General features: G+C 57.9%; 57 protein-coding genes. 34 read left to right on the forward strand and 23 right to left on the reverse strand.

The features are described 5' to 3' along the window. Window positions 1–143: 143 nt before the first annotated feature. Both AC3ZVB_RS17395 and AC3ZVB_RS17400 read right to left on the reverse strand, forming a co-directional pair. Window positions 144–1,364, reverse strand: coding sequence for a CaiB/BaiF CoA transferase family protein (locus AC3ZVB_RS17395; protein ID WP_490147263.1), 1,221 nt, complete (start codon window positions 1,362–1,364; stop codon window positions 144–146). A gap of 13 nt (window positions 1,365–1,377) precedes the next feature. Further along, a complete protein-coding gene (locus AC3ZVB_RS17400; protein ID WP_490147264.1) occupies window positions 1,378–2,559 on the reverse strand; it encodes an acyl-CoA dehydrogenase in 1,182 nt (393 codons plus the stop codon). A 157-nt stretch (window positions 2,560–2,716) separates the two neighbouring features. On the opposite strand from AC3ZVB_RS17400, the gene AC3ZVB_RS17405 reads away from it, so the two are divergent. The 10 genes from AC3ZVB_RS17405 to AC3ZVB_RS17450 all read left to right on the forward strand — a co-directional run bounded on the left by AC3ZVB_RS17405 (window position 2,717) and on the right by AC3ZVB_RS17450 (window position 12,566). After that, a complete protein-coding gene (locus tag AC3ZVB_RS17405; protein WP_162438937.1) occupies window positions 2,717–3,616 on the forward strand; it encodes a LysR family transcriptional regulator in 900 nt (299 codons plus the stop codon). 436 nt (window positions 3,617–4,052) lie between these two features. After that, on the forward strand, window positions 4,053–5,174 hold the full coding sequence (locus tag AC3ZVB_RS17410; RefSeq protein WP_162438936.1) for a Re/Si-specific NAD(P)(+) transhydrogenase subunit alpha: 1,122 nt from the start codon (window positions 4,053–4,055) through the stop codon (window positions 5,172–5,174). A 15-nt stretch (window positions 5,175–5,189) separates the two neighbouring features. Next, window positions 5,190–5,510 (forward strand): NAD(P) transhydrogenase subunit alpha part 2, encoded by a 321-nt coding sequence (locus AC3ZVB_RS17415; protein ID WP_003187417.1) that lies wholly within the window; start codon window positions 5,190–5,192, stop codon window positions 5,508–5,510. Further along, window positions 5,510–6,943, forward strand: coding sequence for an NAD(P)(+) transhydrogenase (Re/Si-specific) subunit beta (locus AC3ZVB_RS17420; protein ID WP_162438935.1), 1,434 nt, complete (start codon window positions 5,510–5,512; stop codon window positions 6,941–6,943). The genes AC3ZVB_RS17415 and AC3ZVB_RS17420 overlap by 1 nt, the downstream gene beginning before the upstream one ends. A gap of 180 nt (window positions 6,944–7,123) precedes the next feature. Beyond that, complete coding sequence (gene scpC, locus AC3ZVB_RS17425; RefSeq protein ID WP_490147265.1) at window positions 7,124–8,617, forward strand: succinyl-CoA:acetate CoA-transferase ScpC; 1,494 nt, start codon at window positions 7,124–7,126, stop codon at window positions 8,615–8,617. A gap of 319 nt (window positions 8,618–8,936) precedes the next feature. After that, window positions 8,937–9,152: a DUF1127 domain-containing protein gene (locus AC3ZVB_RS17430; RefSeq protein ID WP_007902752.1), complete on the forward strand. Its 216-nt coding sequence runs from the start codon at window positions 8,937–8,939 to the stop codon at window positions 9,150–9,152. A gap of 367 nt (window positions 9,153–9,519) precedes the next feature. Further along, window positions 9,520–9,837: a DUF2388 domain-containing protein gene (locus tag AC3ZVB_RS17435; RefSeq protein ID WP_162438933.1), complete on the forward strand. Its 318-nt coding sequence runs from the start codon at window positions 9,520–9,522 to the stop codon at window positions 9,835–9,837. A 105-nt stretch (window positions 9,838–9,942) separates the two neighbouring features. After that, entirely contained in the window at window positions 9,943–10,260 is a 318-nt protein-coding gene (locus AC3ZVB_RS17440) for a DUF2388 domain-containing protein (protein WP_490147266.1), read from the forward strand. A gap of 27 nt (window positions 10,261–10,287) precedes the next feature. Next, the gene (locus tag AC3ZVB_RS17445) at window positions 10,288–10,608 is read left to right on the forward strand and encodes a DUF2388 domain-containing protein (RefSeq protein WP_162438931.1); all 321 of its coding nucleotides are present in this window, start codon (window positions 10,288–10,290) and stop codon (window positions 10,606–10,608) included. Beyond that, the gene (locus tag AC3ZVB_RS17450) at window positions 10,605–12,566 is read left to right on the forward strand and encodes a DUF7844 domain-containing protein (RefSeq protein ID WP_162438930.1); all 1,962 of its coding nucleotides are present in this window, start codon (window positions 10,605–10,607) and stop codon (window positions 12,564–12,566) included. The genes AC3ZVB_RS17445 and AC3ZVB_RS17450 overlap by 4 nt, the downstream gene beginning before the upstream one ends. A 231-nt stretch (window positions 12,567–12,797) precedes the next feature. Here AC3ZVB_RS17450 and trpA read toward each other — a convergent pair whose 3' ends face one another. After that, on the reverse strand, window positions 12,798–13,610 hold the full coding sequence (trpA, locus tag AC3ZVB_RS17455) for a tryptophan synthase subunit alpha (protein ID WP_194690791.1): 813 nt from the start codon (window positions 13,608–13,610) through the stop codon (window positions 12,798–12,800). Continuing rightward, window positions 13,610–14,845 carry a tryptophan synthase subunit beta gene (gene trpB, locus AC3ZVB_RS17460; protein ID WP_162438928.1) on the reverse strand — a complete coding sequence of 412 codons (1,236 nt, stop codon included), beginning with the start codon at window positions 14,843–14,845 and terminating at the stop codon, window positions 13,610–13,612. The genes trpA and trpB overlap by 1 nt, the downstream gene beginning before the upstream one ends. A gap of 112 nt (window positions 14,846–14,957) precedes the next feature. Between trpB and AC3ZVB_RS17465 the strand changes: the two genes are divergently transcribed. Next, window positions 14,958–15,851 (forward strand): LysR family transcriptional regulator, encoded by an 894-nt coding sequence (locus AC3ZVB_RS17465; protein WP_490147267.1) that lies wholly within the window; start codon window positions 14,958–14,960, stop codon window positions 15,849–15,851. Here AC3ZVB_RS17465 and AC3ZVB_RS17470 read toward each other — a convergent pair. Continuing rightward, the gene (locus AC3ZVB_RS17470) at window positions 15,848–16,174 is read right to left on the reverse strand and encodes an ElaB/YgaM/YqjD family protein (RefSeq protein ID WP_162438926.1); all 327 of its coding nucleotides are present in this window, start codon (window positions 16,172–16,174) and stop codon (window positions 15,848–15,850) included. The genes AC3ZVB_RS17465 and AC3ZVB_RS17470 overlap by 4 nt on opposite strands. 157 nt (window positions 16,175–16,331) lie before the next feature. Here AC3ZVB_RS17470 and AC3ZVB_RS17475 point away from each other — a divergent pair, with 157 nt between their 5' ends. Further along, window positions 16,332–16,547: a dodecin gene (locus AC3ZVB_RS17475; RefSeq protein ID WP_162438925.1), complete on the forward strand. Its 216-nt coding sequence runs from the start codon at window positions 16,332–16,334 to the stop codon at window positions 16,545–16,547. Window positions 16,548–16,668: 121 nt separating this feature from the next. Next, the gene (locus AC3ZVB_RS17480) at window positions 16,669–16,890 is read left to right on the forward strand and encodes a DUF1161 domain-containing protein (protein ID WP_162438924.1); all 222 of its coding nucleotides are present in this window, start codon (window positions 16,669–16,671) and stop codon (window positions 16,888–16,890) included. Window positions 16,891–16,953: 63 nt separating this feature from the next. Here the strand turns inward: AC3ZVB_RS17480 and AC3ZVB_RS17485 are convergent, their stop codons facing one another. Then, window positions 16,954–17,955 (reverse strand): LLM class flavin-dependent oxidoreductase, encoded by a 1,002-nt coding sequence (locus AC3ZVB_RS17485; protein WP_162438923.1) that lies wholly within the window; start codon window positions 17,953–17,955, stop codon window positions 16,954–16,956. A gap of 242 nt (window positions 17,956–18,197) precedes the next feature. Here AC3ZVB_RS17485 and AC3ZVB_RS17490 point away from each other — a divergent pair, with 242 nt between their 5' ends. Next, the gene (locus AC3ZVB_RS17490; protein ID WP_064675278.1) at window positions 18,198–18,629 is read left to right on the forward strand and encodes an OsmC family protein; all 432 of its coding nucleotides are present in this window, start codon (window positions 18,198–18,200) and stop codon (window positions 18,627–18,629) included. Window positions 18,630–18,816: 187 nt separating this feature from the next. Beyond that, window positions 18,817–19,056 (forward strand): DUF1161 domain-containing protein, encoded by a 240-nt coding sequence (locus AC3ZVB_RS17495; protein WP_490147268.1) that lies wholly within the window; start codon window positions 18,817–18,819, stop codon window positions 19,054–19,056. Between the two features lie 6 nt (window positions 19,057–19,062). Here the strand turns inward: AC3ZVB_RS17495 and AC3ZVB_RS17500 are convergent, their stop codons facing one another. Both AC3ZVB_RS17500 and AC3ZVB_RS17505 read right to left on the reverse strand, forming a co-directional pair. After that, window positions 19,063–19,482, reverse strand: a complete 420-nt coding sequence (locus AC3ZVB_RS17500; RefSeq protein ID WP_490147269.1) for a PA0061/PA0062 family lipoprotein — start codon at window positions 19,480–19,482, stop codon at window positions 19,063–19,065. A gap of 40 nt (window positions 19,483–19,522) precedes the next feature. Beyond that, window positions 19,523–19,945 (reverse strand): PA0061/PA0062 family lipoprotein, encoded by a 423-nt coding sequence (locus AC3ZVB_RS17505; RefSeq protein WP_162438920.1) that lies wholly within the window; start codon window positions 19,943–19,945, stop codon window positions 19,523–19,525. A gap of 60 nt (window positions 19,946–20,005) precedes the next feature. On the opposite strand from AC3ZVB_RS17505, the gene AC3ZVB_RS17510 reads away from it, so the two are divergent. Then, the gene (locus AC3ZVB_RS17510) at window positions 20,006–21,082 is read left to right on the forward strand and encodes an aminopeptidase (RefSeq protein WP_490147270.1); all 1,077 of its coding nucleotides are present in this window, start codon (window positions 20,006–20,008) and stop codon (window positions 21,080–21,082) included. A 116-nt stretch (window positions 21,083–21,198) separates the two neighbouring features. Here the strand turns inward: AC3ZVB_RS17510 and AC3ZVB_RS17515 are convergent, their stop codons facing one another. Continuing rightward, complete coding sequence (locus AC3ZVB_RS17515; protein WP_490147271.1) at window positions 21,199–21,849, reverse strand: HAD family hydrolase; 651 nt, start codon at window positions 21,847–21,849, stop codon at window positions 21,199–21,201. Window positions 21,850–21,892: 43 nt separating this feature from the next. Next, entirely contained in the window at window positions 21,893–22,438 is a 546-nt protein-coding gene (locus AC3ZVB_RS17520) for a gamma carbonic anhydrase family protein (protein ID WP_490147272.1), read from the reverse strand. Between the two features lie 62 nt (window positions 22,439–22,500). On the opposite strand from AC3ZVB_RS17520, the gene prlC reads away from it, so the two are divergent. The 3 genes from prlC (at window position 22,501) to AC3ZVB_RS17535 (ending at window position 27,047) form a co-directional block, all read left to right on the forward strand. After that, window positions 22,501–24,579 (forward strand): oligopeptidase A, encoded by a 2,079-nt coding sequence (gene prlC, locus AC3ZVB_RS17525; RefSeq protein ID WP_490147273.1) that lies wholly within the window; start codon window positions 22,501–22,503, stop codon window positions 24,577–24,579. Then, a complete protein-coding gene (locus AC3ZVB_RS17530) occupies window positions 24,576–24,857 on the forward strand; it encodes a YheV family putative zinc ribbon protein (RefSeq protein ID WP_162438915.1) in 282 nt (93 codons plus the stop codon). The genes prlC and AC3ZVB_RS17530 overlap by 4 nt, the downstream gene beginning before the upstream one ends. Window positions 24,858–24,977: 120 nt before the next feature. Continuing rightward, the gene (locus tag AC3ZVB_RS17535; protein WP_490147274.1) at window positions 24,978–27,047 is read left to right on the forward strand and encodes a M3 family metallopeptidase; all 2,070 of its coding nucleotides are present in this window, start codon (window positions 24,978–24,980) and stop codon (window positions 27,045–27,047) included. Here the strand turns inward: AC3ZVB_RS17535 and AC3ZVB_RS17540 are convergent. Both AC3ZVB_RS17540 and AC3ZVB_RS17545 read right to left on the reverse strand, forming a co-directional pair. Further along, window positions 27,016–27,672: a dual specificity protein phosphatase family protein gene (locus AC3ZVB_RS17540; RefSeq protein ID WP_490147275.1), complete on the reverse strand. Its 657-nt coding sequence runs from the start codon at window positions 27,670–27,672 to the stop codon at window positions 27,016–27,018. The genes AC3ZVB_RS17535 and AC3ZVB_RS17540 overlap by 32 nt on opposite strands. Window positions 27,673–27,867: 195 nt before the next feature. Then, complete coding sequence (locus tag AC3ZVB_RS17545; protein ID WP_194690800.1) at window positions 27,868–28,173, reverse strand: hypothetical protein; 306 nt, start codon at window positions 28,171–28,173, stop codon at window positions 27,868–27,870. Between the two features lie 184 nt (window positions 28,174–28,357). Between AC3ZVB_RS17545 and AC3ZVB_RS17550 the strand changes: the two genes are divergently transcribed. The 3 genes from AC3ZVB_RS17550 to AC3ZVB_RS17560 all read left to right on the forward strand — a co-directional run bounded on the left by AC3ZVB_RS17550 (window position 28,358) and on the right by AC3ZVB_RS17560 (window position 32,004). Further along, on the forward strand, window positions 28,358–29,416 hold the full coding sequence (locus tag AC3ZVB_RS17550) for a PA0069 family radical SAM protein (protein ID WP_194690801.1): 1,059 nt from the start codon (window positions 28,358–28,360) through the stop codon (window positions 29,414–29,416). Between the two features lie 244 nt (window positions 29,417–29,660). After that, window positions 29,661–30,395 carry a carbonic anhydrase gene (locus AC3ZVB_RS17555; RefSeq protein WP_162438910.1) on the forward strand — a complete coding sequence of 245 codons (735 nt, stop codon included), beginning with the start codon at window positions 29,661–29,663 and terminating at the stop codon, window positions 30,393–30,395. 82 nt (window positions 30,396–30,477) lie between these two features. Beyond that, window positions 30,478–32,004: a SulP family inorganic anion transporter gene (locus tag AC3ZVB_RS17560; RefSeq protein ID WP_490147276.1), complete on the forward strand. Its 1,527-nt coding sequence runs from the start codon at window positions 30,478–30,480 to the stop codon at window positions 32,002–32,004. A 120-nt stretch (window positions 32,005–32,124) separates the two neighbouring features. Here the strand turns inward: AC3ZVB_RS17560 and AC3ZVB_RS17565 are convergent, their stop codons facing one another. Then, entirely contained in the window at window positions 32,125–32,775 is a 651-nt protein-coding gene (locus AC3ZVB_RS17565) for a hypothetical protein (RefSeq protein ID WP_162438908.1), read from the reverse strand. Between the two features lie 369 nt (window positions 32,776–33,144). On the opposite strand from AC3ZVB_RS17565, the gene coxB reads away from it, so the two are divergent. The 4 genes from coxB to AC3ZVB_RS17585 all read left to right on the forward strand — a co-directional run bounded on the left by coxB (window position 33,145) and on the right by AC3ZVB_RS17585 (window position 37,610). After that, on the forward strand, window positions 33,145–34,272 hold the full coding sequence (coxB, locus tag AC3ZVB_RS17570; RefSeq protein ID WP_490147277.1) for a cytochrome c oxidase subunit II: 1,128 nt from the start codon (window positions 33,145–33,147) through the stop codon (window positions 34,270–34,272). Between the two features lie 82 nt (window positions 34,273–34,354). Then, complete coding sequence (gene ctaD / locus AC3ZVB_RS17575; protein ID WP_162438906.1) at window positions 34,355–35,941, forward strand: cytochrome c oxidase subunit I; 1,587 nt, start codon at window positions 34,355–34,357, stop codon at window positions 35,939–35,941. Window positions 35,942–36,145: 204 nt separating this feature from the next. Further along, a complete protein-coding gene (locus tag AC3ZVB_RS17580; RefSeq protein WP_162438905.1) occupies window positions 36,146–36,697 on the forward strand; it encodes a cytochrome c oxidase assembly protein in 552 nt (183 codons plus the stop codon). A gap of 25 nt (window positions 36,698–36,722) precedes the next feature. After that, complete coding sequence (locus AC3ZVB_RS17585; protein WP_490147278.1) at window positions 36,723–37,610, forward strand: cytochrome c oxidase subunit 3; 888 nt, start codon at window positions 36,723–36,725, stop codon at window positions 37,608–37,610. 4 nt (window positions 37,611–37,614) lie between these two features. Here the strand turns inward: AC3ZVB_RS17585 and AC3ZVB_RS17590 are convergent, their stop codons facing one another. Further along, window positions 37,615–37,818, reverse strand: coding sequence for a twin transmembrane helix small protein (locus AC3ZVB_RS17590; RefSeq protein WP_008064738.1), 204 nt, complete (start codon window positions 37,816–37,818; stop codon window positions 37,615–37,617). 70 nt (window positions 37,819–37,888) lie between these two features. Between AC3ZVB_RS17590 and AC3ZVB_RS17595 the strand changes: the two genes are divergently transcribed. Genes AC3ZVB_RS17595 through AC3ZVB_RS17615 form a run of 5 tightly spaced genes read left to right on the forward strand, consistent with a single transcriptional unit; the run spans window position 37,889 to window position 41,797 of the window. Continuing rightward, window positions 37,889–38,629: an SURF1 family protein gene (locus tag AC3ZVB_RS17595; protein ID WP_490147279.1), complete on the forward strand. Its 741-nt coding sequence runs from the start codon at window positions 37,889–37,891 to the stop codon at window positions 38,627–38,629. Next, window positions 38,595–39,188 (forward strand): PA_0111/PP_0108 family protein, encoded by a 594-nt coding sequence (locus tag AC3ZVB_RS17600; protein ID WP_162438902.1) that lies wholly within the window; start codon window positions 38,595–38,597, stop codon window positions 39,186–39,188. The genes AC3ZVB_RS17595 and AC3ZVB_RS17600 overlap by 35 nt, the downstream gene beginning before the upstream one ends. A 10-nt stretch (window positions 39,189–39,198) precedes the next feature. Beyond that, a complete protein-coding gene (locus AC3ZVB_RS17605; protein WP_162438901.1) occupies window positions 39,199–40,278 on the forward strand; it encodes a COX15/CtaA family protein in 1,080 nt (359 codons plus the stop codon). After that, on the forward strand, window positions 40,266–41,165 hold the full coding sequence (gene cyoE / locus AC3ZVB_RS17610) for a heme o synthase (protein ID WP_162438900.1): 900 nt from the start codon (window positions 40,266–40,268) through the stop codon (window positions 41,163–41,165). Before AC3ZVB_RS17605 ends, cyoE begins: the two co-directional genes overlap by 13 nt. Further along, a complete protein-coding gene (locus AC3ZVB_RS17615; protein ID WP_490147280.1) occupies window positions 41,162–41,797 on the forward strand; it encodes an SCO family protein in 636 nt (211 codons plus the stop codon). Before cyoE ends, AC3ZVB_RS17615 begins: the two co-directional genes overlap by 4 nt. 176 nt (window positions 41,798–41,973) lie before the next feature. Here the strand turns inward: AC3ZVB_RS17615 and AC3ZVB_RS17620 are convergent, their stop codons facing one another. From AC3ZVB_RS17620 to AC3ZVB_RS17630, 3 genes are all read right to left on the reverse strand, one after another. Further along, on the reverse strand, window positions 41,974–42,744 hold the full coding sequence (locus AC3ZVB_RS17620; RefSeq protein WP_490147281.1) for a MetQ/NlpA family ABC transporter substrate-binding protein: 771 nt from the start codon (window positions 42,742–42,744) through the stop codon (window positions 41,974–41,976). 63 nt (window positions 42,745–42,807) lie between these two features. Then, entirely contained in the window at window positions 42,808–43,482 is a 675-nt protein-coding gene (locus AC3ZVB_RS17625; RefSeq protein WP_194690807.1) for a methionine ABC transporter permease, read from the reverse strand. Further along, on the reverse strand, window positions 43,482–44,489 hold the full coding sequence (locus AC3ZVB_RS17630; RefSeq protein ID WP_194690808.1) for a methionine ABC transporter ATP-binding protein: 1,008 nt from the start codon (window positions 44,487–44,489) through the stop codon (window positions 43,482–43,484). Before AC3ZVB_RS17630 ends, AC3ZVB_RS17625 begins: the two co-directional genes overlap by 1 nt. A 262-nt stretch (window positions 44,490–44,751) precedes the next feature. Between AC3ZVB_RS17630 and katE the strand changes: the two genes are divergently transcribed. Continuing rightward, entirely contained in the window at window positions 44,752–46,890 is a 2,139-nt protein-coding gene (katE, locus tag AC3ZVB_RS17635; protein ID WP_490147282.1) for a catalase HPII, read from the forward strand. Between the two features lie 74 nt (window positions 46,891–46,964). Here katE and AC3ZVB_RS17640 read toward each other — a convergent pair whose 3' ends face one another. Genes AC3ZVB_RS17640 through zur form a run of 4 tightly spaced genes read right to left on the reverse strand, consistent with a single transcriptional unit; the run spans window position 46,965 to window position 49,767 of the window. After that, window positions 46,965–47,681 (reverse strand): PA5502 family lipoprotein, encoded by a 717-nt coding sequence (locus AC3ZVB_RS17640; protein WP_162438894.1) that lies wholly within the window; start codon window positions 47,679–47,681, stop codon window positions 46,965–46,967. 37 nt (window positions 47,682–47,718) lie between these two features. Continuing rightward, window positions 47,719–48,507, reverse strand: a complete 789-nt coding sequence (gene znuB / locus AC3ZVB_RS17645) for a zinc ABC transporter permease subunit ZnuB (RefSeq protein WP_162438893.1) — start codon at window positions 48,505–48,507, stop codon at window positions 47,719–47,721. Then, window positions 48,500–49,285 carry a zinc ABC transporter ATP-binding protein ZnuC gene (gene znuC, locus AC3ZVB_RS17650; protein WP_162438892.1) on the reverse strand — a complete coding sequence of 262 codons (786 nt, stop codon included), beginning with the start codon at window positions 49,283–49,285 and terminating at the stop codon, window positions 48,500–48,502. The genes znuB and znuC overlap by 8 nt, the downstream gene beginning before the upstream one ends. Next, window positions 49,285–49,767, reverse strand: coding sequence for a zinc uptake transcriptional repressor Zur (zur, locus tag AC3ZVB_RS17655; RefSeq protein WP_490147283.1), 483 nt, complete (start codon window positions 49,765–49,767; stop codon window positions 49,285–49,287). Before zur ends, znuC begins: the two co-directional genes overlap by 1 nt. A 66-nt stretch (window positions 49,768–49,833) precedes the next feature. Here zur and AC3ZVB_RS17660 point away from each other — a divergent pair, with 66 nt between their 5' ends. Further along, a complete protein-coding gene (locus AC3ZVB_RS17660; RefSeq protein WP_490147284.1) occupies window positions 49,834–50,754 on the forward strand; it encodes a zinc ABC transporter substrate-binding protein in 921 nt (306 codons plus the stop codon). Between the two features lie 132 nt (window positions 50,755–50,886). On the opposite strand, the gene AC3ZVB_RS17665 is transcribed toward AC3ZVB_RS17660, so the two are convergent. Beyond that, window positions 50,887–51,837 (reverse strand): homoserine kinase, encoded by a 951-nt coding sequence (locus AC3ZVB_RS17665; RefSeq protein WP_490147285.1) that lies wholly within the window; start codon window positions 51,835–51,837, stop codon window positions 50,887–50,889. 58 nt (window positions 51,838–51,895) lie between these two features. After that, window positions 51,896–52,186 carry a DUF2782 domain-containing protein gene (locus tag AC3ZVB_RS17670; RefSeq protein ID WP_162438888.1) on the reverse strand — a complete coding sequence of 97 codons (291 nt, stop codon included), beginning with the start codon at window positions 52,184–52,186 and terminating at the stop codon, window positions 51,896–51,898. 74 nt (window positions 52,187–52,260) lie between these two features. Between AC3ZVB_RS17670 and polA the strand changes: the two genes are divergently transcribed. Further along, window positions 52,261–55,032 (forward strand): DNA polymerase I, encoded by a 2,772-nt coding sequence (gene polA / locus AC3ZVB_RS17675; RefSeq protein ID WP_490147286.1) that lies wholly within the window; start codon window positions 52,261–52,263, stop codon window positions 55,030–55,032. Window positions 55,033–55,102: the final 70 nt, after the last annotated feature.

Here is a 55,102-nt window from a genome sequence, read left to right on the forward strand (position 1 = left end):
GTGGGGCGAATTATAGACATCCTGAATCTGCCGTCAAGCACTGATTTTGCTTTTCCTTCAATAACTTATGAAAAGGGCCAAAAACGTGCAGTGCGCACTATATAGAGAGAGACCCAATCACTCCCTCTATATAGAAGGAATGCTCAGAGCACCCCAGCTTGTTTGAAATTCGCTACCGCATCTGCATCCAGCCCCAACACACGCTGCAGAACCTCCAGCGTGTGTTCACCCAGTAGTGGAGGCGCATTACGGTACTCCACAGGCGTCTCCGAAAGCCGAATAGGGCTCGCCACCTGCGGCACCATCCCTGCCAGGACGTGAGGCAACTCAATCGCCAAACCACGAGCCTTGACCTGAGGATCGGCAAACATCTGCGCCAGATCATTGATCGGCCCACAGGGCACACCCGCTTGCTCCAGCTGCAATACCCACTCCGCAGTAGTCTTGAACACCGTTGCCTGACGGATGAGCGGGATCAACTCCAGACGATTCGCCACCCGCAGCTTGTTGGTCGCAAACCGCGGATCATCAGCCCACTGCGGTTGACCAGCCACTTCAGCGAACTTGCGAAACTGCCCGTCATTTCCCACCGTGAGGATGAAATCCCCATCTGCCGTAGGAAAGTCCTGATAGGGGACGATGTTCGGATGCGCATTGCCCAGCCGCTTGGGCGCATTTCCGGTAGTGAGGTAGTTCATCGCCTGGTTGGCCAGACATGCCACCTGGACATCCAGCAGCGCCATATCAATATGCTGCCCCCCGCCGCCATGATCTCGATGCGCAAGCGCCGCGAGAATCGCCACAGTCGAATAGAGCCCGGTCAAAATATCGGTCAGCGCCACGCCAACCTTCACCGGGCCAGCGCCCTCATCCCCCTCAGGTCGACCGGTCAGACTCATCAGACCGCCCAACCCCTGGATCATGAAGTCATACCCTGCGCGTTTGGCGTAAGGCCCCGTCTGACCAAACCCGGTGATCGAGCAATAGATCAGATCAGGGTTGATCGCCCTGAGCGACTCATAGTCCAATCCATACGCCGCCAATCCCCCGACTTTGAAATTCTCGATCAGGATGTCCGACTTGGCCGCCAGATCACGCACCAGTTGCTGCCCCTCCGGCCGAGTGAAATCGATGGTCACCGATTGCTTGTTCCGGTTGGCCGACAGGTAATACGCTGCCTCGCTGGTGTTCTCACCATAGGCGTCTTTCAGGAACGGAGGTCCCCAGGCGCGCGTGTCATCGCCATTGCCCGGACGCTCGACCTTGATCACTTCAGCGCCAAGGTCCGCCAGAATCTGCCCGGCCCACGGCCCAGCCAATACTCGCGACAAATCCAGTACCCGTAGATGCGAAAGCGCGCCCATGGTCGTTCTCCTATTAATAGAACGCCTGGAGGCCGGTCTGCGCGCGACCAAGGATCAGCGCGTGGACGTCGTGAGTACCTTCATAGGTATTCACCACTTCCAGATTGACCAGGTGACGAGCAACCCCAAACTCATCGGAAATGCCGTTACCGCCCAACATGTCACGGGCCATACGGGCGATGTCCAATGACTTGCCGCAGGAGTTACGCTTCATCATCGACGTGATCTCAACCGCCGCAGTCCCCTCATCCTTCATACGACCCAGACGCAGGCAACCTTGCAGCGCCAGAGTGATTTCGGTCTGCATGTCGGCCAGCTTCTTCTGGATCAGCTGAGTAGCCGCCAAAGGACGCCCGAACTGCTGACGATCCAGCGTGTATTGGCGAGCGGTGTGCCAGCAGAACTCGGTCGCACCCAGCGCGCCCCAGGAAATCCCGTAACGTGCCGAGTTGAGGCAAGTAAAAGGACCCTTCAGGCCACGGACATCCGGGAAGATGTTCTCTTCTGGAACAAACACGTTGTCCATGACGATCTCGCCGGTGATCGACGCACGCAGGCCAACCTTGCCGTGAATCGCTGGAGCGCTAAGGCCTTTCCAGCCTTTCTCCAGAACGAAGCCACGGATGTCGCCTGCATCATCCTTGCCCCAGACTACGAACACATCAGCAATCGGGCTGTTGGTGATCCACATTTTGTTGCCAGTCAGGCTATAGCCGCCTTCTACCTTACGTGCGCGAGTAATCATCGCGCCTGGATCGGAGCCGTGGTTCGGCTCGGTCAGGCCGAAGCAACCAATCCACTCACCCGTAGCCAGTTTCGGCAGGTACTTCTGTTTCTGGGCTTCAGTACCGAATTCATTGATGGGCACCATCACCAGCGAAGACTGCACGCTCATCATCGAACGGTAGCCAGAGTCGACCCGCTCAACTTCACGAGCGATGAGGCCGTAGCTGACGTAATTCAAACCACTGCCACCATACTGCTCAGGAATCGTGGCACCCAATAGACCCACTTCGCCCATCTCGCGGAAGATCATCGGATCGGTCTTCTCATGGCGGAAAGCTTCCAGGACTCGCGGTGCGAGCTTCTGCTGAGCAAACTGCTCGGCAGTGTCGCGAATCATGCGTTCTTCTTCAGTGAGTTGTTGATCCAGCAGCAGGGGATCAATCCAGTTGAAGCTAGCTTTACCGGCCATGAGCGTGTCCTCTCGAATCGGGTCAAATAACGTGAGCTGATCCTAGGCCCGCTTCGGCTTCTCGGCAAACGAGGATTTCGCATACTGTTGTGCTAATTTCTCACTCCGTAACGTCGCGAAAGAGCCTTTATGCGATGTATTAGTGAGGTTGAAGTACATGCGCCGTAAAATCCCTAGCACAACCGCCCTGGTCAGCTTTGAAGCGGCAGCGCGCCACGAAAGCTTTACCAAAGCCGCACAAGAGTTATCGCTTACTCAAGGAGCCATTTGCCGACAGATCGCCAGCCTGGAGGAGTTCCTTAGCGTCGAATTATTCCGACGCTCACGGCGCGGAGTGAAACTGACAGAAGCCGGACTCTCCTACAGTCGAAGGGTCGCTACCCAACTCGATGCAGTTGAGCGAGACACCCTGTCAGTGATGGGCCAACAAGGCGCTAATGTGATCGAACTGGCCGTTGTGCCGACGTTCGGCACCCAATGGTTGCTGCCTCGACTCAAAGACTTCCAACAACAACACCCCGAGGTGACGGTAAATCTTACAAACCGCACAAGGCCCTTCTTGTTCGCCGATACGGACTTCGATGCCGCGATTTACTTCGGCGACGCCGATTGGTCAGGTACAGAATCCCACAGGCTAATGGGCGAAAATCCGATGCCAGTCTGCAGCCCTGGCCTGCTGCAGAAAAAGACCCTGCTGACACCCGGTGAAATTGCCGAGTTACCGCTGCTTCAGCAAACCACACGACCTTATGCCTGGCGTCAGTGGTTCAGCTCACAGAACCTTAATATCCCCAGGGACATGACAGGACCTCGCTACGAGCTATTCTCCATGCTTGCCCAGGCGGCGATGCATGACATGGGAATCGCGCTGATCCCGCCATTCCTGATTCAGCGCGAACTGGCAGAGAAACGACTGGTTATTGCGAACCCTCAGGCCTTATCGAGTATCAAGGCGTATTACCTGATGATTCCTGAGCGAAAGGTCGAATCCGCATCTTTAAGGGCTTTTCGCGACTGGCTAGTTAATCAAGCACACGGCTACAGCCTAGAAGGATAAAGGCTTCACACGCTTAATTGACTTCGTAGTCAGAAAAATTGAAACCCTACAGATGTATCTATCTGTCGCATATTCGTAAACTGTATCTGGAAGCAGTACAGATGTCCCACAAGCAGCTACCACCGTGGTGTTCAGCCTGTTTTCAAGCGCAATGGCGCCTCATTCACATGGCCGATGTGGAATTTATTGAATTTCATTAAAAACCTCACCAAACCCACGGTATGCAAGGGATTCCCTCGGATGGTTGCGACATTCGGTCACGGGGTGACTTGTAGTTAATTTTCCGTCACGGATCATATTCTCTTGAAGGGCACAAAGTTCACCTGCAAAATGCCGCGCCCCGCCCTGATTTGGCGGGATCGTGCTGATCGGCCGCCCCAGCCGCACCATCCGAAGTGCCTGGGTTTACTCAATAAGATCACGCAGGAGATTTGACGTGCACATTGGTGTTCCTCTCGAAACCCAGACGGGTGAAACACGGGTTGCTGCTACCCCGGAAACCATCAAGAAGCTGATCGGCCAAGGTCATAAGGTCACTGTACAAAGCGGCGCCGGCATCCAGGCCAGCGTTGTCGACAGTGCCTATGAGGCGGCTGGCGCAACTATTGGCAGCGCCAACGATGCTTTTGGTGCCGAGCTGATTCTCAAGGTGGTCGCTCCTAGCGACAGCGAACTCGCTCTGATTAAGAGCGGCACCGTTGTGGTGGGCATGCTTAACCCGTTCAGCAATGAAACCATTGCGAAGCTGGCCGAGTGCGGCATTACCGCATTTGCACTGGAAGCCGCGCCACGCACCTCCCGCGCTCAGAGCCTGGATGTGCTGTCCTCCCAGGCAAACATCGCCGGCTATAAAGCCGTGTTGCTGGCCGCTCACCACTATCCACGTTTCATGCCTATGTTGATGACCGCTGCGGGCACCGTGAAAGCCGCGCGCGTACTGATCCTTGGCGCCGGCGTGGCAGGGTTGCAGGCGATCGCTACGGCGAAACGTCTTGGGGCGGTGATCGAAGCGTCTGATGTGCGTCCTGCGGTAAAAGAGCAGATCGAATCCCTCGGCGCCAAGTTCGTCGACGTGCCTTACGAGACCGATGAAGAGCGCGAATGCGCTGTCGGTGTCGGCGGTTATGCCCGACCCATGCCAGCCAGCTGGATGCAACGCCAAGCCCTGGCCGTTCACGAACGAGCCAAACAGGCTGACATTGTCATCACCACCGCCCTGATCCCGGGCCGCAAGGCGCCGACGCTGCTGAGCGCGGAAACCGTAGCGCAGATGAAACCCGGCTCCGTGGTCATCGACCTCGCAGCAGCCCAGGGCGGTAACTGCCCGCTGACCGTCGCTGACCAGGTCGTCGTCGAAAATGGCGTGACCATTTGCGGCCCGACCAACCTGGCCGGCGCCGTGGCTGCAGATGCTTCGGCGCTGTACGCACGCAACCTGCTGGACTTCCTGAAGCTGGTCTTCAACAAAGAAGGCCAGTTCGAGATCAACCTCGAAGACGACATCGTCGCCGCGTGCCTCATGTGCCGCGACGGCCAAGTCATCCGCAAAAACGCCTAAGCAGGGATTCAGACGATGGAAGAGCTTATCTCCCCCGGTATCTACAACCTGATCATCTTCGTGCTGGCGATTTATGTCGGTTATCACGTGGTCTGGAACGTTACACCTGCATTGCACACACCTTTGATGGCAGTGACGAACGCTATCTCGGCGATCGTGATCGTCGGCGCCATGCTCGCCGCTGCGCTGACTGTGACACCTCTGGGCAAGACTATGGGCACCCTTGCGGTTGCTCTGGCGGCAGTGAACGTGTTCGGCGGTTTCCTGGTCACTCGCAGAATGCTTGAGATGTTCAAGAAAAAAGCCCCGAAAGTAAAAGAAGAGGCGCCTAAGTAATGAGCATGAACCTCGTAACGACGCTCTACCTGATCGCGTCGATCTGCTTCATCCAGGCCCTCAAAGGCCTATCGCACCCGACCACGTCGCGGCGCGGCAACCTGTACGGAATGCTCGGCATGGCGCTGGCGATCCTCACGACTGTGGGCCTCATCTATAAGCTGGGCGCCGAACTGGCCACCGCCGGCATCGGCTACGTCATCGTTGGTTTGTTGGTCGGCGGCACTGCTGGCTCGATAATGGCCAAGCGTGTTGAAATGACCAAGATGCCGGAACTGGTCGCGTTCATGCACAGCATGATCGGTATGGCCGCCGTGTTTATCGCCATCGCGGCCGTGGTCGAACCGCAGTCGTTGGGCATCGTCAAGCAATTGGGCGATGCAATCCCTGCCGGTAACCGTCTTGAGCTGTTCCTGGGTGCTGCCATCGGTGCAATCACCTTCTCCGGCTCGGTCATCGCATTCGGCAAGCTGTCAGGCAAGTACAAGTTCCGTCTGTTCCAAGGCGCACCGGTACAGTTTGGCGGACAGCACAAACTGAATCTGGTGTTGGGTTTGGCGACGCTCGCTCTGGGCATCACCTTTATGCTGACCGGCAACCTGGGTGCCTTCGCACTGATGCTGGCCCTGGCGTTCGTACTGGGCGTGCTGATCATTATCCCGATTGGCGGCGCAGACATGCCAGTAGTGGTGTCGATGCTCAACAGCTACTCCGGTTGGGCAGCAGCAGGTATTGGCTTCTCGCTGAACAACTCGATGCTGATCATCGCCGGCTCACTGGTGGGTTCGTCCGGCGCGATCCTCTCGTACATCATGTGCAAGGCGATGAACCGGTCGTTCTTCAACGTATTGTTGGGTGGTTTCGGCAACACGGCGGAAGCAGGTCCTGCAGGCGCTAAAGAAGCCCGCCCGGTGAAATCCGGCTCGGCTGACGATGCAACTTTCCTGCTGACCAACGCCGACACCGTGATCATCGTTCCGGGTTACGGCCTGGCCGTGGCACGGGCGCAGCATGCGCTGAAGGAACTGACCGAGAAGCTGACCCACCGTGGTGTGACCGTGAAGTACGCGATTCACCCGGTTGCCGGCCGTATGCCTGGCCATATGAACGTATTGCTCGCCGAGGCGGAAGTGCCTTACGACCAGGTGTTCGAGATGGAAGACATCAACTCCGAGTTCGGCCAGGCCGACGTGGTACTAGTGTTGGGCGCGAACGACGTGGTCAACCCGGCCGCGAAGAACGACCCGAAATCGCCGATTGCCGGCATGCCGATTCTCGAGGCTTTCAAGGCCAAGACCATCATCGTCAACAAGCGTTCGATGGCTAGCGGCTATGCCGGTCTGGACAACGAACTGTTCTACCTCGACAAAACCATGATGGTGTTCGGCGACGCCAAGAAAGTCATCGAAGACATGGTTAAAGCCGTCGAGTAAAACCTGCTCCAGCGCAATACCCCAAACCTCAGCCTTTAGTAGGCTGGGGTTTTTTATTGCCCGTCAAAACCCGACCAAAGGCTCTAAATCAGGGCTCTGCATTCGACCATGGTAGCGGGACGAATTTTTTCGAAATCACTAGACTGCACACCTTGCTTCCGTTGCCCGAGATAACAATCCATGTACCGTGATCGTATTCGCTTGCCTTCGTTGTTGGATAAGGTGATGAGCGCCGCTGAGGCTGCCGCTCTGATTGAGGACGGCATGACCGTCGGCATGAGCGGCTTCACCCGCGCCGGCGAAGCCAAAGCCGTGCCCCACGCGCTGGCAGAACGCGCCAAAATCACCCCGCTGAAAATCACCTTGATGACCGGCGCCAGCCTGGGCAACGACCTTGATAAACAGCTCACCGAAGCCGGCGTACTGTCGCGGCGCATGCCCTTTCAGGTCGATAGCACGCTGCGCAAGGCAATTAATGCCGGCGAGGTGATGTTCATTGACCAACACCTTTCGGAAACCGTGGAGCAACTGCGTAACCAGCAACTGAAATTGCCGGACATTGCAGTGATCGAGGCTGTGGCGATTACCGAGCAAGGCCACATCGTGCCAACCACCTCAGTGGGCAACTCGGCCAGCTTTGCCATTTTTGCAAAGCAGGTCATTGTCGAAATCAACATGGCGCACAACCCTAACCTTGAGGGTTTACACGACATCTACATCCCGACGTACCGGCCGACACGCACGCCAATTCCGCTGGTAAAAGTCGATGATCGCATTGGCAGCACGGCCATCCCGATCCCGCCTGAAAAAATCGTCGCGATCGTGATCACCAATCAATCCGACTCGCCGTCTACCGTCCTGCCGCCGGACGTTGACACCCAGGCCATTGCCGATCACCTGATCGACTTTTTCAAAGCAGAAGTGGCCGCCGGACGCATGACGAACAAGCTCGGCCCGTTGCAGGCTGGCATCGGCACCATTGCCAACTCGGTGATGTGCGGCCTGATCGATTCGCCGTTCGAAGACCTGACGATGTACTCCGAAGTGCTGCAAGACTCGACCTTCGATTTGATCGATGCCGGCAAGCTGAGCTTTGCTTCAGGTAGCTCGATCACCTTGTCGGCGCGTCGTAACAGCGATGTCTTCGGCAACCTCGAGCGCTACAAGGACAAACTGGTCCTGCGCCCGCAGGAAATCTCCAACCACCCTGAAGTCGTGCGTCGCCTCGGAATCATCGGCGTCAACACGGCGCTGGAATTCGACTTGTATGGCAACGTCAATTCCACACACGTCTGCGGCACGCGGATGATGAACGGCATTGGTGGCTCGGGCGACTTTGCGCGTAACGCGCATCTGGCGATTTTCGTGACCAAGTCGATCGCCAAGGGGGGTGCAATCTCCAGCGTGGTGCCAATGGTCAGCCACGTGGACCATACCGAGCACGATGTTGACATCCTTGTCACCGAGATCGGCCTGGCGGATCTGCGGGGCCTGGCACCGCGGGAACGAGCGCGCGTCATCATCGACAACTGCGTGCACCCGGACTATCGCCAGGCGCTGGATGACTACTTCACCGCGGCCTGTGCGCTCGGCGGGCACACCCCGCATATCTTGCGTGAAGCCCTGAGCTGGCACATGAACCTGGAAGAAACCGGGAGAATGCTGGCGGTGTGATTGGTACAGATTGCGGCTGGCGCAAACACAGTTTCGCCAGCTCGTAATCTGAACTCACAAAAATTGAAAAAACTGTACTGCTGTACTGGTCTTTTCCGAGCCTTTCCCTTCTCAAAAATACTCTAAAACACTAAAAGCGCACTGTTTTGATGCGCACAGGTACAGTTGCATCAATTTAGACCAGTACACCCTCCATTAACAGTTAACTGGTACCTCACAATACAAGTGAACTGTATCTAGAGAGACTAGCCAAACAGGAGGATCATTGGCATCAGTTAAACCACTACCTAATCCCGCCACAAGCGGAAGGATGTCAACCATGGAACGTACACTCAGTTCCGAACTGTTCTTCGAAGATACCGCTGCAAAAACCCAGGCTTCGATGCCTCTTCGCGTTATCGCCAACCTGATGTTGTGGCAGCGCCGCATCTCCAGCCGCCACCAATTGGCTCGTCTGGATTCGCGTCTGCTGGCTGACGCCGGGATTAGCGAAGCACAACGCTACGAAGAGCTGAGCAAGCCGTTCTGGCGCTAAGTAGCGTCGCTGGCTCTGACCTGTAGGGTCCACCGCCAGCAACCCGAATTGAACAAGCAAGACCCGTCGTGGGAAACCACGACGGGTTTTGTCGTTTCAGGGCTGCTAAAAGAGATACCAGTACAGTTTTAATGTTTAATATTTTAATAGGTACAATTTTTACATTGACCGAAGTCTGAGATCTCTTGGTCCGTTCTAAACCCTGATTCACAGCTTTCTACAGCGCTTTCACGTCGTTTACTTGGTAATTTGCTGTTCGAATCCATCCGCCGAGGCCTAATATCCTATGGAACGTGGCGAATGAAGCAAAACTGACGTCCGATCCAACAAGCCACCTCTTAATCGGTTCATTTAAAGGAGTTACACCATGTCCCGTCTTCGTCTGCTCAGCGCTGCAGCCCTGCTCGCCGTGGCTGCCAATTCCCACGCCACCAGCTTCATCGTGACCACCGATGCCGTCGTTGGCGCACTGAAATCCAGTTCCGATGCGACTTCCGATGTCACCTCATCCTTTCGCGACGACAAGATCGTACGTGCTGCCCGTGATGACGCCGCCAGCTTTGTCGCCAGCGAAGGCTCCATTCGCGGTGTGAAACTGGAAAGTGCTCTGGATCACATTCGCCATCAGGCACCGCAGCTGAACGCAACCGATGCACAGCTGGCCCAAGCCATCCTGACGATCTGAAAACAGCGTTGATTGGGACACGCAGGTCGTGTCCCAATGTTTCAACACTGGCTCTAGAACAGGCATTGCGCTAGCCTTCGGACTCGCTTTCAACTATCGAGTCTCATGCGTTTTCCTCTAAAACTGTTGGTCACACCCCTCTTCCTTTCGGTTTGCTGGCCTTGCCCGGCCGTTGCTTTCGACGCCTTTAACCTATCTACCCAAGGCATCGTGGCCACCGGCTATGCCACAAGCATGGTGACCTCCGCCCCCTTCGACCGTAAGCTACTGCTCGCTGCGCACGATGATGCTGCTGCGTTCATCGCCAGTGACGGTGCATGGCGAGGCGCGCAGCTTGAATCAGCACTGGTTTATTTGCGTCAAAGCCGGCCAAAACTTCATGCAAGCGACCTTGAACTGGCGCAAGCAATTCTCGTCCAATAGTTATCTTTGTTATTCCGGAGTCGTTCCATGCGTAACCCGCTGATTGCCGCCACCCTTGGCCTGTTGTTGTTGGCCGATGTGGCCCAGGCGCAAACCCTGGTTGCCACCAGTAACATCATCATCCGTGCCAGCCAGCGCACGCTTGATTTCACTTCCGATACCACCACCTCCATTCGCGATTCGAAAATCGTCCGAGAAGCTCATGATGATGCGGCCAGTTTCGTCGCGAGTAATGGAGACATTCGTGGTGCTCACCTGGAAGCGGCCTTCAATACCTTGCGCACCCGAGTGCCGGAAGCTCGCGACGCCAGTGATCAGGTGCTCGCTGAAGCCATCCTCGCACTGTGAGGTCCCTAGGCGCCTGGCTGCTGGCCGGGGTTGTGTTGCTGCTCGGCAACACGGCCCAGGCCGATCTGCAATTACGACTCAAGACCGAAGGTCTTAGCCCGGCGCAACAGCAGGCCAGTCAGGCATTGCTCGATGAAGCCATGCAGGCATTACCGCCGCGCTTCATTGAACAACTGGACCGACGCATTGACGTTGGCTGGACCGATGATATGCCGAGCAACGCCTACGGACAGGCGTCTCTGGTGTCCGAACTCGACCTGAATAGAAACCTGCTCGCCAGCCTCACCGATGGCAGCGCCGCGAGCAAAAAAACCTATCGCCCCCACGGCACCGTGCGCCGGGAAATGCTCGCCACGGTGCTGCACGAACTCACCCACATTTACGACCGTGCACGCCTGTGGCCAGACGCTGAACGCAAGATGATCCAGCGTTGCACGCAGCGCAACAGCAGCTCCGGACTGGTCGGCCTGCCGGATGAGTGCCGTGGCCAGACGGATCGTCGCTTCACCATCAGCGACGACCCGCGCCTGCTCGACCTTGCAGGCTGGCAGCAATATGTGGGTCGCCGCGGTGAACGCGAGCAGCACAATCGGCAGATCGCCCGCAGCCCGGACATCTACGAAACGAGCAGTCCCAAAGAGTTCGTCGCGGTCAACATGGAGTATTTTCTCCTGGACCCGAGTTACGCCTGCCGTCGCCCCGCGCTGTATCGCTACTACAAAGAACACTTCGGCTGGGCACCGGCGGCAAAAGATACGTGCGCCAAGTCCTTCGCCTTCCTCAACGCTGGCAACGATTTCGCCAAGCAACCCTTGGGGCAAGTTGATCCAGAGCGTGTATACGCCGTCGACTACCTGCTGGCTGAAGCCAACCAGAATTGGGTCAGTCGCTGGGGTCACAGCATGTTGCGACTGGTGATCTGTGCCCCCGGTCGTCCCCGTGGCCCCGATTGCCGGCTCGACCTGGACCAGCATCTGGTGCTGTCCTACCGCGCCTTTGTGGGCGACGTACAGCTCTCGAGCTGGGATGGCCTGGTAGGAAAATATCCGTCGCGCCTGTTTGTCTTGCCGCTGGCTCAGGTCATCGATGAATACACCAAGACCGAACTGCGCAGCCTGGCTTCGGTACCGCTGAACCTGTCTCGCACAGAGATCGAGGAAGTGGTGGAGCATGCCGCCGAGATGCACTGGAGTTATGACGGCAATTACTTCTTCCTGTCCAACAACTGCGCTGTGGAAGGCCTGAAGTTATTGCGCAGCGGCACCAACAACAAACAGCTCGTCGGCCTGGACAGCATCATGCCCAATGGCTTGCTGGAGGTCATGAAAGGCCGTGGGCTGGCGGACACCAGCGTCCTGGACGACCCCCGCGAAGCCCTTCGCCTGGGCTATCGCTTCGATTCTTTCCGCGATCGCTATCAAGCCATGTTCGAGGTGTTGAAAAAGCACTTGCCGATCAAGCAGGAGAAAGTCGAAGACTGGCTGGCACTCAAGGCCGATGAACGCCGGCAATGGATCGACCAGGCAGACCTGCGCACCAGTGCTGCATTGCTCTTACTGGAGCAGGCAGCGTTCCGACAGCAATTGGTGCTGGCTCAGGACGAGGTCAAGCAACGCTACCTCGGCGCGCGGGAAATGAAGAATGGCGGCATGGACAAAGCCAACGCTACTCTCCAACAGATTCTCGCCAACAGTGGCTTCCTCAGCCGTCCGGCCGAATTGCTCGGAACGGGCGGTTATGGATTGCCCCAGCCGAGTGAATGGCAGCGTCTGGAATCGGAAAGCAGCCTGCGGCAAAAGCAGCTTCAAGTACTGACCGGAGACCTCGACAAAGAAGTGAGAGCGCTGCTTGAACCAAGCCGTGCCGCCGAGATGGCTGCCAATGAAGCCAACCTGAAGCGAATCGGCGAACATCTACGCAAGCTGCACAAGGCAGCGGGTGGCCTGGAACTGCCTTAACGTTCGACAAATGGAAGACACCTGTAGCGAGGGCGCTTGTCGAATCGTCCCGCCCGGCGGCGAAACCGTCGCCTTGCAGCCCCCGGTACCCTCAGACGTTTCGGCATTTTCATCAATTGACCCTCACTGCACTTACAGCAAAAAGGGCTTCAGAACGTAGTCCTGAAGCCCTCAGTCTTGCTGATAAGTGTGTGCCGCGAGGCTAATTCCTCTGTATCAGGAACTCTACCTTCAGCTGACGCGAGCCTTGCGCACGCCTTCCGATAACGCCGCACAAAGACTCAATACACCATCAATCGCCTGGTCTGGCGTCGTTGCATTGGCAATGTGATCGATCAGCGCCGAACCCACCACCACACCGTCTGCCAGACGGGCGATAGACGCCGCTTGCTCGGGTGTACGGATACCAAAACCGATGCTGATGGGCAGATCGGTATGGCGACGCAGGCGAGCGACCGCCTCCTCAACGTGCTCCAGCGTAGCGGCGCCAGCACCGGTCACACCGGCAACAGACACATAGTAAACAAAGCCGGAACTGCCATTCAGAACAGTCGGCAGACGCACATCATCAGTGGTCGGAGTGGTCAGACGGATGAAGTCCAGACCCGCGGCCTGGGCCGGATCGCATAGTTCGCCGTTATGCTCTGGCGGCAGGTCCACAACGATCAAACCATCAACGCCGGCCTCTTTCGCGTCAGCAATGAAACGCGACACCCCGTACATGTGAATCGGGTTGAAGTAACCCATCAGCACCAACGGCGTCTCGGTGTTGCCCTCACGAAACTCACGAACCATTTGAAGGGTTTTCACGAGGTTCTGCTTGGCACCCAGCGCACGGATGTTGGCGAGCTGGATGGCCGGACCATCGGCCATCGGATCGGTAAAAGGCATGCCCAACTCAATCACATCGGCGCCAGCACCCGGCAGGCCCTTGAGGATCGCCAGTGAAGTGTCATAGCTCGGGTCACCTGCGGTCACGAAGGTCACCAAGGCGGCACGATTTTGTTCCTTGAGTTCGGCAAAACGCGTTTGCAGGCGGCTCATCAGTGTTTCTCCTGCTGGGACGGCTTTTGTTGGGATTGCTCCATGTGGTGCATCACGGTCTGCATGTCCTTGTCACCGCGACCGGACAGGTTGACCACCATCAGGTGATCTTTCGGCAAGCTCGGTGCACGCTTGAACACTTCGGCCAGGGCATGTGCACTTTCCAGCGCCGGAATAATGCCTTCCAGGCGGCAGCATTTGTGGAAGGCGTCGAGGGCTTCGTGGTCAGTCACCGAGGTGTACTGAACGCGACCGATGTCGTGCAACCAGGCGTGTTCAGGCCCGATGCCCGGATAATCGAGGCCGGCGGAAATCGAGTGAGCATCGATGATCTGTCCATCGTCGTCCTGCAACAGGAACGTCCGATTCCCGTGCAACACACCCGGTACGCCACCGTTCAGGCTGGCGGCGTGCTTGCCGGTTTCGATACCGTGGCCGGCTGCTTCAACACCGATGATTTCGACACTTTTATCATCGAGGAACGGGTGAAACAGGCCCATCGCGTTGGAGCCACCGCCGATGCAGGCGACCAGGCTATCCGGCAGACGACCTTCCTGAGCTTGCAACTGGTCACGGGTTTCCTTGCCGATAACGGCCTGGAAATCACGAACCATCGCGGGATAAGGGTGTGGACCGGCAACTGTACCGATCAGGTAGAACGTGCTGTCGACGTTGGTTACCCAGTCGCGCAACGCTTCGTTCATGGCATCTTTCAACGTGCCGGTGCCGGCGACGACCGGGATTACTTCAGCGCCCAGCAACTTCATGCGGAATACGTTGGCCTGCTGACGCTCGATGTCAGTAGTGCCCATATAGATCACGCAATCCAGACCGAAACGCGCTGCCACCGTGGCGGTCGCCACGCCGTGCATGCCAGCACCGGTCTCGGCGATGATGCGCTTCTTGCCCATGCGTCGAGCCAGCAGGATCTGGCCGATGCAGTTGTTAATCTTGTGCGCGCCGGTGTGGTTCAGCTCTTCGCGCTTCAAATAAATCTTCGCACCGCCGCAATACTCGGTCAGACGCTCTGCGTAATAGAGCGGGCTTGGACGTCCGACGTAATCTCGCTGGAAGTAGGCCAATTCCTCTTTGAATGCCGGATCTTCCTTGGCCACTTCGTATTCACGGGCCAGGTCGAGGATCAACGGCATCAGGGTTTCAGCCACGTAGCGGCCGCCGAAGGCGCCAAACAGGCCGCTGGCATCAGGGCCGTTTCGCAGATTGGTCTGGGTCATGGGTCGCTCCAGTTGAATTCGTGTGATGACAATGAGGCTTACTCTACCCCTGACGCTCTATGCTGAAAACCGATAAGATCGCCACAACCTGTCAGGAAAACTCACAGATAAAATGAGCCATGACCTCCCCCCGCTGAACGCACTTCGCGCCTTTGAGGCCACTGCCCGCTTGAACAGCGTCAGCCAGGCTGCGGAACAGCTGCACGTTACTCACGGTGCAGTAAGCCGCCAGCTCAAAGTACTCGAAGAACATCTGGGCGTCAGCCTGTTCATCAAGGAAGGCCGCGGCCTGAAACTCACAGATGCCGGCGTTCGTCTACGCGATGCCAGCGGTGAGGCCTTCGAGCGCCTGCGTACCGTCTGCGCGGAACTGACGCAAAGCCATGCAGATGCACCTTTCGTTCTGGGTTGCTCGGGAAGCCTGCTGGCGCGTTGGTTCATTCCACGGCTGGGACGGCTGAATGCCGATCTGCCTGATCTGCGTCTGCACTTGTCCGCAGGCGAAGGTGATCTCGATCCACGTCGCCCGGGACTGGATGCGTTGCTGGTATTTGCCGAACCACCCTGGCCCGCCGACATGCAGGTCTACGCCCTGGCCAGCGAACGAATCGGGCCGGTGATCAGCCCACGCTTCATCGGTTATGAAAGGTTGCAGCACGCACCCGCCAGCGCCCTGCTCAACGAACCTTTGCTGCACACCACCTCCAGACCGCAAGCGTGGCCGAGCTGGGCACACCAAAGTGACCTCGATGCCAAGTCATTGAAGTACGGGCAGGGTTTCGAGCATTTGTATTATTTGCTGGAGGCGGCGGTTGCCGGACTGGGGGTGGCGATTGCGCCCGAACCGTTGGTGGCAGAGGATTTGAAGGCCGGTCGCCTGGTTGCGCCTTGGGGTTTCAAAGAAACCTCGGCGCAACTGGCGTTGTGGCTACCCAAGCGCGCCGCGGACGGGCGCGCAGGGCAATTGGCGCGGTGGCTCAAGAATGAGCTGCGCCAAGCGGATTAGTCACCGCGTTTGCACAGCAGGTAGGCGGCCAGCAGGCCCAGTGCACCCACGGCAACACCGGCTGTAGTCCAAGGGTGTTCCTGGGCGTAGTCCCGCGTAGCAATCCCGGTTTCACGGGTTTTGACTTTGACTTCTTCATAGGCATCGCTGAGCAAGTGACGCGAATGTTTCAGCGCGTTTTCAGCGTTGCTTTTCAAGACTTTGAGGGTTTTGCGCGACTCGTCCGAGGCGTCGTCCTTCAGGCTTTCCAAAGACTTCAGCAGACTCTCGATCTCGGCTTCCATGCTTTGCAATGAGGCTTTACGTAAAGAGGTGTTGGCCATGGTGGCTCTCCTGCATTGGTGATGAGTGGCGTGTGTTGGTTGGGACTGCACCGGTTCGAGAAAGTGCAGTAAATCTGAACTTCCTTGTCGGTTTAGTCGACAGAAGTAAGAGCAAAAATCACTGCTAGTCTGTATTTCATACCCCAAGGAGAACGCTATGACTGACCACCACACCTACAAGAAAATCGAGCTGGTTGGCTCGTCCGCCAGCAGTATTGAAGACGCCATCAACAACGCGCTCGCCGAAGCCAGCAAGTCCATCAAGCATCTGGAATGGTTCGAAGTGACCGAAACCCGCGGCCACATCAAGGACGGCAAGGCCGCGCATTTTCAGGTAACACTCAAAGTCGGTTTCCGGATTGCCAGCAGCTGAGTTTGAGCTAGTCTTCTGAACTTGCGCGCTGGCCGCATGCCATAGGGAATGGCAAAGCGCTACATGAGTGCATCCGGCGAAAGCTGGATGCCCCTATTGATCCGACCAGGGAGTGCGACCGATGAAGAAGTTTATTTTAGCGGTGGGTTTATTGAGCCTTGCCGGCGCGGCGTTTGCTGATGGCAAGTCTTGCGAGGAATTGAAAGCCGAAATCGCTGCGAAGCTCGATGCCAAGGGCGTTTCCGGTTATTCACTTGAGATCGTTGATAAAGGCGCTGCCGCTGACGGAAAAATCGTCGGCACCTGTGAAAAGGGCAGCAAGGAAATTGTCTACAAACGATAAATCCCTCACAAATAAAAAGGCCGACGCAATGACGTCGGCTTTTTTATCAGCGCTTTCCAGGATTCAGCCTTTCATGACCTGCGCCAGCAGCTCATACGAGCGCACACGATCGGCGTGTTCATACAGGTCGCAGGTGAAAATCAACTCGTCCGCCTGGGTCTGCTCAACGAGCACTTCCAGCTTGGCGCGGATTTTCTGCGGGCTGCCCACCATTGCCAGACCAAGGAAGTCGCCGACCGCTTCTTTTTCATGAGGCAACCACAGGCCGTCCATGGTTTTGACCGGCGGACGTTGCACCAGGCTCTGGCCACGCATCAACGCAAGAATCCGTTGATAAACCGACGTTGCCAGATAATCGGCTTGCTCATCGGTGTCGGCGGCCACCAACGGCACGCCCAGCATGACGTACGGCTTATCCAGCACAGCTGAAGGCTTGAAGTGATTGCGGTAGACACGAATCGCCTCATGCATGAAGCGCGGTGCGAAATGCGAGGCGAACGCGTAAGGCAATCCACGCTCACCGGCCAATTGCGCACTGAACAGGCTCGACCCCAACAACCAGACGGGAACGTTGGTGCCCGTGCCAGGCATTGCGATGATCCGTTGATCCGGCGTACGCGGGCCGAGGTAGCGCATCAGTTCCGCCACATCTTCCGGGAACTCATCCGCACTGCCCGAACGCTCACGGCGCAGGGCGCGGGCAGTCATCTGGTCAGAACCGGGCGCACGTCCCAAGCCCAGGTCGATACGACCCGGATACAGGCTTTCGAGCGTCCCGAATTGCTCGGCAATCACCAACGGCGCGTGGTTAGGCAGCATCACGCCGCCGGAGCCAACGCGAATAGTCGACGTGCCGCCGGCCAAATAGCCCAGCAATACCGAAGTCGCCGAGCTGGCGATACCGTCCATATTGTGGTGTTCAGCCACCCAGAAGCGGTTGTAGCCGAACTTCTCGACGTGTTGCGCCAGGTCCAGAGAATTGCGCAGCGACTGTGCCGCACTGCCATTTTCCCGAACAGGTACCAGGTCCAGGGTCGAAAATTTGATGTCGGACAGTCGTTTCATAAACCTGCTTCTCCAAATGGGGTGCAGGTTTGTTCTCGTGAACGAAAACCTGCCGAATCTATAAGCGTGTTTCATGCAATGAGGGCATATACCCGAGTTTCAATAGCCACGAGGAAATTTCCTACGAAAATAGTAGGAGATATCAGATGGGGTGAACTTCTCACCCCGGTCTATCCTCAGAACCCTAGCAACCGAAAACCACGAAGGCGCGACGTTTCGCGCCGGATCTTGAGGAGGCAGACATGGCTATCACTAAGAAAGCATCGGCGCATTGGGAAGGTGACCTGAAAACCGGCATCGGCTCGATTTCCACCGAGACCGGTGTGCTCAGAGAAGCGCCTTATGGCTTCAAAGCGCGTTTCGAAGGCGGTAAAGGGACGAATCCGGAAGAACTGATCGGCGCCGCTCATGCGGGCTGTTTCTCCATGGCATTTTCGATGATTCTCGGCGATGCGGGCCTGAAGGCTGACAGCATCGATACCAATGCCGAAGTCACGCTGGATCAGGTTGAAGGCGGTTTCGCGATTACAGCGGTGAAATTGATCCTCAAAGCGAAAATCCCTGGTGCGACCCAGGCGCAGTTCGAGGAGCTGAGTAACAAGGCCAAAGAAGGCTGCCCGGTTTCCAAGGTGTTGAATGCGAAGATCAGCCTGGACGCCACGCTGGTCAGCTAAGTCGAGTTGTCGCAAAAAGATCGCCGCCAGCGTTGGCTCCCGCACGAAACACTGTTTCATGTAGAAGCTTCCGCTGGCGGCGATATTTTTTGCCTTGAAACAAAACTCGGCTTGTAAAAATGTGGTCGAATAAATGACAGCAGCTTTAGCGCATGACGTGCGCGTTGCCTGAAAAGGAGCTTCAACCATGAAACGTTTTGCTTTGGCGATTATCTGCGGTGCACTGGCCACTTCGGCCTTGGCGGCCCCAAAGGACTGCGAAGAACTCAAGAAAGAGATTGAGGTCAAGATCCAGGCGAATGCCGTGCCCTCCTACACCCTGGAAATCGTGTCGAAAGAAGAAGCTGACAAGCATGATGTAGCCATGGTTGTGGGTACTTGCGACAACGGTACCAAAGCGATCATTTATCAGAAAAACAGCAATTGATCCTGCTTACATCACGCAGTTGACTTGCCGGTCTTCAGCAACGATCTCACGCTTGGCGTTGTAGAGCCTCGCGCTGGGGGTGAAGGCCAGATTTCGGGCTTCGAGCAAATAGCGCTGGCCCGCCTCGAAATGGTCGTAGTTGATGGTCAGATAGCACAACCGCTCGACCGGTCCGGTCATCAAGCTTCCGCCCCCGCCAAACACTTCGAAATCGAAACGCACTAACAGCTCGTGGCTGCCGGGAGCGACCTGAAAGTAACGCCCGTCCCGCAGTCGCTGGTTGTCCAGGCGTTCGGCCATGAGCAATTTGCCACCAGGGCTGGGGGTTGCGAAGTCGACCCAGGCCATCTGCGGATTGACGGCCGGCATGGGGCTCTGGCAGCCGGCAACCAGGCTTGCAGCAAGCAACAGAATCATCCTGCGCATGATGAATGTCCCAAGAATTAGACATTCAGCATAGCGCCGATCAGGTGCGCTGACAGCCCGCGGGTTTACCCTGACCAATCACTTTTCGCTGTTGATCATAGAGCTTCGCCCATGGTCGGAAGCCGATATTCCCTGCTTGCAGCTGATATTTCTCACCGGCGTTGAAGTCGTTGAATTTCACGTTCATCTGACAGTCACGCCATAAAGGTTCCGCGTCCGGGCCGATGTTGGTGGGTTGAACCGGGAATTGGTAACGCACCGTCAACTCGTGACTGCCCGGCTGCACCTCGAAATAACGCTTGTCAGAAGATGCCTTGTCATCGACTTCCAGCGCTTGGAGCGCGGTGTCTTCTTGCTGTGGGTCGAGGTCGATCCAGGCTTGCGAAGGATCTTGTTGAGGTATTCCGAAACCAGCACAGCCTGTCAGCATCAACAGGCCTCCCGTCAGCATCAATTTGCGCATAGCGGAGCTCCAGTGAGGCGGGATAGTCTTGCGGGCAGACTTTCCAGGGATGATTTTATTTTGATCAGGCCGTCTTTGAGCCTTGGGTTACTTGATCGCGTTTTGCGCGTTTTGTTTCCGGGCGTGCTGCTTTTGTTGCTCAGCGGTTGCACCAGCGTCAGCTACTACAGCCAATTGGCCAGTGGTCAGCTCCAACTGCTGCGGGCACGTGAGCCGGTCCAAGAGGTCATTTCCGATCCTCGAAGGGACCCGAATTTGCGTGCTCGCCTGGTTCAATCGCAAGCCGCCCGAACATTTGCCAGCCTGCAACTGCACCTTCCCGATAACAAGAGCTACCGTCTGTACGCCGATATTGGTCGGCCGTTCGTAGTCTGGAACGTCTTCGCCACCCCCGAATTCTCCCTGTCGCCGCAAAACCATTGTTTCCCCATCGCCGGCTGCGTGGCCTATCGCGGTTATTACCGTCAGGGCGCTGCGCGTGGCGAGGCCGCGTTACAACGCCTGCAAGGTATGGACGTGTCGATCGGCGGCGTCGAGGCTTATTCGACGCTTGGCTGGTTCAACGATCCGATAATCAGTTCGATGATGAACTGGGGCGACGAGCGCCTGGCAACACTGATCTTCCACGAGCTCGCGCATCAACGCTTTTATGTGAAGGACGACACCGAGTTCAACGAGTCTTTCGCCACCTTCGTGGAACAGGAAGGCACCCGTCAATGGCGTGCAACTCGAGGCTTGGCGCCGGACAACACGGCAGCGATTCAACGGCGGGATCAGTTCATTCAACTGGTTCTGAATACCCGCACGCGGCTTGAGCAGCTATACGCCCTGCCGCTCTCTGCAGACCAGATGCGACAGCGCAAAGCGGCCGAATTCGAACGGTTGCGCAGTGATTACCGGAAAATGCGTGACGACCAATGGGCCGGGGACAAACGCTACGACGCCTGGATCAACGCGCCGATGAACAACGCCCGGTTGTTGCCATTCGGGTTGTATGACCAATGGGTCCCGGCTTTTGCGGCGCTGTATAAACAGATGAACGGGGATTGGACGAAGTTCTACGCGGCAGTGGAAAAGCTTGGCGCGCTGCCGGCTGACGAACGCAAAGCGGCGCTGAAGGCGTTGGCAGAATCATAAAAGTGTATTGCCAGAACAAACGGCATCGCGGCAAGCCTTGCTCACACAGGCGGCGGATCAATTTGTATTGCGTCGAAACCTGTGGGAGCAAGGCGTTGCCCGCGATGGCGTACTGATCAGCCCCGCAAAAACGCCTGATGCAACTCATCCAGCGTTTCGAAGTGATAAGCCGGCGCTTCGGCGCTCAACTCTTCCCGGCTCCCAAAACCGTACCCCACCGCCGCGGCATCGAGGCCATTACTGCGTGCGCCGATCAGGTCGTGCTTGCGGTCTCCGATCATCAGCGTGGTGGCCGGATTCAGACCCTCTTCGGCCATCAGGTGAGCAATCAGCTCGACCTTGTTGGTCCGGGTGCCGTCCAGTTCGCTGCCGTAGATCACCTTGAAGTGTTTGGCGAAATCAAAGTGCCGGGCGATTTCCCGGGCAAAAACCCAAGGCTTCGAGGTCGCGATGTACAGCTGTCGTCCTTGCCCACCGAGGGTTTCCAACAACGGCGTGACGCCATCGAACACGCGGTTCTCATAGAGGCCGGTGACCTTGAAACGTTCGCGATAGAAATTTACCGCTTCCCAGGCTTTAGGCTCGTCGAACGCATAAAACTGCATGAACGCCTGCAACAGCGGTGGACCGATGAAATGTTCGAGTTTGGTCAGGTCAGGCTCATCGATGCCCAGCTTGCTCAGGGCGAACTGGATCGAGCGGGTAATACCTTCCCGCGGGTCGGTCAGGGTGCCATCGAGGTCGAACAGAACGGTTTGGTAATGCATGAAAAATCCTGGGCAATTGCGAAAGGCTTTGTGAAAGGGTGTTTCAGAGCTGGTCGTAGCCTTCCGCCAGGTGCAAATCCTTGAGCTTCACGTAATTCGCCGCACTGTAGGTGAAAAAGGCGCGTTCTTTGTCAGTCAGCGGGCGAACCTGTTTCACCGGGCTGCCCACATAAAGAAAGCCACTGGCCAGCCGTTTGCCCGGTGGCACCAGGCTGCCGGCTCCGATGATGACGTCGTCCTCAACCACCGCACCGTCCATGACAATGCTGCCCATTCCAATCAAAACCCGGCTGCCCACACTGCAGCCGTGCAGCATGACTTTGTGCGCGATGGTCACATCGTCGCCAATCAGCAGTGGAAAACCGTCCGGGTTGAACGGGCCAGCATGGGTGATGTGCAGGACACAGCCATCCTGAACGCTGGTGCGCTGGCCGATACGGATGCGGTGCATATCACCGCGAATCACCGTCAACGGCCAAACAGAGCTGTCTTCGCGGATTTCAACGTCGCCAATGACCACTGCCGAGCTGTCGACAAAAGCGCCGTTACCCAGCACTGGCATGTGATTCTGATACTTGCGAAGGGTCACGATAGGCTCTCTCTCTTTTGCTGATAGCTGCGGTCGGCGTCGATTGTAATTAAGATGGGGGCATGTTTCTTCCAGCCAAGGTGTCAACCGTGAGCGTGAACAACCCTCTTTTGCAGTCCTACGACCTGCCGCCGTTCTCCGCGATCCGTGCCGAACACGTGCAACCGGCCATTGAACAGATCCTGGCTGACAACCGTGCCGCCATTATCGAGATACTCAAAACCCAAGGCAAACAACCGACCTGGGCTGGCCTGGTGCTGGCGATGGACGAGTTGAATGATCGCCTGGGCGCAGCCTGGAGCCCGGTCAGCCACCTGAATGCGGTGTGCAACAGTGCCGAACTGCGCGAAGCCTATGAGTCCTGCCTGCCTGCCTTGAGCGCCTACTCTACGGAAATGGGCCAGAATCGCGAGTTGTTCCAGGCCTTCGAAGCGTTGGCCAACAGCCCGGAAGCGGCCGGCTTCGACGTTGCGCAAAAAACCATTCTTGAACACTCGCTGCGTGACTTCCGTCTGTCGGGTATAGATTTGCCTGAGGCCGAGCAAAAGCGCTACGCCGACGTGCAAAGCAAATTGTCGGAGCTGGGCAGCCGCTTCTCCAACCAACTGCTCGACGCGACTCAAGCCTGGACCAAACACGTCACTGACGAAGCCACCCTCGCCGGCCTGACCGATTCAGCTAAGGCGCAAATGGCAGCCGCCGCTCACGCCAAAGAACTGGACGGCTGGTTGATCACTCTGGAATTCCCAAGCTACTTCGCCGTGATGACCTATGCGCACGACCGAGCTTTGCGCGAGGAAGTCTACGCCGCCTACTGCACCCGTGCGTCGGACCAAGGCCCAAATGCCGGCCAGAACGACAACGGCCCGGTCATGGAAGAAATTCTCGACCTGCGTCAGGAGTTGGCAAAGCTTCTGGGATTCGACAGCTTCTCGGAGCTGAGCCTGGCCACCAAAATGGCCGAGTCCAGCGATCAGGTCATCAGCTTCCTGCGCGACCTGGCCAAGCGCAGCAAACCCTTCGCCACTCAGGATCTGGAGCAGCTCAAAGCGTACGCCGCCGAGCAAGGCTGCCCGGACCTGCAAAGCTGGGACAGCGGGTTCTTCGGTGAAAAACTGCGTGAACAACGGTACAGCGTTGCTCAGGAAGCATTGCGTGCTTACTTCCCGATCGACAAAGTGCTCGGTGGCTTGTTCGCCATCGTCCAGCGCCTGTACGGCATCGAGATCGCCGAGCAGAAAGGTTTCGACACCTGGCACCCGGATGTCCGCCTGTTCGAAATCAAGGAAAACGGCCAGCACGTCGGCCGCTTCTTCTTCGACCTTTACGCTCGCGCCAACAAGCGTGGCGGCGCCTGGATGGATGGCGCTCGCGACCGCCGTCGTACGGCTGAAGGCGTGTTGCAAAGCCCGGTGGCCAATCTGGTGTGCAACTTCACCCCGGCGGACAGTGGCAAACCTGCCCTGCTGACCCATGATGAAGTGACCACACTGTTCCATGAATTCGGCCACGGCTTGCATCACCTGCTCACCCGCGTCGAACACGCTGGCGTATCCGGCATCAACGGCGTCGCGTGGGACGCGGTCGAGCTGCCAAGCCAGTTCATGGAAAACTGGTGCTGGGAGCCTGAAGGTCTGGCGCTGATCTCCGGTCACTACGAAACTGGAGAACCGCTGCCTCAGGACCTCCTGGAAAAAATGCTCGCTGCCAAAAACTTCCAGTCCGGCCTGATGATGGTTCGCCAACTGGAGTTCTCGCTGTTCGACTTCGAACTGCACGCCACCCACGGTGACGGCCGCAGCGTGCTGCAGGTGCTCGAGGGCGTACGCGATGAGGTGTCGGTCATGCGCCCTCCGGCCTACAACCGTTTCCCCAACAGCTTTGCGCACATCTTTGCCGGCGGTTACGCAGCAGGTTATTACAGCTACAAGTGGGCGGAAGTGTTGTCAGCCGATGCCTTTTCGAAATTCGAAGAAGACGGCGTGCTCAATGAAGCAACCGGTCGCGCGTTCCGTGAAGCGATCCTGGCGCGGGGTGGTTCTCAGGAACCGATGGTACTGTTCGTCGACTTCCGTGGCCGTGCGCCATCGATTGACGCACTCTTGCGCCACAGCGGCCTGAGTGAGGACGCCGCAGCATGAGTGAGGGTCCTGTGATCACCAAAAGACGCTTTATCGCCGGGGCGGTTTGCCCGGCCTGCAGCGAGCCGGACAAGCTGATGATGTGGAGCGAAGACGATGTTCCGCATCGTGAGTGCGTGGCCTGTGGCTACGCCGACACGCTGAATGAACAAGGCCTGTCTGTACCCAAGGAATTGGGTACGCGGGTGAATACCTCTGCATTGAAAGCGCCGGACGCCAAGGTTCAGGCGGTGCAGTTTTTCCCGAACCCGAAGCTGAAAAAAAAGACTGACGAATAACACTGAAACGCCACCACCTCCCCCACGTCTGATCGGCGAGGGAGGTGGTAACTATCTAATCCCTGCTCCGCGCGCTTCCTTTTTAAGCTGCTTGAACAGTCGCTAATCAAGGAAGACTTCATGCCCAACACCAATCCGCTTTTACAACACTGGGACCTGCCTCCATGGCAGAGCGTCCGGGTCGAGCACCTGGTCCCCGCCATCGAAAAAATCGTCGCCGACAATCGGCTGGCGATCTCGACCCTCATCGATTCGCAATCCACCTACCCGAACTGGGACGACCTGGTACTCGCCGTCGACGAAACCGATGCGCGTCTGGATGAAGCCATGGGTGTCATACAGACACTCGACACGGTGACACGTCCTGACAACGCCTGGCGCCAGGCAGCGGCCGTCTGTGAGGACATCAGCGCGCAGTACAAAATCGAAAAAATGAGTAATGCCGCATTGTTTCGTGCCTATCAGACGCTGGCGCAAAGCCCGGCGGCCAAACTATTCGACTCATATCGAAAAACCGTCTTGAACAGAATTCTTCGCACCTTTCGCCCTGAGGGCATCGCGTTGACCGGTTCGCAACAACAAGAACTGGCCAAACTGGAACTCGATATAGGCGCCCTCGAGGGCTTGTTTCTGAGTCAATTGAAATGGGCCAGCACGAGTTGGAGCAAACGCATCGAAGACGTCAAACAACTCGCCGGGATTTCGCAAGATGTCCTGGATCGCCTGGCACTCAACGCCCAACAGGCGGGCCACGATGGCTGGCGGTTGCTGCTGGACGAGGCCACTTACGCTCAGGTCATGACCTACGCCGAAGATCGGGCACTGCGCGAGGAATACTATTGCGCGTACACCACACGCGCCTCCGATCAAGGCCCCCACGCAGACCAATTCGACAATGCACCATTGCTGCAAATGCTGGTGGCCATGCGCCAACGCAAAGCGCGACTGCTCGGATTCGAAAACTACGCACAGTTGAAATTGATCAACCGGATGGTTGAGTCGCCTGAGCAGGTCAAACAGTTCCTGCGTCAGCAAATTGCGCTGGCGACACCCGCTTTCGAGCAGGAGACTCAAGCCATCAAGGACTTCTCACTTACCCAAGGTTTCTCAAGCGTGAAGCCCTGGGATCATGAGTTTCTTGTCGCAAAGCTGCGCGAAACCCACAAAGGCTTTGCGCTAAAAGGGCTGCGCAAGTTTTTTCCTTTGGATGCAACACTGCGCAAACTCTGTGTGTTTTGCGAACGTATGTTCGGCATTCGGATAAATGAACTTACGACGTTCGAGCGATGGGACGACAGTGTTCAGCTGTTTGAGATCAGTGAAGACGGCCGAGTCATCGGTCACATCTACGTCGACCCCTACCAGCGCAAGGAAGCACCAGACTTCGCCGGGACGTCCACACTTCGTAACCGTCGTAGAAACGCCGAAGGGCGCGTGCCACTACCAATTGCCGTGCTTCATGCCAATTTTTCACGAGGCGCCGCGGGTCAACCGTACTTGCTCACTCATAAAGACTTGCGTGTACTGCTCCATGAATTGGGTCACTGTTTGCAACATGTATTGACTCGCTCACCCCATTACACGTTGTCGGGTATTTCACAGTTGGGCCGAGACACGGCGGAGTTTGCCGGGCAGGTGTTTGAACTCTTCGGAATGTCTCGGGAGTTCCTGTTGTGGCTGGCGGCTCACTATCAAACCGGCGAACGCTTGTCCAAGACGCAGGTCGATAACGCCATCGCTTCGCTCAGGGCCTATGACAGCGGGGCGACCGCGCAACTGCTGATGAGCGCAATGTTCGATCTGGAGCTGCATCTTGGGCAGGGCGAAGCACGTGATGTTCAGCAGGTTTTTGACGATGTACTGCGAGACTTCCCCCACCTGAATCTTCCGCAATGGAGCCGCCTCCCTAATAGCTTCGATTATCTGGTAACCGGGTATGAGGTTTCGGTTTACGCCTATAAATGGTCGGGCGTACTTGCCACCGAAACGTTTGAACGGTTCGAAAAAGATTGGGTGTTCAACGCCCAGACAGGCAAGAATTTTCGTGAGACGGTGTTCGCAGCGGGCGATTCGAATTCGCTGCTGGACGTTCTGGAAACCTTTCTCGGACGCCCGGTTGCCGCCGATCTATTCCCGGCAACGTTAGATCCAGCGAGCATCAGTGCCCGCTCTCCACATTTGCGGACTTGAACCAGCTCTTCATCGAGCAAGCTGCGAAGGGGCTGGTGCTGCAATCGCCATTGGTCAGCGCCGTGCGCAGCTTGTCGACATCAGCCCGCATCATGTATCGCACACTCTCCTTGAAATGGGTGCTGTCACCAAATCCGCCCTGGGTCATTTCACTCAGGGCGTCTTCTTTACTCCAGCCCTGCACAACGACCCGATACATCGCCGCCATCAAACCGGTGCGGTCCGACCCGTGCTTGCAATGCATCAACACCGACCCGTTGGCTTGCGCGGTTTGAATGGCACGAAGTGCCTTCAACACATCCGCGTCATCCACATGATTAGTCCGATAAGGCAGTTGCACCTGCGCGATGTCCGGCGACGACAGCCAACTCGAATCCGATTCCGGCAGGAAGTTGATCACGGTCGCGACATTGAGCTTTTTGAGCAAAGGCACCGTGCCTTGATCAGGCAGTGCACTACGGTACAGCGTCGGTGACATTTGGTAGAGGTTATATTGACCCTCAACCGATTGAGCCCATTCCGCCGGACGAGGCAGTGCAGTGTCTTCAGCATGAGCGAACGAAAGGTTGAAGAATGCGGCCAGCGACAGCAGCAACGTCGCAAATGAAAGGCGCAGGAGAGGCATGCTTGAACAACCGTCTGGAGGAGAGTGAATGGATGACGTGCAGTTTCAACCCCGAGCGGTCAAAGGCCTGTGAGACCGTTGTCAAAGAATCGTGAATATAAAAAAACGGCACCTGAACTCAGGTGCCGCTTAATAGTGATTTATTAACAAAACGCTTCAACTCAATAGCGGCTGAAAGCAATGGCTCAATAGCAATCAAGGATTAACAATTTTCGAATACGCTTTCGCCAACAGCACCAAAACCGCTTTGTCCTGCGCATCAATTTGACCATCGCCGTCTATATCGACCTGAGCATCGCGCATGGTGAAGGTCACCCCGCCGTCATTCGATACGGCTTCACGCCTTGTCGAATCCAGCAGAGAGTAAGTGGGCACTCGATTGACCGGATCATAGCCTTCATCTTTTAAAGCAAATTGCATGGAAACCCGAACTTCTTTCGGGCTGGAGGGAGCAGAACTTAACAGCTGAAGAAAGACGCCACGCTGATTGTAAAAAGACATTTATTAAATCCTTTTAATAGTGAAATAACGAAGAACTCATGCGCCGTAAAGAATACTGACAGCGCGGATGAACGTGCCAGCCGGCATATGTTTCTCATGATGACCCGCCCGAAATCGCCGAACGGCACTGGTCGATTCCTCCAAGGATCGCTACTGTATGGACGTACAGCCAAAGGAGTTTTCGATGACCAGCCCTCTACCTCCGCGTGGTCGCGGCACCGCCACCAACCCGCATAACCGTTTCGCACCAAATCGCTCGGTGGCGGAAGATGACGGCTGGTACCAGGAAGCTCCCGTCACACAAGGCACTGAAGTTCGCATCGAAACGGCGAAAACCATCATCACCCGCAATAACTCACCAGACCTGCCGTTTGATCGCTCGATCAACCCTTATCGCGGCTGTGAGCATGGCTGCATCTACTGCTATGCGCGTCCCAGTCACGCGTATTGGGACATGTCGCCCGGGCTGGACTTCGAAACCAAACTGATCGCCAAGACCAATGCCGCCGATGTGCTCGAAGAGCAGCTGTCCAGACGCGGTTACCAGTGCGCGCCCATCAACCTCGGCTCCAACACCGATCCCTATCAGCCGATCGAGCGTGAACACAAGATCACCCGGCAAACCCTCGAAGTGCTGCTGCGTTACCGTCACCCGGTAACCATCATCACCAAAGGTTCGCTGATTCTTCGGGACCTGGATCTGTTGGCCGAACTCGCCGAACAGCGACTGGTGGCCGTGATGATCAGCCTCACCACACTGGACGACGAGCTCAAGCGCATTCTTGAGCCCCGCGCCGCTGCTCCCAAAGCCCGATTGCGAGCGATCCGTGTCATGCGAGAAGCAGGAATCCCGGTAGGCGTGCTTTGTTCACCAATGATTCCGATGATCAATGACAGTGAGCTCGAAAGCTTGCTGACCGAGGCGCAAGCCGCTGGTGCACAGAGCGCTGCCTACATGATGTTGCGCCTACCGTTGGAGGTGGCGCCGCTATTTGAGGAATGGCTGGCCGCGCATTACCCTCAACGGGCTGCGCATGTGTTGAGTCTGATTCGCCAGAGCCGTGGCGGTGAGCTTTACGACAGCAGGTTCGGCTCTCGAATGCGCGGTGAGGGTCCGTTCGCCGACCTGCTTGCGCAGCGGTTCGCTAAAACCATAAAACGCCTGGGACTTAATCGTCGGGAAGGTTTTAATCTGGACTGCGACGCCTTCTGTCCGCCGGGTCGCCAGATGTCGTTGATTTAGAGACAATTAGCCTATGGTTGAGTAGGAGTAAAAGCATCTTGCCATTACGCCAGTCACGTTTTTTGTGACCTGGAACACACGTTCTAGAGCGGTTGATTCAGTTTGAGTTAAGTTTCGCGGGCTACCTTGTTCATCGAGTGACTGACGGGTCGCGATTTCCGACCTGGATGTTTTTTAGACAGCCACTGGCTTCACACCGGACAAAACGGGAAACTTCCCTGACTCCGCCAATGAGGATCAATTCATGAGTGACAAGGATAAACAGCCGTTGGCTGCGTCGGCTTCCACACCACCTGCTGATGTGGAAAGCGCCGATGCAGCGCTGCGTCATATCGTTGACGGCTTTTTGCATTTTCATCATGAGATCTTTCCGCAACAGGAAGAACTCTTCAAGAAACTCGCAACGGCCCAACAGCCTCGGGCAATGTTCATCACCTGCGCCGACTCGCGCATCGTCCCGGAGCTGATCACCCACAGTTCGCCTGGCGATCTGTTCGTTACCCGCAACGTCGGCAATGTCGTACCGCCTTACGGTCAGATGAACGGTGGCGTTTCCACCGCCATCGAGTACGCGGTGCTGGCGCTGGGTGTGCAGCACATCATCATCTGCGGCCACTCCGATTGCGGCGCAATGCGCGCGGTGCTCAACCCAGATAGCCTGGAAAAAATGCCCACGGTCAAAGCCTGGCTGCGGCACGCCGAAGTCGCGAAAACCATGGTGCATGACAACTGCAACTGCGCCGACGAAAACGAGACGATGCACATCCTCACCGAAGAGAATGTGATCGCCCAATTGCAGCACTTGCGGACTCATCCGTCCGTGGCCTCGCGCATGGCAAACGGTCATCTGTTCATCCATGGCTGGGTGTACGACATCGAAACCAGCGCAATTAAAGCTTACGACGCGGACCAGGGATGTTTCCTGCCGCTGGATGGCACCCATCCGATTCCGGTGGCGACGCCCAAAGCACGCTTCTAAATCCTCCTAAGTGACATAGCCGAGGCTGCAGATCCTGCAGCCTGGCTTTGCCATGCCTGAAGAAAATATCGGGAGAATCACTATGCGTGCCGCGCAACTCAAAGCTGTTTTGCCACGGGAGCTCCTCGCTTCAGTGGTCGTCTTTCTGGTCGCCCTGCCTTTGTGCATGGGCATCGCCATCGCTTCCGGGCTACCACCCGCCAAAGGTTTGATTACCGGAATCATCGGAGGCCTGGTGGTCGGCTGGCTGGCCGGCTCTCCCCTCCAGGTCAGCGGGCCTGCAGCGGGGCTGGCTGTTCTGGTGTTCGAACTGGTGCGCCAGCATGGCATCGCCATGCTCGGGCCGATCCTGCTGCTGGCAGGTTTTCTGCAACTGGTTGCTGGGCGCTTGAAACTCGGTTGCTGGTTCCGGGTGACAGCGCCGGCAGTGGTGTACGGCATGCTCGCCGGTATCGGTGTGCTGATCGTGCTGTCCCAGGTGCATGTCATGCTCGACGCCGTGCCCAAACCCTCTGGCCTGGATAACCTTGCAGCGTTCCCCGCGGCCGTCGCGCAAGCTTTACCGTCCTTCGGCTGGCAGGCTGGCTTGCTCGGGCTATCGACGATTGCAGTGATGTGGCTGTGGGAAAAATTCCGTCCGCATTCCCTGCGATTCATTCCTGGCGCCTTGCTTGGCGTAGGACTGGCGACAATCGCCAGCCTGATGCTCGCCCTGCAGGTGAAACGAGTGGAAGTCCCGGCCAATCTGGCAGAGGCCATCGACTGGCTGAAACCTGCGGACTTGCTCAACCTGGCAGATCCGACGCTGTTGATTGCCGCGTTTGCCGTGGCGTTTATCGCCAGCGCCGAAACCCTGCTCTCCGCCGCAGCGGTGGACCGCATGCACAGTGGTCAGCGCTCCGATTTTGATCGCGAATTATCGGCTCAAGGCGTGGGCAACATGCTCTGCGGGCTGCTCGGCGCGCTGCCAATGACCGGCGTAATCGTGCGCAGCTCTGCCAACGTTCAGGCGGGTGCTACCACCCGAATGTCAGCGATATTTCATGGCCTGTGGTTGCTGGCGTTCGTATTGCTGTTATCGAGCGTGCTGCAAAGCATCCCGGTGGCTAGCCTGGCGGGTGTTCTGGTCTACACCGGTTTCAAACTGGTCGACCTCAAGGCCTTTCGTGGCCTGGGTCGTTATGGCCGGATGCCGATGTTCACCTATGCGGCCACCGCGCTGGCGATCATCTTCACCGACCTGCTGACTGGCGTGCTGATCGGTTTTGGCCTGACGCTGGCCAAGCTGGCGTGGAAAGCTTCACGCTTGAAAATCAGCCTCGTGGACCTGCCCCAGGAGGGTGAAATGGAGCTGCGGCTGACGGGCGCCGCGACGTTTTTAAAGGTACCGGCGCTGACCCAGGTGCTGGGGACCATTCCACCGGGCGCGACGGTGCACGTGCCACTCAACAACCTGAGTTACATCGATCACTCGTGCCTTGAGTTGCTGGAGGAATGGGGACGGGCCAATGCGGCCAAAGGTTCGAAGCTGCTGATTGAAGCGCGAGGGTTGAAGCGCAGATTGGAGGGGCGGTTGCGGACGACGTCCGGCGTAGGTTCAGCCATGTAGATAACACTGTGGGAGTGAGCCTGCTCGCGATTGCCATGGATCATTCAACAATGATGTCGACTGATTCAACGCTATCGCGAGCAGGCTCGCTCCCCCAGGGGGAATGCATCATGCAATGGATCAGGCCGCCGGTTGATCCAGTTCCAGGCCCACGCCTAAGCGGCGTGACATGCACGGCCAGCGCTTCCATGCGGCGCCAGTGTCCGGGCTACTGAGTTTCTCGCGGTAGGCTTCCACAGATTCCAGCGCGAAGCTTTGATCATCGAGCAGCTCGTCCAGGGCGTGATGCACCACCTCATCCAGCTGGTTGGCAAACGTCTCGCCGATCAGTTGATGGGCAATCAGGTTGGCGACAGTCATGTCCAATGGGATCAATGGCTGGCCCAGATGTTTGATGTACAGGTCATTGACCTCTTCGACAAACCGATGCGCCAGGTAGGCCTCATCCAGCAGGCTGTCGAGCCCGACGTGCCCGGCCATGATCGCCGGCGGTTGGAGAAAGTATTGCTCGGCGATTTTCAGCACCGGTTTGATCTGTGACTCGATACCTGCTTCCTTGGCCACTTCGTTGGCCGCATCCAGCAGATCAGGAACCTCGTCGATGTAGGTCGCGACAAAACGCGTCAGTACGCCGTTGGCGTCAGTCTCCGGCAGTTGGATAGCCGGGTGTAAACGAGGCAGCTTGCTTTCCAGCTGACGAGTCAGCAGGCCGGTTTCGGCTTCATGTTTTTGGGCTTTTTGGATCTGCTCGCGCAATGCGGCGGTGTTCATGAAAACTCCAGGAAACAAAGGCAAAGAAATAGGGAAGACATAACTTAGCTGGCGCAGGAAAAATCCTAAGACGCATTTGTCATAATTATTTCATCCTTAAGACATCAGCGTTATATCCATTTGCCACCATTCGTCTGCATCCTTCTCCATTCGTGCCCTTGAGCGCAAGTCCCGTCTGTTTCAGTTCATTTACGCCATCGCATTGCGGGGTGCCAGTCGCTGTCTATACTCGGGTTGGAATGGAGTTAGCTGATGACGCCCGACTGCACACGCAGCAAGGCCCGGCAATCAAGTTCGTAGTCTGAAAAGCCGCTCCCTTGCCGCAGGTGAAAGCCGGCGGGATAACAAGAACGATAAGGGGAACCCGCAATGATGCGACATCCACACGTCTGGATGGGCCTCCTGTTGTGGTCGATTTTCAGTCAGGCACAAGCGGCCTGGACTGTGAATATGGCGCCTGGAGCGACTGAAATCAGTCACGCAGTATTTGACCTGCACATGACCATTTTCTGGATATGTGTAGTGATCGGCATCATCGTCTTCGGCGCCATGTTCTGGTCGATGATCCTCCACCGCCGCTCGACCGGGCAGGTGGCCGCAAAGTTTCATGAAAGCACTACCGTCGAAATCCTCTGGACCATTGTGCCCTTCCTGATCCTGGTGGCGATGGCGGTTCCGGCGACCGCTACCCTGATCAAGATGTACGACGCCAGTGAGCCGGATATTGATATCCAGGTCACCGGGTATCAGTGGAAGTGGCATTACAAATACCTCGGCCAGGACGTTGAGTTCTTCAGCAACCTGGCGACTCCCGCCGACCAGATCCACAACAAGGAAGCCAAGGGCGAGCATTACTTGCTTGAGGTCGACAAACCGTTGGTGCTGCCGATCGGCGCCAAAGTGCGCTTCCTCGTCACCTCCGCCGACGTGATCCACTCCTGGTGGGTGCCGGCCTTCGCGGTCAAGCGCGACGCGATTCCGGGGTTCGTCAACGAAGCCTGGACACGTGTCGACAAGCCCGGCATCTACCGTGGTCAGTGCGCCGAATTGTGCGGCAAGGACCATGGCTTCATGCCGATCGTGGTCGAGGTCAAGGAAAAGGCCGATTACGAAAAGTGGCTGGGTGAGCGCAAGGCTGAAGCCGCACAACTCAAAGAGCTGACCAGCAAGGAATGGACCCTCGACGAGCTCAAAGAGCGCGGCGACAAGGTTTACCACACCACCTGCGTGGCTTGTCACCAGGCCGAAGGTCAGGGGCTGCCGCCGATGTTCCCGGCACTCAAAGGCTCGAAAATCGCCACCGGCCCGATCAAGGATCACTTGAGCATTGTTTTCCACGGCAAGCCTGGCACTTCCATGGCAGCGTTCGGCAAGCAACTCTCGGAAGTCGATATCGCGGCGGTCGTGACCTACGAACGAAATGCCTGGGGCAACAACAAAGGCGACATGGTCACTCCAAAAGAAGTGCTGGAGCTGAAACAGGCGGAAAGCAAATGACCCAGTCTATTGCGCATGTAAGGAACTGGTCGGGGCAGCGCGCCCCGGCCTGCCCAGCCCATCTGTTTGCAGGAGACACGCCATGAGCGCCGTCATTGATGACCATGGTCATGCCGACCACGCCCACGGTCCCGCCAAAGGCCTGATGCGTTGGGTGCTGACCACTAACCACAAAGACATCGGCACGCTGTACCTGTGGTTCGCGTTCTCCATGTTCCTGCTGGGGGGCTCGTTCGCGATGGTGATTCGCGCCGAGCTGTTCCAGCCAGGTCTGCAAATTGTCGAGCCGGCGTTCTTCAACCAGATGACCACCATGCACGGCCTGGTGATGGTCTTCGGTGCGGTGATGCCGGCGTTCGTCGGCCTCGCCAACTGGATGATCCCGTTGATGATCGGCGCGCCTGACATGGCCTTGCCACGGATGAACAACTTCAGCTTCTGGTTGCTGCCAGCGGCGTTCATCCTTCTGATATCGACCTTGTTCACGCCCGGTGGCGGACCGAACTTCGGCTGGACGTTCTACGCCCCGCTGTCGACGACCTATGCACCGGAGAGCGTGACGTTCTTCATCTTCGCCATCCACTTGATGGGGATCAGCTCGATCATGGGGGCGATCAACGTGATCGCCACCATCCTCAACCTGCGCGCCCCCGGCATGACGTTGATGAAAATGCCGCTGTTCGTCTGGACATGGCTGATCACTGCATTCCTGCTGATCGCGGTAATGCCGGTGCTGGCCGGTTGCGTGACGATGATGCTGATGGACATCCACTTCGGCACCAGCTTCTTCAGTGCCGCCGGTGGCGGTGACCCGGTGCTGTTCCAGCACGTGTTCTGGTTCTTCGGTCACCCCGAGGTGTACATCATGATCCTGCCGGCCTTCGGTGCCGTCAGCTCGATCATCCCCACCTTCTCGCGCAAGCCGTTGTTCGGCTACACCTCGATGGTTTATGCGACGGCGAGCATCGCGTTCCTGTCGTTCATCGTATGGGCGCACCACATGTTCGTGGTGGGTATCCCACTGGTGGGCGAGTTGTTCTTCATGTACGCCACGCTGCTGATTGCAGTGCCGACCGGGGTGAAGGTGTTCAACTGGGCCAGCACCATGTGGCAAGGCTCGCTGACCTTCGAAACGCCGATGCTGTTTGCGGTGGCGTTCGTGATCCTGTTCTCCATCGGCGGTTTCTCCGGGCTGATGCTGGCCATCGCTCCGGCGGACTTCCAGTACCAGGACACCTACTTTGTGGTCGCGCACTTCCACTATGTGTTGGTACCGGGAGCGATCTTCGGGATCTTCGCCTCGGCTTATTACTGGCTGCCGAAATGGACCGGCCACATGTACGACGAAACCCTCGGCAAGCTGCACTTCTGGCTCTCGTTCATCGGCATGAACATGGCCTTCTTCCCGATGCACTTCGTGGGTCTTGCGGGGATGCCGCGGCGGATTCCGGACTACAACCTGCAATTCGCCGACTTCAACATGGTGTCGTCGATCGGTGCATTCATGTTCGGCGCCACACAAATCTTCTTCCTGTTCATCGTGATCAAAACCATCCGCGGCGGCCCGCCTGCACCGGCCAAGCCCTGGGATGGAGCTGAGGGTCTGGAGTGGAGCATTCCGTCACCGGCGCCGTATCACACCTTTACAACTCCACCGGAAGTGAAATGAACACCCACCCCCTTGGAGTCGGCGAAGTCCCTGTGGTGAGGGGATTCATCCCCGTTGAGCTGCGAAGCGGCCCCAAAATCTGCAACCGCGCCGTGTCAGACACAACGGGTTCTCAGGTTTTACGACTGCTGCGCAGCCGAACGGGGATGAATCCCCTCGCCACAGAGCCAGCTCCCACAGGGTTCTGCGTAGAGGGTTTGAACCATGGCTGATTCAATTTCAATGAAAAAACTCGTCACCCGGCTGCTGTTGGTGGTGGTGGCGATGTTTATTTTCGGCTTTGCCCTGGTGCCGATCTATGACGTGATGTGCAAGGCGTTCGGCATCAACGGCAAAACCGCCGGGCAATACGAAGGGGAGCAGACCGTCGATATGTCGCGGCAGGTGCGCGTGCAGTTTCTCTCGACTAACTCGGCGGACATGTCCTGGGACTTCTATCCCAAAGGTGATGAATTGACCGCCAACCCGGGTGCCGTGAACGAGATGATCTTCATCGCCCACAACCCGACCGACAAACCGATGAGCGCCCAGGCCGTGCCAAGCATCGCGCCCAGTGCCGCGGCGGCTTATTTCCACAAGACCGAATGCTTCTGCTTCACCCAGCAAGTGTTGCAGCCCGGTCAACGGATCGAGATGCCGGTACGTTTCATTGTTGACCGCGACATGCCCAAGGATGTGAAGCACCTGACGCTGTCCTACACGCTGTTCGATATCACCGCCCGACATCCACCGGTGGCTTTAAATACTGGCGGCTGAGCGTGCCCGATAAGGAGAACAATAAATGGCAACTCATGAGCACTATTACGTACCGTCCCAGAGCAAATGGCCAATCATTGGCACGCTCGGCATGTTTGTCACCGTGTTCGGCCTCGCCACCTGGTTCAACGACCTGAAGGCAGTGCGGCCCGATTCCCACGGCCCGCTGATCTTTTTCGTCGGTGGCCTGCTGCTGGCCTACATGCTGTTCGGCTGGTTCGGGACGGTGGTCAAGGAGGGGCGCGCGGGCTTGTACAGTGCGCAAATGGATCGTTCGTTCCGTTGGGGCATGAGCTGGTTCATCTTCTCGGAGGTAATGTTCTTCATCGCCTTTTTTGGCGCGCTGTTTTACGTGCGGCATGTCTCGGGACCGGCACTCGGCGGTGAAGGCCCCAAAGGCATCGCGCATATGCTGTGGCCGAACTTCGAGTTCGTCTGGCCGCTGCTGAATAACCCCGATTCGAAACTCTTCCCGCCACCCAAAGAAGTCATCAGCCCGTGGGGCCTGCCACTGATCAACACCGTTCTGTTGGTGAGCTCCAGCGTCACGCTGACCATCGCTCACCACGCCTTGAAAAAGGGCCATCGAGGCGCGCTGAAAATCTGGCTGGCGATCACTGTACTGCTGGGTTGCGCGTTCCTCGGGTTTCAGGCCGAAGAGTACGTGCACGCCTACCGTGAGCTGGGGCTGACACTGGGTTCGGGCATCTATGGCGCGACGTTCTTCATGCTCACCGGTTTCCACGGCGCCCACGTGACCATCGGCACCATCATCCTGTTTGTGATGCTGATGCGGGTCATGCGCGGGCACTTCGACAACGAGCATCAGTTCGGCTTTGAAGCGGCGAGTTGGTATTGGCACTTCGTGGACGTGGTGTGGATCGGTTTGTTCGTCTTCGTCTACGTGCTGTAAGGCCCTACCAGGGCGCGTGAGAAACCAGCTGGCCGCTGAAGAAACCCCAGGCGATCAAGCCGACGGTAATGGCGGCCAGAGCAACGCGAACACTCAAGGCAATGACGAGGCGGTTCGAGCTGCTGTCGTCCTTGACCAGAAAAAACAGGCCGCTGAACAGGCTGACAACCGTGGCAATCAGCATCAGGACGATGGCTGCTTTGAGCATGGTGAGACTCCGGGGGAAAGGCGATGCACTTGAGTATAGCTATCGCGATTACCGACTTTCTGGCGACGCCATGAAGCGCTTCCGGCCGGGCGTCGTGCCGACACTGGTGGTAGCCCTGTTGCTGCCGCTGCTCGTGTCGCTCGGGTTCTGGCAGTTGAGCCGGGGCGCGGAAAAAAGCGCTCTGCTGCACAGCTACGCCGAGCGTCGTGCCGCCGAACCGATGGCCAGCACCGAACTGCCACACACTCAAGACCCGGCTTTCCGCCGCGTTCGCCTGCACGGTCAGTTCGATGCTGCGCACAGCCTGCTGCTGGATAACCGCCAGCGCGACGGAAAAGTCGGCGTCGAATTGCTGCAACCCTTTCAGGACCAGGCGACCGGCCTATGGCTACTGGTCAATCGCGGCTGGCTGCCATGGCCTGATCGGCGCACTCCGCCGCAATTCACTACACCGACTCAGCCCTTGAGCCTTGACGCCTGGGTCTATGTCTCGCCTGGCGCAACCTTCCAGTTGCACGCCGACCCTAGCACCACAACCTGGCCACAATTGGTGACTGCCGTTGACCCCACGAAGCTCTGGACGGCGCTCGACCGGGAAGGCTTCGACTACGAATTACGTGCGGAATCCGGCCCGACGACCTACCAGGCCGACTGGCCGGTGGTTGCCATGGGCCCGGAAAAACACATCGCTTATGCCGTGCAGTGGTTCGCCATGTCGATCGCCCTGCTCGGCCTTTTTATCTACCTCGGCTGGCACAACGCAAAGGAGAAACACCATGGGAGCGGCCATGAATCCACCCAGCATGTCTGAGGCGAAAACGCCGGCAAGTCGGCGTAAAGGTCGCTTGCAGCTGCTGCTGATCCTGCTTGGGGTGATCGGTCCGATGATCCTCGCCACCGGCATGTACAAACTGCAGTTCTGGGTGCCGGAAGGTCGCAGTTATCACGGCGAGCTGATCGGCAATGGCCAGACGCGCGCCGACCTTGGCATACAGGCGCAAGAGGACCGCTGGCAGATGCTGGTGACGGCGCCCAGGGATTGCTCGGTGGACTGTCAGCAACTGGTGTATCTGGCCCGGCAGATTCAGATCGGCCTTGGTCGCGACGCGTCACGCGCCAGTCACGCATTGGCTGCCGCGCAGCCGTTGAGCAGCGAGTACGACGCCAAGCTGACCCGCGAGTATCCACAACTGCAACGCTATCCCATGGACCTGACCACCTTCAGCAAGACGACGGGTGACAAGGCTGTGCCGCAGCTGTGGATTATCGACCCCCACGGCAATCTGGTGCTGCGCTACGACCCGACCGTCAAGGGCAAGGACTTGCTTAACGACCTGCGTCATCTGCTGAAACTGTCGAACATCGGATAAGGGCATCGTCATGGCCAAACCTGGATTTCGCCTCGCGCTGTTTGCCACCTTGCTGGCACTGGTTGTGGTGTTGCTTGGCGCCTACACCCGCTTGACTCACGCGGGCCTTGGTTGCCCGGACTGGCCGGGCTGCTACGGCTTTATCAGCGTGCCAAAAAGCGAAGCCCAACTGGCCCATGCCGAACTGCATTTCCCTGATACGCCGGTCGAAGCCCATAAGGGCTGGAACGAAATGATCCACCGCTACTTTGCCGGCACGCTGGGGCTGCTGATTTCGGTGCTGGCAGGACGTGCCTGGGTCCATCGGCGTCATCCGGGGCAACCCGTGAAGTTACCGTTGTTCCTGCTGGCGGTGGTGATTGCGCAAGCCGCATTCGGTATGTGGACGGTGACACTCAAGCTCTGGCCGCAGGTGGTAACGGGGCATTTACTCGGTGGCTTCGCGACCTTGAGCCTGTTGTTTCTACTGACCTTGCGCCTGTCCGGCGTGTTGCCCGCGCTCACCGTGCCACGGCGCTTGCAGTACTGGGCCACCGCAGGACTGCTGCTGGTCATTGGGCAGATCGCCCTCGGCGGATGGGTCAGCTCCAACTACGCGGCCGTGGCGTGTATCGACTTCCCGACGTGCCATGGGCAATGGTTGCCACCGGCAGACTTCGCCAACGGTTTTCATCTGACCCAACACATCGGCCCGAACTACCTGGGCGGGCAACTGGACAGTGATGCCCGTACCGCCATTCACCTGACCCATCGCATCGGCGCGCTGTTGGTGACCCTCGTCTTGCTCGGGCTGGCCTGGCAACTCAAAGTTGTCGGCATGACCCGGCTGGCAGGGCTGGTGCTAATCGCGCTCGGCGCACAAATCACCCTGGGCATCAGCAACGTGATTTTCCACTTGCCGCTGCCTGTCGCCGTCGCTCACAACGCAGGGGGAGCGGCACTTTTACTGACGATGGTGCTGGTCAATTATCACGCGCGGACCAGTCTGGTTCGGGTCAAGCAGCAAACTCCCGCGCGCTGGCGTTTCAGTCCGCGTAAGCATTCAGCCGGGCCCATAACAATAAAAGGAGAGATGCCATGGCGACTCTGATCGGCGAACGTCACAGCCAGGCGATCTGGCGTGACTATCTGGAGCTGACCAAGCCGAAAGTGGTGGTGCTGATGCTCATCACCTCACTGGTCGGCATGTTTCTCGCGACCCGCGCCGGCGTGCCGTGGACGGTGCTGATCTTCGGTAATCTGGGGATTGCCTTGTGTGCCGGTGGCGCAGCGGCGGTCAACCATGTGGTGGATCGGCGTATCGATGCGGTGATGGCGCGTACGCACAAACGGCCGCTGGCTGAAGGTCGGGTTTCACCGGCTGCTGCACTGACGTTTGCCCTGGTATTGGCGATGCTCGGCCAGGCGCTGCTGCTGGCCTTCACCAATCCGTTGACCGCCTGGCTGACCCTCGCCTCGTTGCTCGGTTACGCCGTGGTCTACACCGGATTCCTGAAACGCGCGACACCGCAGAACATCGTGATCGGTGGCCTGGCCGGCGCTGCCCCGCCACTGCTCGGCTGGACCGCCGCTACTGGCCATGTCAGCGCTGAACCGCTGTTGCTGGTGCTGATCATCTTCGCCTGGACCCCGCCACACTTCTGGGCCTTGGCCATTCACCGCAAAGAGGAATACGCCAAGGCAGACATCCCCATGCTGCCCGTCACCCACGGAGAGCATTACACCAAGGTCCACATCCTGCTTTACACCTTCGCCCTGCTGGCCGTCAGCCTGATGCCGTACGTGATCCACATGAGTGGCCTGCTCTACCTGATTTGTGCGCTCGGCCTGGGCGCGAGGTTTCTGCAATGGGCCGTGGTGCTGTACCGTGGCACTCGGCCGCACGCGGCGATCAACACCTTCAAGTACTCTATCTACTACTTGTTCCTGCTGTTTATCGCGCTGCTCGTAGACCACTACTTACTGTTGAACCTATGACTCGAACCCAGAAAACCGTCTTCATCCTCGTCGCCCTGATCGCGCTGGTCCTGGGCCTGACCATCAACAAAGTGCTGTCCGGCAAAGGCCAGGGCGACCCGACGGCTTTGATCGACGCCGGGATCATTCTGCTGCCGCAAAGCCGTAACCTGCCGGACGTGACAATGACCGATCAGGACGGCAAACCGGTTGCGGTCGACGAGCTGAAGGGCAAATGGTCGCTGCTGTTCTTCGGCTACACCTTCTGCCCGGACATCTGCCCGACCACCCTCGCCCAACTGCGCCAGATCAAAAGCGAACTGCCGCCCGAGGCTGTGGATAAGTTGCAGATCATCCTGGTCAGCGTCGACCCGAATCGCGATACGCCGAAGCAACTCAAGCAGTACCTGGGCTACTTCGATCCGCAGTTCATCGGCCTGACGCCGAGCTCGATCGACGACCTGCAAAAATTCACCAACGCGGTCAGCATCCCTTTTATTCCAGCGGACACCAGCAAGCCGAATTACACGGTTGATCACAGTGGCAACCTCGCGGTCATCGGGCCTGACGGGACACAGCGCGGGTTTATTCGAGCGCCGTTGAACAATGTGAAGCTTGTGGCGCAGTTGCCGGTGATGCTTAAACGCAATTAAGTAAACATCGTTTAACCCTGTGGGAGCGGGCTTGCCCGCGATAGGGCCGTCAGCGCCAAAGCAGATGCTGAATGTCAGGCCGTCATCGCGGGCAAGCCCGCTCCCACAGGGTCAGAGTTTCAGGCAACAAAAAAGGGGCGCATTCAATGCGCCCCTTTTTTCGTTACAGCTTCAGATCAGAACGCTGGCAGTACCGCGCCTTTGTACTTCTCAAGAATGAAGGCTTTCACTTCCGGAGTGTGCAGGGCAGCAATCAGCTTCTTCATCGCTTCGCTGTCCTTGTCCTCTGGACGAGCGACCAGGATGTTCACGTAAGGCGAGTCGTTGCCTTCGATGACCAGCGCGTCCTTGGACGGATCGAGCTTGGCTTCCAGCGCGTAGTTGGTGTTGATCAGCGCCAGGTCGACCTGGGTCAGCACGCGCGGGATGGTCGCGGCTTCCAGTTCGCGGAATTTAAGGTCCTTGGCGTTTTCGGTGATGTCCTTGATGGTCGACAGGATGTTGTTCGATTCCTTCAACTTGATCAGGCCGGCTTTCTGCAGCAGCAACAGGGCGCGACCGCCGTTGGTGGCATCGTTCGGGATGACCACGTTGGCGCCGCCTGGCAGTTCGGCCAGGGTCTTGTACTTGCTGGAGTAAGCGCCCAACGGTTCCAGGTGCACACGGGCAACGGCGACCAGATCGGTCCCCTTGGCCTTGTTGAACTCATCCAGATACGGCTGGTGCTGGAAGAAGTTGGCGTCCAGGCGCTTTTCGGCGACCTGTACGTTCGGCTGAATGTAGTCAGTGAAGACTTTAACCTTCAGGTCCACGCCTTCTTTGGCCAGGGCCGGTTTAACGAATTCGAGGATTTCTGCGTGCGGGACCGGGGTGGCCGCGACAGTCAGGGTTTCAGCCTGAGCAGAGAACGCAGCAACGGCTGCGAACGCGACGAGTAGTTTTTTCATTCAGCTAACTCCATGTGAGACGCCTGTCTTCGGCGCCTGCCAGCGAATGGCCGGCTCATTTGTTTATTTTCTGGAAAAATGGACAACCAGTTTGTCGCCAACGGTTTGCAGCACCTGCACCAGCACCAGTAGCAGCACCACAGTCACAACCATCACATCAGTCTGGAAACGCTGGTAACCGAAGCGGATCGCCAGGTCACCCAGACCGCCAGCGCCCACCACACCGGCCATTGCCGTGTAGGACACCAGTGTAATAGCTGTCACCGTAATCGCCGCGAAGATGCCCGGACGCGCTTCCGGCAGCAAGGCATTGGTGATGATCTGCCGGGTCGAAGCACCCATGGCCTGGGTCGCTTCGATGATGCCGCGATCCACTTCACGCAGCGCGGTTTCCACCAGTCGAGCGAAGAATGGCGTGGCGCCCACCACCAGTGGCGGAATCGCACCGGCAACCCCGAGGGACGTGCCGGTGATCAACACGGTGAACGGAATCATCACGATCAGCAGAATGATGAATGGCAGCGAGCGGAGGATATTCACCACCAGCGACAGCATCGCGTAGATACCTTTGGCTTCCAGCAACTGACGCGGGCTGCACAGGAACAACAGCACACCCAGCGGCAAGCCCAGCAACACGGTGAACAACAGCGAGCCGCCGAGCATCAACAGTGTGTCGCCGGTGGCGAGCCAGATTTCGAACCAGTCGATGTTGGAGAAGAACGTTGACAGGGCTTCCATTAGCGCAGCACCTCCATGTGGACGTCAGCCGCGGTGAAGCGGGCAAAAGCCGCCTCCATGTCGCCGCCGGTGACTGCCAGTGTGAGTTGCCCGTAGGGGACGTCTTTGATGCGGTCGATTCGGCCGGCCAGGATGCTGTAGTCCACACCCGTTTCGCGAGCGACCGTACCGAGTAACGGCGCGTAGGTCGCTTCGCCCTGGAACGTCAGACGCACGATACGGCCTGGCACGTGAGCAAAGTCATCGCGCTGCTCGCTTTCGTCTATCTGCTCGCTCTCTTGCACGAAACGCTTGGTGGTCGGGTGCTTCGGATGCAGGAACACATCGGCCACCGAACCTTGCTCAACAATCACGCCTGCGTCCATCACTCCGACCTGATCACAAACCCGGCGGATGACGTCCATCTCGTGGGTGATCAGTACGATGGTCAGTTTCAGCTCGCGATTGATTTCGGCCAGCAATTGCAGGACCGACGCCGTAGTTTGCGGGTCCAGGGCGCTGGTGGCTTCGTCGCACAGCAGGATTTTTGGCTTGGTTGCCAGGGCGCGAGCGATACCGACGCGCTGCTTCTGGCCACCGGACAATTGCGCCGGGTATTTTTTGGCGTGGTCAGACAGGCCCACCCGCGCCAGCAATTCGGCCACACGCAGGTCAATCTCACTGCGCGACAGTTCGCCGGCGAGCGTCAACGGCAACGCGACGTTGTCGGCCACAGTCTTGGATGCCAGCAGGTTGAAGTGCTGGAAGATCATCCCGACCTGCTGGCGAAAGCGCCGCAGGCTGTTGGCGTCGAGCGCGGTGACCTCTTCGCCATCGACAAAGATCTTGCCGCCGCTGGAGTTTTCCAGGCGATTGATCAGACGCAGCAGGGTACTTTTTCCCGCGCCGGAATGGCCGATCAACCCGTATACCTGACCGTTTTCAATCGTCAGATTGGTCGGGTGCAGGGCGGGAATATCCTTACCGGCGACGCGGTAGGTTTTGTGGACGTTTTGAAACTCGATCACGTAGCGAACCTTGTGGGGCGCGTTAGAAATGGATCAGCGGTTAGCTGGGCGCGCATTTTAGCCTGTCCGTATAGAGGTTCTTAGCATTTATTTCGCATTCAACCTGTCATTTGGCAATAACGCGATCAAAGGTCAGAAAAAAGGAACGGCTCAAACCCTTCATCAGTCACTAATTAAGCAACTCGATAACCCCAGGTGCCGTGCCTGGAAGATTGCTCACAAGTCCGGCTAGGACGAAATCGCAACGAGGAGTTTACGACTGATGAGTACCAAGAAGCCTGCCACACCCAAAAGCGACCTGGCCGGGACCGACACCCTGGACCGAGGCAATACCAGCACCAAGCTCGAGAGCCTTGAAAAATTTCGCTCGGACGCTACGGGCCAGGCCCTGCGCACCAACCAGGGCGTAAAGGTTTCGGACAACCAGAACACGTTGAAGGTTGGCGCCCGCGGGCCTTCACTGCTTGAAGATTTCATCATGCGTGAAAAAATCACGCACTTTGACCATGAGCGAATCCCGGAGCGCATCGTGCATGCCCGCGGTACCGGCGCTCACGGTTACTTCCAGACGTATGAAAACCATGCGGCGCTGACCAAAGCCGGCTTCCTACAGGATCCGGGCAAGAAAACACCGGTCTTCACGCGCTTTTCCACGGTGCAAGGCCCTCGCGGGTCAGGCGATACCGTGCGGGATGTACGAGGTTTCGCCGTGAAGTTCTTCACCGACGAAGGCAACTTCGACCTGGTGGGCAACAACATGCCTGTCTTCTTCATTCAGGACGCGATCAAGTTTCCTGACTTCGTACATGCGGTCAAACCGGAACCGCACAATGAAATCCCAACCGGCGGCTCGGCCCACGACACCTTCTGGGATTTTGTATCCCTGGTTCCGGAATCGGCCCACATGGTGATCTGGACCATGTCCGATCGCGCGATTCCGAAGAGTCTGCGCAGCATGCAGGGCTTCGGTGTGCACACCTTCCGGTTGGTTAACGCCGAGGGTAAATCACGCTTCGTCAAATTCCACTGGCGCCCAACTGCTGGCACCTGTTCGTTGGTGTGGGATGAGGCGCAGAAGCTCGCAGGCAAAGATACCGACTTCCACCGTCGCGATCTCTGGGAGTCGATCGAGATGGGCGACTACCCGGAATGGGAGCTCGGTGTACAGATCGTTGAGGAGGAAAACGAACATTCCTTCGACTTCGACATTCTCGACCCGACCAAAATCATTCCCGAAGAAATCGTACCGATCACGCCGCTGGGCAAGATGGTGCTGAACCGCAACCCGGACAACTTTTTCGCGGAAACCGAGCAGGTCGCGTTTTGCCCTGGCCATATCGTGCCGGGCATCGACTTCTCCAATGACCCATTGCTGCAAGGTCGTCTGTTTTCCTACACCGATACGCAAATCAGCCGACTGGGTGGACCGAATTTTCACGAGATTCCTATCAATCGTCCGGTGGCGCCTTTCCATAACGGCCAACGCGATGCGATGCACCGCACCACGATCGACAAGGGCCGCGCATCTTACGAGCCAAATTCCATCGACGGCGGCTGGCCAAAAGAAACGCCACCTGCGGCACAGGATGGTGGTTTCGAGACTTATCCGGAACGTATCGACGCGAACAAGATTCGCCAACGTAGTGAGTCGTTCGGCGATCACTTCTCCCAAGCCCGCTTGTTCTTCCACAGCATGAGCAAGCACGAGCAGGAGCACATCATTGCCGCGTACAGCTTCGAGCTGGGCAAAGTTGAGCGCGAGTTCATTCGTGCACGTCAGGTGAACGAAATTCTGGCAAACATTGATCTTGAGCTGGCCAAGCGCGTGGCTGAGAACCTTGGTCTGCCTGCACCGAAAGCCGGTACGGTTGAGGTTCCAAAAACGTCGCTGGATCGCTCGCCCGCCTTGAGTCAGGCCAACCTGCTGCCAGGAAATATCAAAACCCGCAAAGTGGCGATTCTGGCGGCGAACGGCGTAGATGGCGCCGCAATCGACGCGCTGAAGAAAGCCCTGATGGCAGAAGGTGCCCACGTCAAGCTGCTGGGGCCGACGTCGGCGCCAGTGACCACCGCCGATGGCAAGTCGCTGCCGGTGGACGCGTCGATGGAAGGTTTGCCGTCAGTGGCATTCGATGCGGTCTTTGTGCCGGGCGGCGCGGCGTCGATCAAGGCCTTGAGCACGGATGGCGTTGCGCTGCATTACCTGCTGGAGGCTTACAAGCACTTGAAGGCGATCGCACTGCACGGCGAGGCCAAGCAGTTGCTGGATGTGCTGAAACTGGAGGCTGATGCGGGACTGATCGTAGGGGCGGATGCGAAGTTGTTCAAACCGTTCATTGCGGCGATTGGGCAACATCGGGTCTGGGATCGGGAGCCAAAGGCAAAAGCGGTTCCGGCTTAAGGTTTAATCGATCGTTGAAATGCCTTCGCGGGCAAGCCTTGATCCTGTAGGAGCAAGGCTTGCCCGCGATGCTTTCAGGGCTTACGCGGACTCAACACCATCTGCGCCGGAATGTTTCGCAAGATCTGCTTCTGCAGGTTCAGATCAAACTCTGCATCCAGTTTCTTCACTCGCTTGGTCAGCAATGTCGCCAGCCATGGATAGTCCTGGGTGCGCGGCGCCTGAATGCTCACATCACACTCATAATTCACCACATCGGCGGCGATAGCGTCCAATTGCCGGCGAAGTTTCGTCATGTCCGTGAGGTTCAACGCAATGGTTGTGCTCTCGGCGGTCGGATCGATGACCTTGGCCCGGGGCTTGGCTTCGGCAGCCATAAGGGCAGCTTCGGCCTTATCCAGCTCGGCTTTACGCGCATTAACGATAGCGTTGTTGACCCCACCGGTCAGTGCCGGCGCCTTGGGCATGAGCAATCGGGCGCGGCTAAGGGCTGTAGCGGCGGCGTTTACATCGCCTTTCTGCAGCACGATCTGGCTGCGGCGCAGATACGCTTCGGCCAGTTGCCGCTGATATTGCTCAAGGGTTTGATCGTCTGGCGATTGCGCCTGCAAGGCTGCCAATTGATCTTCGGCAGTGGCCAGCTCGCTGCTGGCGAGGCTTTGCTCCAGCTGTGCGATGGCCGTAGCCCGCGCGTCAGTGGCCTGGGTGGCCGCCGGGGGCGTGCTTTGGCAGGCGCCCAGCAGCAAGGAAAATGCGGCAAGGAGCAGATAACGGGAGGTGAACAGCTTCATTCCTGCGACTCTCTATTTGCGCAAAAAACGAGCAAGTCTACACCCCTCGACGGGGCAGGACAAAACTCAGCAGAAACAGGGCGGCCGCCGTTACCACAATCGATGGACCCGCCGGCGTGTCCTTGAACCAGGACAATGCCAATCCGCCACACACTGCGAGCATGCCCAGCAGGCTCGCGCCCAGTGCCATCTGCTCAGGCGATCGCGCGTGACGCTGCGCCGCAGCAGCCGGAATGATCAACAACGAAGTGATCAGTAATACACCGACGATTTTCATCGCAACGGCAATCACCACAGCGATCAACAACATCAAGGTCAGCCGCAACGACGCTACCGGCAATCCCTCAACCCTGGCCAGTTCCTCATGCACCGTGATTGCCAGCAAGGGTCGCCACAAGGTCACGAGCAAGGCCAGAACCGCTGCGCTACCGCCCAGTATCCAGGCCAGATCGGTCGGGCTGATGGCGAGCAAATCACCGAACAGATAGGCCATCAGGTCGATCCGCACTTCATGCATGAAGCTTAGTACGACAAGGCCAAGCGAGAGGGTGCTTGGCGCGAGAATCCCCAACAGCGTGTCGGATGCCAGTGGCTGACGCTGTTGCAGCGTCACCAGCAACACTGCCAGCAGCAGGCAGCCTACGGTCACCGCGACGGTCGGGCTGACATCCAGCAGGAAACCCAACGCCACACCGAGCAGCGCAGCATGGGAAAGGGTGTCGCCGAAGTAGGCCATGCGGCGCCAGACCACAAATGAACCCAGCGGGCCCGCAACCAGTGCCAGGGCCAAACCTGCAAGCAGGGCGTAGAGCAGAAAATCAGCCATGCTTGCAGCTATCTCCGTGAACATGGGTGTGGGCCGAAGGGGCCGCGCTGACCACTGAGCCATGCAGATCATGAGCATGGTCGTGATGGTGGTGATAGATCGCCAGACTTTGTGCGTTCTTGCCAAACAGCTCGACGAACGCCGGATCGCCGCTGACCTGCTCGGGATGCCCGGAGCAGCAGACATGGCGGTTCAGGCAGACGACCTGATCGGTTGTGCTCATCACCAGGTGCAGGTCGTGGGAAACCATCAATACCCCACAGCCATGTCGGTCGCGCAGCCGCGTGATCAGGCTATAGAGCTCGGCCTGCCCCGCTACGTCCACGCCTTGCACCGGCTCATCGAGCACCAGCAGCTCCGGCTCGCGCAACAGCGCACGCGCCAGCAGCACGCGCTGCATTTCGCCCCCGGACACGCTTTGCACAGGGCTGTCGATGACCTGCTCGGCACCCACTTCCTTGAGCGCCGCCAACGCGCGGGCGCGGTCTACGCCTGGCACCAGGCGCAAAAAACGCAGCACGGAGAGTGGGAGCGTGGGATCGACATGAAGTTTTTGCGGCATGTATCCAACCCGCAATTTCGGCTTGCGCCAGACACTGCCGCTGTCCGGTTTCAACAGGCCCAACACCGCGCGGACCAACGTGGTCTTGCCCGCACCGTTGGGGCCGATCAGGGTGACAATCTGACCAGGCTCGACGCTCAACTCGATGTTATCGAGCACGTTTTGCCCGGCGAAGGTGACGGCGACCTGTTCAAGTCGGATCAACGCGTTGCTCATCAAGCCCCCTGGCAGCCCGAACACAGGCCGACCACTTCAACGGTCTGGCCTTCGACCACAAACCCGACATCCTTGGCGCTGCCAATGATGGCGTCGCTGATGGTTTTTTGCTCAAGCTCGATGGCGGCGTGGCACTCGCGGCATATCAGGAACTGTCCCTGATGCGCATGTTCCGGGTGATTGCAGCCAACGAAGGCGTTGAGGGAGGAGATGCGGTGTACGAAACCGTTCTCCAGCAGGAAATCCAGCGCGCGATACACCGTCGGCGGTGCAGCGCGGCGACCGTCCTGCTCGCTCAACACCGCAAGAATGTCGTACGCGCCCAGCGGTTTGTGGCTCTGCCACACCAATTCGAGCACGCGCCCCCGCAGGGCAGTCAGGCGCAGGCCTTGACGCGCACAGAGGGCATCGGCCTCAGACAGAGCGTTATGCACGCAATGAGAGTGGTCGTGGGGACGGCTGGCAATCGGTGTTTTAGGCATGAGCGGCGACGATTTTTGTGAGAGACGTTATTATGTTACCCGTTCTCGCCTCTTCGAGTGGTCATTGTGTCCCGACTTTTTTCTATTTGTGTCGCAGTTCTCGCCAGTTTTTCACTGGCAGGTTTCGCCCATGCCGAGGTCAAGGTGCTGACCAGCATCAAGCCACTGCAGCTGATCGCAGCGGCTGTTCAGGATGGTGTGGCGATTCCGGAAGTGCTGCTGCCGCCCGGTGCTTCGCCGCATAACTATGCATTGCGTCCATCCGACGTACGGAAGGTGCAGTCGGTGGATCTGATTTACTGGATCGGTCCGGACATGGAAGGTTTCCTGCCCCGTGTCCTGAAAGGTCGGACGCTGCCGAGCGTCGCCGTGCAGGATTTGCCTGACCTGAAACTTCGCCATTTTGCCGAAGACAGTCAGTCGCACACCGAAGAGCCGGACGAGCACGACCACGATCACCGCCCAGGCACCCTGGATGCGCATTTGTGGTTATCGCCAGTGAATGCTCGTGTGATCGCCAGGAAAATGACCGCTGACCTGAGTGCTGCCGACCCCGCTAACGCTGCGCGTTATCAGAGCAACCTCAAGGCGTTCGATGAACGTCTGGATGCGCTGGACCTGCGCCTGAAGTCACGCCTTGCCGGCATTGCGGGCAAACCGTACTTCGTGTTCCACGAAGCATTCGACTACTTCGAAGACGCCTACGGCCTCAAGCACACCGGCGTGTTCAGCGTCGCGGCTGAAGTCCAGCCAGGTGCCCAGCACGTCGCGGCCATGCGCACGCGCTTGCAGGAAGTTGGCAAGACGTGCGTATTCAGCGAACCACCGCTGCGTCCGCGCCTGGCAGAAACCCTGGTGGCCGGCCTTCCGGTGAAGCTGGCGGAACTCGACGCCCTGGGCGGCTACACGCCGGCGACCGCTCAAGGGTATGAACAGGTACTGGAGAAGTTGGGGAATGACCTGGCGGGGTGCCTGGAGTCGTTGTAACCGACACACACCCTGTGGGAGCGAGCCTGCTCGCGATGGCGCAATAACATTCAGCATCAATACTGACTGTCCCGCCGCCATCGCGAGCAGGCTCACTCCCACAGAGATTGCAGTGATCCATCTGACCAGCGTTTAAAGGGCAAACGGCAACGGTGTGCTGACCTTCTGCCGCTGCGCCAACCGGCGCTGAAACTCCATCGGATCGTGAATCAACACGTCCTGCCCGGCAAATGACTCCGCCGCGATCAACCTCGACAACCAGAACCGCACGCACGCCACCCGCAGCATCGTCGGCCACAACTCGGCCTCTGCCGCCGTGAACGGTCGCAACGCCGCGTAAGCCCCCAGCAACGCCCGCGCCCGCGGCCCGTCGATCAAACCTTCGTCGTCCGAACACCAATCATTCAAGGCAATCGCCACGTCGTAGAGCATTGGACCGGAGCAGGCGTTGTAGAAGTCGATCAACCCGGTCAGGTGCGTACCTTCGAACATCGCGTTATCACGGAACAGATCCGCATGGATGTTGGCTCGCGGCAACGCCAGGATTTTCGCTTTCTGCTCGCTTATTTCGTCCAGCGCCTGCTTCAGCAAATCGCTTTGCCCGGCGTCGAGATGAGAAAGCAGCTGAGTGCCCTCTTCCAGCATCCAGTCCAGACCACGATCAGTCTTGCGCTTGATCATGTTGGCCTGAGTGGCCAGGTGCAGATGGCCGAGCAAGTCGCCAACCTGAGCGCAATGTTGCGCGTTGGCTTCCTTGATGTGCTTGCCCGCCAGGCGCGGCTGCAACAATGCAGGTTTGCCCGCCAGTTCGCGCAAGGCAACGCCATCGGTGGTTCGCAGCGCGTATGGCACCGGCAGGTCGGCATCATGCAGCACGTCGAGCAACTCTATGAAGAACGGCATTTCCTGCACCGGACCGCGCTCAACCAGGGTCAGGACAAATTCACCCTGTTCCAGGCTGATAAAGAAATTGGTGTTTTCGCTACCGGCGGCAATCCCCTGGAAATCAAGCAGGCGGCCGAGCCCGTATGGGGCGAGAAAGGTTTCCAGCTCAGGCCGAGCCAGGGGGGTGAACACAGACATGTTTAAACTGCCAGTACGGGCGCCGCAGAATGAGCCAGCGCCGATTGAAATTAAGAAACTACTTCCACTCGAAGATCTTCCACGACGGAATCAGCATATCCGGCTGATCCGAGCGGATGAAGTTTGCATCGGTCCCGTCTGCGCGCACCAGAAAGTAAGGCGGCGCGCCCTTTGGCGTAACCTTGATCGCATACAGGAAACCGTTTTGGCGGTACTCCTGGATGGTTTTATCGCCTTCCGTGCGGATGGTGACTTCCGGCTCCGGCGAGGGTGCATCGTCCGCCGCCATGACGGCCAACGGAGTGATTGCAAACAAGCCAGCCAGCAACAGGCGATTTAGTGTACGCATGATAACCTTGTCCCTTTGTCGTCAACGGTCCCGCTATTCTAGCGCCGGACCCGCCGAAAAGGTTGATCCTGCTCATGAGCCAAGCCCCCCTCGTCCTGGTGGACGGTTCTTCTTACCTGTACCGCGCCTTCCACGCCCTGCCACCGCTCACCACGTCCAAAGGACTGCCGACCGGTGCCGTCAAAGGCGTGTTGAACATGCTCAAGAGTCTGCGCAAGCAGTACCCGGACAGTCCGTTCGCCGTGGTGTTCGACGCCAAGGGTGGGACTTTCCGCGATGACATGTACGCCGAATACAAGGCTAATCGCCCAAGCATGCCCGATGACATGCGCGTTCAAATCGAGCCATTGCACCAGAGCGTCATCGCCCTGGGGTTCCCGCTCCTGTGCGTCGAAGGCGTGGAGGCCGATGACGTGATCGGCACATTGGCTCGCAGCAGCGCGGCGGCCGACCGTCCGGTGATCATCTCCACCGGCGATAAGGACATGGCGCAACTGGTCGACGGCCACATTACCTTGGTCAATACCATGACCGGTAGCGCGATGGACGTTGAGGGCGTGAAGGAGAAATTCGGCGTCGCTCCCGAACAAATCATTGATTATCTGGCGTTGATGGGCGACTCGTCCGACAACATTCCGGGCGTTCCAGGCATTGGCCCGAAGACCGCCTCCGGGCTGCTGGTCGGCGTGAATGGCGGCCTGACCGAGCTGTACGCGAACCTCGACATCGTCCCAACCTTGCCGATTCGCGGCGCCAAGACACTGCCGGCCAAGCTGGAAGAGCACAAAGAGATGGCGTTCCTCTCCTATCAACTGGCAACGATCAAGATCGACGTGCCGCTGGACGTTGAACTCGACGACTTGCAGATGGGCAAACCGGATCACGACAAACTCGCCGAGCTTTACACGTTGCTAGAGTTTAAAAGCTGGTTCGACGAAAATCAGCGCGATGCCAAGCGCTCCGGCCAGGAAGTCGTGGCGCCGGTCGCCGAAGAACCTGCCGTCGATGCCGAACTCAAGTACACCACCATCCTCACCCAGGCCGATTTCGACCTGTGGTTGAAGAAACTCAACGACGCCAAACTGATTGCCTTCGACACGGAAACCACAGGCATCGATGCGCAGCAGGCGCAACTGGTAGGCCTGTCGTTTGCCGTACAAGCCAACGAAGCCGCCTACATCCCGCTGACCCACTCCTACATGGGCGTGCCGGACCAGCTGGATCGCGACACCGTGCTGCGCGCACTGAAGCCGATCCTGGAAGATCCGAACAAACTCAAAGTCGGTCAGCACGCCAAGTTCGATATGAACATCCTGGCGAACTGCGCGATTGGCGGTGACCAAAGCTGCGGGATCACGGTGCAAGGCATCGCGTTCGACACCATGCTGGAGTCCTATGTGCTGGACTCCACCGCCACCCGTCACGATATGGACAGCCTGGCGCTCAAGTACCTGAATCACACAACCACCAGCTTCCAGGACATCGCCGGCAAGGGTGCAAAACAGCTGACGTTTGATCAGATCTCACTCGAACTGGCCGGGCCTTACGCCGCCGAAGACGCTGACGTGACCTTGCGCTTGCATCAAACGCTGCAGGAAAAGCTCAATGCCATTCCGAGCCTGAGCAAGGTTCTGAGCGAAATCGAAATGCCGCTGGTACCGGTTCTCGCGCGCATTGAACGTCAAGGCGCGCTGGTCGATGCCAATCTGTTGGGCATTCAAAGCGTGGAGTTGGGCGAGAAAATGGTCGCCCTCGAACGCGAGGCGTTTGCCATCGCAGGGGAAGAGTTCAACCTGGGCTCGCCGAAGCAGTTGGGTGTGATCCTGTACGAAAAACTGGGTCTGCCGATTCTGAGTAAAACCGCCAAGGGCCAGGCTTCGACTGCCGAAGCCGTGCTGGCTGAACTGGCCGAGCAGGATTATCCGCTGCCTAAAGTGCTGATGCAGTATCGCTCGATGAGCAAGCTGAAAAGCACTTACACCGATCGCCTCCCAGAGCAGATCAATCCGCGCACCGGTCGGATTCATACTTCTTATCACCAGGCCGTTGCGGCAACAGGGCGCTTGTCCTCCAGCGATCCAAACCTGCAAAACATCCCGATTCGTACCGCTGAAGGCCGGCGGATTCGCCAGGCGTTCGTCGCGCCAAAAGGCTACAAGCTGCTGGCAGCTGACTACTCGCAAATCGAATTGCGCATCATGGCCCACCTGGCCAAGGACGAGGGGTTGCTGCACGCCTTCCGCAATGATCTGGACGTGCACAAAGCCACTGCCGCTGAAGTCTTCGGCGTGGAACTGGCGGACGTCACCACGGACCAGCGTCGCAGCGCCAAGGCCATCAACTTCGGTTTGATCTACGGCATGAGCGCGTTTGGCCTGGCCAAGCAGATCGGTGTGGATCGCAAGCAGTCACAGGCTTACATCGACCGTTATTTCGCCCGTTATCCGGGCGTACTGGAGTACATGGAGCGCACCCGCGCCCAGGCAGCCGAGCAGGGTTTTGTTGAAACGATCTTCGGCCGGCGCCTTTACCTGCCGGAAATCAACGTGAAGAACCCGGCCCTGCGCAAAGGCGCAGAACGCACGGCCATCAACGCTCCGATGCAAGGCACTGCCGCTGACATCATCAAGAAAGCGATGGTAGCGGTGGATAACTGGCTGACGACGTCTGGCCTGGACGCCAAAGTCATCCTGCAGGTACACGATGAATTGGTGCTCGAGGTGCGTGAAGATCTGGTGGATCAGGTTCGTGAGGACATTCGCACGCACATGAGTGATGCCGCGAAACTGGACGTGCCGCTGCTGGTCGAAGTAGGGGTAGGCAATAATTGGGATGAGGCTCACTGAGCCGTCTGATAGGCTTTTTCTGCTGCGGCATAGTGCCGCGGCAGAAAACGGCGAAGGGCCATTAGTTCGC

Source organism: Pseudomonas sp. MDV22-iso1 (assembly GCF_058145095.1).

Excerpts from the sequence above, each read along its gene's own strand:
- AC3ZVB_RS17465 (WP_490147267.1), top strand. The coding sequence starts at position 14,958 with ATGAGCCATGACCTCCCCCCGCTGAACGCACTTCGCGCCTTTGAGGCC.
- AC3ZVB_RS17545 (WP_194690800.1), bottom strand. The coding sequence starts at position 28,173 with ATGTCTTTTTACAATCAGCGTGGCGTCTTTCTTCAGCTGTTAAGTTCT.
- AC3ZVB_RS17580 (WP_162438905.1), top strand. The coding sequence starts at position 36,146 with ATGGCTGATTCAATTTCAATGAAAAAACTCGTCACCCGGCTGCTGTTG.
- AC3ZVB_RS17555 (WP_162438910.1), top strand. The coding sequence starts at position 29,661 with ATGAGTGACAAGGATAAACAGCCGTTGGCTGCGTCGGCTTCCACACCA.
- AC3ZVB_RS17470 (WP_162438926.1), bottom strand. The coding sequence starts at position 16,174 with ATGGCCAACACCTCTTTACGTAAAGCCTCATTGCAAAGCATGGAAGCC.
- AC3ZVB_RS17560 (WP_490147276.1), top strand. The coding sequence starts at position 30,478 with ATGCGTGCCGCGCAACTCAAAGCTGTTTTGCCACGGGAGCTCCTCGCT.
- zur (WP_490147283.1), bottom strand. The coding sequence starts at position 49,767 with ATGCCTAAAACACCGATTGCCAGCCGTCCCCACGACCACTCTCATTGC.
- AC3ZVB_RS17640 (WP_162438894.1), bottom strand. The coding sequence starts at position 47,681 with ATGAAGCTGTTCACCTCCCGTTATCTGCTCCTTGCCGCATTTTCCTTG.
- znuC (WP_162438892.1), bottom strand. The coding sequence starts at position 49,285 with ATGAGCAACGCGTTGATCCGACTTGAACAGGTCGCCGTCACCTTCGCC.
- AC3ZVB_RS17600 (WP_162438902.1), top strand. The coding sequence starts at position 38,595 with ATGGGAGCGGCCATGAATCCACCCAGCATGTCTGAGGCGAAAACGCCG.
- AC3ZVB_RS17595 (WP_490147279.1), top strand. The coding sequence starts at position 37,889 with ATGAAGCGCTTCCGGCCGGGCGTCGTGCCGACACTGGTGGTAGCCCTG.
- AC3ZVB_RS17665 (WP_490147285.1), bottom strand. The coding sequence starts at position 51,837 with ATGTCTGTGTTCACCCCCCTGGCTCGGCCTGAGCTGGAAACCTTTCTC.
- AC3ZVB_RS17485 (WP_162438923.1), bottom strand. The coding sequence starts at position 17,955 with ATGAAACGACTGTCCGACATCAAATTTTCGACCCTGGACCTGGTACCT.
- AC3ZVB_RS17495 (WP_490147268.1), top strand. The coding sequence starts at position 18,817 with ATGAAACGTTTTGCTTTGGCGATTATCTGCGGTGCACTGGCCACTTCG.
- AC3ZVB_RS17550 (WP_194690801.1), top strand. The coding sequence starts at position 28,358 with ATGACCAGCCCTCTACCTCCGCGTGGTCGCGGCACCGCCACCAACCCG.
- AC3ZVB_RS17515 (WP_490147271.1), bottom strand. The coding sequence starts at position 21,849 with ATGCATTACCAAACCGTTCTGTTCGACCTCGATGGCACCCTGACCGAC.
- AC3ZVB_RS17415 (WP_003187417.1), top strand. The coding sequence starts at position 5,190 with ATGGAAGAGCTTATCTCCCCCGGTATCTACAACCTGATCATCTTCGTG.
- AC3ZVB_RS17670 (WP_162438888.1), bottom strand. The coding sequence starts at position 52,186 with ATGCGTACACTAAATCGCCTGTTGCTGGCTGGCTTGTTTGCAATCACT.
- scpC (WP_490147265.1), top strand. The coding sequence starts at position 7,124 with ATGTACCGTGATCGTATTCGCTTGCCTTCGTTGTTGGATAAGGTGATG.
- AC3ZVB_RS17585 (WP_490147278.1), top strand. The coding sequence starts at position 36,723 with ATGGCAACTCATGAGCACTATTACGTACCGTCCCAGAGCAAATGGCCA.
- AC3ZVB_RS17400 (WP_490147264.1), bottom strand. The coding sequence starts at position 2,559 with ATGGCCGGTAAAGCTAGCTTCAACTGGATTGATCCCCTGCTGCTGGAT.
- AC3ZVB_RS17540 (WP_490147275.1), bottom strand. The coding sequence starts at position 27,672 with ATGCCTCTCCTGCGCCTTTCATTTGCGACGTTGCTGCTGTCGCTGGCC.
- trpA (WP_194690791.1), bottom strand. The coding sequence starts at position 13,610 with ATGAGCCGCCTGCAAACGCGTTTTGCCGAACTCAAGGAACAAAATCGT.
- prlC (WP_490147273.1), top strand. The coding sequence starts at position 22,501 with ATGTTTCTTCCAGCCAAGGTGTCAACCGTGAGCGTGAACAACCCTCTT.
- AC3ZVB_RS17480 (WP_162438924.1), top strand. The coding sequence starts at position 16,669 with ATGAAGAAGTTTATTTTAGCGGTGGGTTTATTGAGCCTTGCCGGCGCG.
- AC3ZVB_RS17420 (WP_162438935.1), top strand. The coding sequence starts at position 5,510 with ATGAGCATGAACCTCGTAACGACGCTCTACCTGATCGCGTCGATCTGC.
- AC3ZVB_RS17530 (WP_162438915.1), top strand. The coding sequence starts at position 24,576 with ATGAGTGAGGGTCCTGTGATCACCAAAAGACGCTTTATCGCCGGGGCG.
- cyoE (WP_162438900.1), top strand. The coding sequence starts at position 40,266 with ATGGCGACTCTGATCGGCGAACGTCACAGCCAGGCGATCTGGCGTGAC.
- trpB (WP_162438928.1), bottom strand. The coding sequence starts at position 14,845 with ATGACCCAGACCAATCTGCGAAACGGCCCTGATGCCAGCGGCCTGTTT.
- AC3ZVB_RS17435 (WP_162438933.1), top strand. The coding sequence starts at position 9,520 with ATGTCCCGTCTTCGTCTGCTCAGCGCTGCAGCCCTGCTCGCCGTGGCT.
- AC3ZVB_RS17605 (WP_162438901.1), top strand. The coding sequence starts at position 39,199 with ATGGCCAAACCTGGATTTCGCCTCGCGCTGTTTGCCACCTTGCTGGCA.
- AC3ZVB_RS17500 (WP_490147269.1), bottom strand. The coding sequence starts at position 19,482 with ATGCGCAGGATGATTCTGTTGCTTGCTGCAAGCCTGGTTGCCGGCTGC.
- AC3ZVB_RS17405 (WP_162438937.1), top strand. The coding sequence starts at position 2,717 with ATGCGCCGTAAAATCCCTAGCACAACCGCCCTGGTCAGCTTTGAAGCG.
- katE (WP_490147282.1), top strand. The coding sequence starts at position 44,752 with ATGAGTACCAAGAAGCCTGCCACACCCAAAAGCGACCTGGCCGGGACC.
- znuB (WP_162438893.1), bottom strand. The coding sequence starts at position 48,507 with ATGGCTGATTTTCTGCTCTACGCCCTGCTTGCAGGTTTGGCCCTGGCA.
- AC3ZVB_RS17440 (WP_490147266.1), top strand. The coding sequence starts at position 9,943 with ATGCGTTTTCCTCTAAAACTGTTGGTCACACCCCTCTTCCTTTCGGTT.
- AC3ZVB_RS17395 (WP_490147263.1), bottom strand. The coding sequence starts at position 1,364 with ATGGGCGCGCTTTCGCATCTACGGGTACTGGATTTGTCGCGAGTATTG.
- polA (WP_490147286.1), top strand. The coding sequence starts at position 52,261 with ATGAGCCAAGCCCCCCTCGTCCTGGTGGACGGTTCTTCTTACCTGTAC.
- ctaD (WP_162438906.1), top strand. The coding sequence starts at position 34,355 with ATGAGCGCCGTCATTGATGACCATGGTCATGCCGACCACGCCCACGGT.
- AC3ZVB_RS17535 (WP_490147274.1), top strand. The coding sequence starts at position 24,978 with ATGCCCAACACCAATCCGCTTTTACAACACTGGGACCTGCCTCCATGG.
- AC3ZVB_RS17625 (WP_194690807.1), bottom strand. The coding sequence starts at position 43,482 with ATGGAAGCCCTGTCAACGTTCTTCTCCAACATCGACTGGTTCGAAATC.
- AC3ZVB_RS17620 (WP_490147281.1), bottom strand. The coding sequence starts at position 42,744 with ATGAAAAAACTACTCGTCGCGTTCGCAGCCGTTGCTGCGTTCTCTGCT.
- AC3ZVB_RS17430 (WP_007902752.1), top strand. The coding sequence starts at position 8,937 with ATGGAACGTACACTCAGTTCCGAACTGTTCTTCGAAGATACCGCTGCA.
- AC3ZVB_RS17475 (WP_162438925.1), top strand. The coding sequence starts at position 16,332 with ATGACTGACCACCACACCTACAAGAAAATCGAGCTGGTTGGCTCGTCC.
- AC3ZVB_RS17490 (WP_064675278.1), top strand. The coding sequence starts at position 18,198 with ATGGCTATCACTAAGAAAGCATCGGCGCATTGGGAAGGTGACCTGAAA.
- AC3ZVB_RS17565 (WP_162438908.1), bottom strand. The coding sequence starts at position 32,775 with ATGAACACCGCCGCATTGCGCGAGCAGATCCAAAAAGCCCAAAAACAT.
- coxB (WP_490147277.1), top strand. The coding sequence starts at position 33,145 with ATGATGCGACATCCACACGTCTGGATGGGCCTCCTGTTGTGGTCGATT.
- AC3ZVB_RS17590 (WP_008064738.1), bottom strand. The coding sequence starts at position 37,818 with ATGCTCAAAGCAGCCATCGTCCTGATGCTGATTGCCACGGTTGTCAGC.
- AC3ZVB_RS17445 (WP_162438931.1), top strand. The coding sequence starts at position 10,288 with ATGCGTAACCCGCTGATTGCCGCCACCCTTGGCCTGTTGTTGTTGGCC.
- AC3ZVB_RS17615 (WP_490147280.1), top strand. The coding sequence starts at position 41,162 with ATGACTCGAACCCAGAAAACCGTCTTCATCCTCGTCGCCCTGATCGCG.
- AC3ZVB_RS17505 (WP_162438920.1), bottom strand. The coding sequence starts at position 19,945 with ATGCGCAAATTGATGCTGACGGGAGGCCTGTTGATGCTGACAGGCTGT.